The sequence below is a fragment of the Rhodophyticola porphyridii genome (assembly GCF_003688285.1).
Classification (GTDB): domain Bacteria; phylum Pseudomonadota; class Alphaproteobacteria; order Rhodobacterales; family Rhodobacteraceae; genus Rhodophyticola; species Rhodophyticola porphyridii.
In genome coordinates this window covers 280,497-335,216 of record NZ_RCNT01000005.1, presented here as the reverse complement: position 1 = coordinate 335,216, position 54,720 = coordinate 280,497, and the positions used below count along the sequence as shown (strand labels likewise).

Genomic DNA, 54,720 nt, shown 5'->3' with positions numbered 1-54,720 from the left:
GATGGCACCTTATGGCGGGTTCGACCACAACGCGCAGGCGATCCGCATCGTGACCTCGCTTGAGCGGCATTACGCGGAGTTCGACGGGCTGAACCTGACATGGGAAACGCTGGAGGGTCTGGCCAAGCATAACGGCCCGGTGACCGGCGATCTGCCCTGGGCCCTGGCCGGTTACAACGCGCGCCACGATCTGGAACTGCACAGCCATGCAAGCGCCGAGGCGCAGGTGGCGGCCATCGCCGACGATGTGGCCTACAATCATCACGATCTGCATGACGGGTTGAGGGCCGAGCTGTTTTCGACCGACGAGTTGGCGGAACTGCCGATCCTGTCGGACTGTTTCGCCGAGGTAGACCGGCTTTACCCGAACCTCAATTACTATCGGCGGCGGCACGAGGCGCTGAGGCGTTTTTTCGGCGTTCTGGTGGAGGATGTGATCGCGGTTGCCCGGCGCAACCTGACCGGGATCGCACCGGAAAGCGCGGAAGATGTCCGGGCGGCTGGCCGGGGCATGATCCGGTTTTCCGATGCGGTCTGGGCGGATCTGAACGTGATCCGGCGGTTCCTCTTCAAACGCATGTATCGCGCCCCCGGGGTGGTCGAAATGCGCGCGGAGGTAACCGGCGTGGTCAACGACCTGTTCCCCTATTTCATGGCGCATGCCGAGAGCCTGCCGAAACAGTGGCGCAAGGATGTGGAGGAGGCCGATGGCGAGGTGGCGCTGGCGCGGATCGTGTCGGACTACATCGCGGGCATGACGGACCGCTTCGCGCTTCAGGAACACGCACGACTGATCGGCGGCGCTTGAAGGCAGCATTATTTATCTTTTGGTGTTTTCGACCCATGTTTGACCAGACGAAACGGGAGTTGACATGAACGACAAGATCATCGCTTTGCATGCTCTGCGCGTGATCAGGTTCGTCGAGAACCGCGCCTGGTTCATTCTGGCGGCTTTTCTGGCTGTTCTGGTGCTGGCCGCTCGTCTCGGCTGAGTTCGTCGTCAATCTCTTTTTGCCACTCTCCCGAACGCTGTCGAAGCCGATCCAATTCGGCTTGCAGACTTGAAACTCGCTGTTGACAGGAAAGCAGCAGGGTTTCGATATTCTCCTTTTCCACCGGGTCAGCTTCGGGGGCGGCGTCATCGCCGTTTTGACCGGTGCCGCTGAGCAAGAAAAATGCGGACGCGGCGAAAAGCGCCAGATGCAGATTACCGACGACGGCCTCTCCTGCGGCAACGGCACGGCTCAGGCCTTCCTGTGGCGTCAGATCGCCGAAGCCCAGGGTCGAGAAAGACACCGTAGAGAAATAGAACGCTTCGGCGGCATCCGTAACGCACCCAGTACCGTTCAATCCGTAGCTTATATAGAAGGCGGCGCAGCTTGTGACGGTCTGAACCGACGAAATGGCGATATGAAGCAGGAAGTTGCTGATATTGCCTTTGCCTGAATAGGCCGAGTAGGCGAATGTGTGGCTAGAAACGCCACATACAACAATGCGAAGACTAGCAATACGACAGCAACTGCAGGCGTGTCTGAGATCCAGCGACCGGAGAACACGACCAGCAGGATACTGATCGTCGTGATAATGTCAGATATCGCGTGGACCTGCGTCCGGCCGATGCTCCAAGCCGGCGTTGACCTTCCTTTCCCAGATGCTAAACCGCCGGGCAGTTAGGGGAAAGCCATATGCATCTGTTCACCGATATCCGTACCCTTGTTCTGCAAAGCCTCGACACGCTTGTCGCCGAGCGGGTTCTTCCGGGCGGGCTGGAGATGCGAAACGTCACGGTGGAGCCGCCGCGCGACGCCGCCCATGGGGATATGGCGACCAATGCAGCAATGGTGCTGGCCAAGCCCGCCGGGATGAAACCGCGCGATATCGCGGAGGCGCTGGCGGGCAAGCTGGCCGCCGATGACCGGATCGACAGCGCCGATGTAGCCGGGCCCGGCTTCATCAACCTGCGGCTGTCGGCGGAGACCTGGCGCGGCGTGATCCGGGGCATCGTTGCCGCCGGGGCTGGATATGGTCGCTCCGACGTGGGCGCGGGGCGGAAGGTGAATGTCGAATATGTTTCCGCGAACCCGACCGGGCCGCTGCATGTGGGCCACACGCGGGGCGCGGTGTTCGGCGACGCGCTGGCCAGTCTTCTGGATTTCACCGGCCATGCGGTGACGCGGGAATACTATATCAACGATGGCGGCGGGCAGGTCGATGTGCTCGCCCGCTCTGTCTATCTGCGCTACCTGGAGGCCCATGGGCAGAAGGTCGCCTTCGAGGAGGGCACCTATCCGGGCGATTACCTCATCGAAGTCGGGCAGGCGCTGAAGGACAAGGTCGGTGATGCGTTCCTGGACAAGGGGGAGCAGTTCTGGCTGGCCGAGGTGCGCGACTTCGCGACTGACGCCATGTTGGAGATGATCCGCGCCGATCTGGCGCAGCTCGGCGTCGAGATGGATGTCTTCTATTCCGAGAAATCGCTCTATGGCAGCGGCCGCATCGAAGAGGCCATCGCCGAACTGCGGAGCAAGGGCCTGATCTATGAAGGCACACTGGAGCCACCCAAGGGCAAGACGCCCGAGGATTGGGAGCCACGGGTCCAGACCTTGTTCAAATCCACCGAATTCGGCGACGACGTGGACCGGCCGGTCATGAAGTCGGATGGGTCATGGACCTATTTCGCGCCCGATATCGCCTATCATTACGACAAGGTATCGCGCGGGTTCGACGAGTTGATCGACGTCTTTGGCGCCGATCATGGCGGGTATGTCAAACGGATGAAGGCGGCGGTGGCCGCGCTCTCGGACAGCAAGGTGCCGCTCGACATCAAGCTGATGCAGCTTGTCAAGCTGCGGCGGGGCGAGGAAGAGCTGAAAATGTCCAAACGCGCGGGCACGTTCGTCACGCTTCGCGATGTGGTGGATCTGGTCGGGCCGGACGTGACCAGGTTCGTGATGCTGACCCGCAAGAACGATGCGCCGCTTGATTTCGATGTGGAGAAGGTGACCGAGCAATCGAAGGAAAACCCGGTCTGGTACGTGCAATATGCCCATGCGCGGATCGCCTCGGTGCTGCGCAAGGCGGCCGAGGCGGGGATCTCCGCCGATGACGCCGTGCTGGCGGAGGCGGATCTGTGCGCGATCTCCGATCCGGCGGAGCTTGCTCTGGCCGCGAAGCTGGCGGAATGGCCGCGGCTGGTCGAGATCGCGGCCCAGACCCACGAGCCGCATCGGGTGGCGTTCTATCTCTATGATCTGGCCTCGGAATTCCACGCATTGTGGAACAAGGGCAATGCCGATCCGTCGCTGCGCTTCCTGCAGGAGGATGACGAAACCGCAACTTTGGCGAAATCTGCGCTGATTCGCGCCGTAGCCGTTGTTATTTCGGGCGGTCTTGGTATTTTAGGTGTGACCCCGCTGAACGAAATGCGCTGAGGCGAGACCTCGATAACAAGGCGCCGAGGCGGGGACGAGCAGGCAAACCCCGGCATCGCCATTGCCGGGCACAAGAGGGCAGGCATGGCTGATATCGATTATTTCGAGGATGAGGCGCATGGTCATCCGCCGCCGGCGGGGCCGTCGCCAATTGGAACATTGATCAATTGGGCCGGGGCGCTGATCTCGCTCGGCTTGATCGCGGGCATGGCGATCTGGGCGTGGCAGCTGACGATGCGCGACGTGACCGGGGTGCCGGTCGTCCGCGCGCTGGAAGGGGCCATGCGGGTCGCCCCGGAAAACCCCGGCGGCAGCCAGGCGGACCATCAGGGGCTGGCGGTGAACCGTATCGCCGAAGGGCGGGAGGCCGAGCCCGCCGCCGACCGGATCGTGCTGGCTCCGCCGCCGGTGGAACTGGTCGAGATCGATCTCAGTTCGGCCAGCCTGCCGGAGGCGACACGCGAGGCCGCGCCGGAAACGCCCACGCCGCAGGCCGCCAGCGAAGCGACGCTGGCCCTGATCGACCGGCTGATGCAGGACGAAACGCAGGCGACCCCCGCGCCCGAGGCAGGGGCCGAGACGGCCGCGACGCCTGAGGCCATATCACCCGACCCCGCGCCGCAGACCCGCGATGCGATTGCCGTGATCCCGGTTTCGGTGCCCGGCGTGCGCAGCTCTCCGCGGCCGACCACCCGCCCGGCGGCGGTTCAGATGGCTGCGCTGAGCGCCGCGGCCGATGCGGCCACTGCCACGGCCGGCGCGACGCCGGCCGCCGAGATCGACCCGGACAGCCTGCCGGCGGGGACCCGGCTGGTCCAGCTTGGCGCCTTTGACGATGCCGAGACCGCGCGCACGGAATGGGAGAGGCTGACCCGCAGCTTCCCCGATTTCTTCGACGGGCGCTCTCGGATCGTGCAACCGGCCGTCTCGGGCGGGCGGCAGTTCTACCGGCTGCGCGCCCATGGGTTCACCGATCTCAGCGATGCGCGGCGTTTCTGCACGACGCTTCTGGCACAAGGCGCGGCCTGTATCCCTGTCACGGTACGCTGAGCGGAATGGCGGCGGGTTCTGCCACGATTCTTGGATGTCTCGGTCCTGTCCTGTCCGCTGACGAAGCCGCCTTTTTCGCCGAAGCGCAGCCCTGGGGCTTTATCCTGTTCGCCCGTAATGTCGAAAACCCGGGGCAGCTCCGCCGTCTGACCGACGATTTGCGCACCTCCGTGGGTCGCGAGGCCCCGGTGCTGATCGACCAGGAGGGGGGGCGTGTTCAGCGCATGGGGCCGCCTAACTGGCGGCAATGGCGCCCGGCGCTCGATCAGGTGATGGCCGCGGGCCGGGACCGCGCCGCGCGGTCCATGTTTCTGCGTGCGCGGCTGATCGCCCATGAACTCCATGATGTCGGCATCGACGCGAATTGCGCGCCGCTTGCCGATGTGGCGCGCGACAGCACGCATCCGATGCTGCGCAATCGCCTTTACGGCCATGATGCGCCCGGCGTCATCGGCGCGGCCCGGGCCGTAGCCGAGGGGCTGATGGCCGGCGGCGTTCTGCCGGTTCTGAAACATCTGCCGGGCTACGGCCTGGGCGAGGTGGACAGCCACCAGACCCTGCCGAGGGTGGCCGCCCCGCTGAAGGAGCTGCGCGCGGTGGATTTCGCGGCGTTCAGGCCGCTGGCCGATCTGCCCATGGGGATGAGCGCCCACATTGTCTACGAGGCCGTGGAGGACGGTTTGCCCGCCACCATGTCGCCACGTCTGATCGACCTGATCCGGCAGGAGATCGGCTTTGACGGGTTGCTGATGACCGACGATCTTTCCATGGGGGCCTTGCCGGGCCCGCTGGCGGAGCGGGCCGCGCTGTCGCGGCAGGCGGGGTGCGATATCGTTCTGCACTGCAATGGCGACCGCGCCGAGATGGAAGAGGTGGTGGGCGCCAGCGGCGGATTGACGGGACGCGCGAAATCCCGCGCCGACGCCGCGCTTGCGGCGCGCCGCCGCCCCGAGCCGCTTGACATTGACGCCGCCGAAGCCGACCTTGCGGCGCTTCTGGACGGACAGGTTTATGGCTGAGATCCCGGTACCGGCAAATGACAATGACGCGGAGTGGGACGCGGTCAGCGAGCGGCGCGCCGCCGAAGCGCTGATCGTCGATGTGGACGGGTTCGAAGGGCCGCTCGATCTGCTGCTGATGCTGGGTCGCACACAGAAGGTCGATCTGCGCAAGGTCTCCGTCCTGCAACTGGCCGAGCAATATCTGGTGTTCGTCGAACAGGCGCGCGCGCTGCGGATCGAGCTTGCTGCGGATTATCTGGTGATGGCGGCATGGCTCGCCTTTCTGAAATCGCGCCTGCTTCTGCCGCCCGATCCGAGCGAAGAGGGCCCGTCGGGGGAGGAGATGGCCGCCCATCTGGCGTTCCAGCTGGAGCGCCTTGCCGCGATGCGGGACTGCGCGGCGAAGCTGATGGCCCGGGACCGGCTGGGGCGGGATCGGTTCGTGCGCGGTCTGCCCGAGGATGTGACGACCGCGCGCAAGATCACCTATACCGCCAGCCTGATCGACCTGATGCAGGGATACGCCCGGATCCGTACCCGCGACGAGTTCCGCCCCTACGTGATGGATCGCGAAAGCGTCTTCACCATGGAGGAGGCGCTGGAGCGCATGCGCGGGCTGATCGGGTTTGCGGGCGACTGGACCGATATCTCCTCCTACATCCCCGAGGGGTGGGAGATGGACCCCAAGCGGCGCCGCTCCGCGACGGCCTCCACCTTTGCGGCGGCGCTCGAACTGGCCAAGGCGGGCAAGGTGACGTTGCGACAGACCGAAACCTTCGCGCCGATCCAGCTGAAACGCAAAGACGACCCGCAATGAGCGACCCAGAGACCGACACCGAGGAAAGCCTGTTTCAGGCGCCGCCCCTGGCCGAGCAGGAACGCATGGTCGAGGCGTTGTTGTTCGCGTCGTCAGAGCCGATGACCACCCGCGAGATGGAGGCGCGGATGCCCCATGGCTGCGATGCGGCGGAGGCGCTTGTGTTGCTGCGCCGCCGCTACGAGGGTAGGGGGGTGACCGTGACCCGTGTCGGCGATGCCTGGGCGATCCGCACCGCCGCCGATCTGGGTTTTCTGATGAGCCGTGAGACGGTCGAGACCCGCAAGCTGAGCCGCGCCGCGGTCGAGACGCTGGCGATCATCGCTTATCATCAGCCCGTCACCCGCGCCGAGATCGAGGAGATCCGCGGCGTTTCGGTCAGCCGCGGGACGGTGGATCAGCTGATCGAGATGGAATGGGTGCGGTTTGGCCGCCGCAAGATGACGCCGGGCCGGCCGGTGACCTATGTGGTGACGCAAGGCTTTCTGGATCATTTCGGTCTGGAAAGCGCCCGCGACCTGCCGGGCCTGAAAGAGTTGCGCTCTGCCGGTCTGCTCGACAGCCGTCCTCCGCCGGGGCTGATGCCGGGACCGGGCGGCGAAGACGACCTGTCGGAGCTGGACGATGGTCCCGATGACGATGGCCAGGACGAGCTTTTCGGGGAATGACGGGCGAGACGCCTGAATTCTGCCGCGTTTTGCCCTATATTGCCGGGGAGTAACGAACAGGAGGCCTATGATGGACCGCATCATTCGCATGGTAATGAATACGCTGATCCGTCAGCTTGTGAACCGCGGCGTCAATGCCGGGATCAACCGCGCCACCCGTGGCAGGGGCGACGCCCGCGAAGAGGCGATGACGCCCGAACAGCGCGAAAGCGCCCGGCGCAGCCAGAAAAACACCCGCCAGATGGTGCGCACGATGCGCAAGGCCTCGCGGTTCACCCGGTTCTAGCGGGCCGCGTCGTCGGGAAGGCCGGAAAGCCGGTTCACGAACTGGTTGAGCGTGACCTGCCAGACATCGAACGTGTCTTCGAAATTGCGCTGGTTGACGCCGTAGCGGATGCTGGTGCTGTAGTGCAGGATGACATCGCCGTCCTCCTGAAGATAGGCCGAGCCGAACCGTTTGTCCGCGTTCCACTGGTTCAGAAACTCCAGCGTGGAGCCGGATTCGGAAAACGTGGCGAAGAACTGCACGCTGTCGCAGCCGTCGCCCTCGTCGCAGCCATACATCAGCACACCATAGCGGGTGCCATTCAACATACCGGTCACAAGTGGGCGGCCGGCCCTGTCGGCGGCTTCCATCTGGGCCGCGCCGAAGCCCCTTGCAACCTCAAGGATCGCGCCGGGATCGGTGCCCAGTTGCGCAGGCGGCGCGGCGTCCTGGGCGAGGGTCGCGGTGGTCAGAAGGGCGAAGGGCAGCGCAAATAGGGCCAGGCGGGTCATGGGTCTTCCGGTTCGGGTCTGTTTCAAAGGTTCGGCTGATCCTCAATCGGTGCGGCGTGTCGGGTCAAGCCTTTCGCTTGATATCGCAAAAGAAAAGGGCGCCAACATGGCGCCCTTTCCGAAAACCCGAGCGGCTTCGGCTCAGCAGCTGTAATAGTTGAGATACTCCACCGGGTGAGGCGTATGCTCGAAGGCATAGACCTCTTCCCATTTCAGCTCCATGTAGCCCTCGATCTGGTCCTTGGTGAACACGTCGCCGGCCAGCAGGAAGGCGTGATCGGCCTCCAGCGCGTCCAGCGCCTCGCGCAGGCTTGCGCAGACCGTGGGGATGCCCGCCAGCTCTTCGGGCGGCAGATCGTAGAGGTCCTTGTCCGAGGGGTCGCCCGGATGGATCTTGTTCTGGATCCCGTCAAGACCGGCCATCAGAAGGGCCGCGAAGCACAGATAGGGGTTTGCCGACGGATCGGGGAACCGCGCCTCGACCCGTTTCGCCTTGGGCGATTCCGTCCACGGGATCCGCACGCAGCCCGAGCGGTTGCGGGCGGAATAGGCGCGCAGAACCGGCGCTTCAAAGCCTGGGATCAGGCGTTTGTAGCTGTTGGTCGACGGGTTGGTGAAGGCGTTCAGCGTCTTGGCGTGCTTGAGGATGCCGCCGATGAAATACAGCGCCTCGTCAGACAGGTCGGCATATTTGTCGCCCGCGAAAAGCGGCTTGCCGTCTTTCCAGATCGACATGTTCACATGCATGCCGGTGCCGTTGTCGCCCGCGATGGGCTTGGGCATGAAGGTAGCCGACTTGCCATAGGCATGGGCCACGTTGTGGATGACGTATTTGTATTTCTGCAGCTCGTCGGCCTGTTTGGTCAGGCTGTCGAAGATCAGGCCAAGCTCGTGCTGGCACGACGCCACCTCGTGGTGGTGCTTGTCGACCTTCATGCCGATCCGCTTCATCGTGGAGAGCATTTCAGAGCGCAGATCATGGGACGCATCGGTGGGGTTCACAGGGAAATAGCCGCCCTTGACGCCGGGGCGATGGCCCATGTTGCCCATTTCATATTCGCTGTCGGTGTTCCAGGCGGCGTCCTGGGCGTCGACCTCGTAGGAGACCTTGTTCATGCCGACCGAAAAGCGCACGTCGTCGAAGAGGAAGAACTCCGCCTCGGGCCCGAAATAGGCCACATCGCCGATACCGGAGGATTTCAGATACGCCTCGGCCTTTTCCGCCGTGCCGCGCGGGTCGCGTTCGTAGGATTCGCCGGTGTCCGGCTCCACGATCGAGCAGTGCAGGCAGATCGTCTTTTCCGCGTAGAACGGGTCGACATAGACACTTTCGGTGTCGGGCATCAGTTTCATGTCGGAAGCTTCGATGCCTTTCCAGCCGGCAATCGAGGATCCGTCGAACATGAACCCTTCGTCCAGGAAGTCTTCATCAACCTGGTCGGACAACACCGTGACATGCTGAAGCTTGCCTCGCGGATCGGTGAAGCGGATATCGACATATTCGACATCCTCGTCCTTGATCATGGACAAAACCTTATCTTTGCTCATCGTGACCTTCCTTGACGTTTTGGGTCTGTTTCCGGGGCATGGTCATGCCCCTCTCGTACAACTGATCGCGGTTCAAAGCGCGTCTTCGCCGGCCTCGCCGGTGCGGATGCGGATCGCCTGTTCGATGGAGGAGACGAAGATCTTGCCGTCGCCGATCTTGTCGGTCTTGGCCGCGGTGATAATCGCTTCGATCGCGGCATCCACCTGATCATCGGCCAGCACGACCTCGATCTTCACCTTGGGCAGGAAATCCACAACATATTCGGCGCCGCGGTAAAGTTCGGTATGGCCTTTCTGGCGGCCGAACCCCTTGACCTCGGTGACGCTCAGGCCCTGTATGCCGATCTCCTGAAGGGCCTCTTTGACCTCATCCAGTTTGAACGGTTTGATGATCGCCTCGATCTTTTTCATGTCCCCCGGGCCTCCTCGTCATGCATGCCCGCCCGTGACATCACTTTCGCCCATGGGGGGCAATCGGGTAGCATGACGCATGCGTTGCGCTGTTAATGGAAACCCGGCAGAGCGATGGCGAATTGGGCGGCACGCATATTTTTTGTGCGAAAATGAATCGCGAGAGGGACGTGGCGTGACGAAATTGCTGACTGCGGAGCAGATGCGCGGGATCGAAACCGCCGCGATTGAAAGCGGCTCGGTCACGGGGCTGGAACTGATGGAGCGTGCGGGCCGGGGTGTGGTGGAGGCCGTGTTCGCCGAATGGCCGGATCTGCTGCAGGCCTCTCACATCGCGGTCGTGCTGTGCGGCCCGGGCAACAACGGTGGCGACGGGTTCGTCGTAGCGCGTCTGCTGAAAGAGTGGGGATGGGAGGTAAGAGTGTTCCTCTACGGCGATCCTGACAGTCTGCCGCCGGATGCGAGAGCGAATTACAAGCGCTGGAGAGAACTGGGCGAGGTCACCGTTCGCGACATCGACCCGGCCTCCCTGCAAGACGATGATCTGGCGGTGCCGGGGTGCAGTCTGATCGTTGATGGACTGTTCGGGACCGGTCTCACACGCCCCTTTCGGGGGCCTTTCACGGCTTTTGCGCAGGCACGGGACCTGTCTGACAAAAAGGACGTTCGCGTGGTGGCGATCGATACGCCAAGTGGTCTTTGCGCCGATAGCGGGCGCATTCTGGACACGGCAATCAGGGCGGATATGAGCGTAACCTTTCATGCGGCGAAGCTTGGCCATTATCTGGATCGCGGCCCCTCCGAATGCGGGAAAATCGTTCTTTGTGACATTGGCCTGAAGCCGGGGTCCGAAAGCCGCCCGGCCGTGCCGCCAGACGAGATCGTGCGCCTGGTGGAGCGACCGGCGCATGCGGCGCTGGCAAAACGCGCGGATCATCACAAGTATTCCCATGGCCACGCGCTCATCCTCTCCGGTGTGCCGGGCACGGGCGGCGCCGCGCGCCTTGCCGCGCGTGCTGCGCTCAGGATCGGCGCGGGCCTCGTCTCCGTTGTCTGCGAGGATGCGGAGGTGGCGGAACACGCTGCTCAACTGACCGCCATCATGATCAAGCGAGCCAACGGGGCGGCGGCACTCGCCGCCCTTCTGGAAGATGAGCGGCTGAATGCGCTCTGCCTCGGTCCGGGACTGGGTGTGGACCGCGCGAGGGATCTTGTGCCGGTGGCGCTCGGGGCCGGGGATCCTCCGTCACGGGGCCGCGCGCGGAGTGCGTCTCCGCCGCGCCGATCCGTCGTTCTGGACGCCGATGCGCTCACCGCTTTTGCGGAGGCCCCCGCGGATCTGTTCGCGATGCTGCATGAGCGTTGCGTCCTGACGCCCCATGCGGGCGAGTTCGGACGCCTTTTCCCGGATCTCGCCGAAAGGCTTGATGCCACGCCCACCAAGGGCCCCGCCTATTCCAAGGTCGACGCCACGCGGGAGGCTGCCGCGCGCGCGGGCTGCACGATCCTTTTCAAGGGACCCGACACGGTGATCGCCGAGCCGTCGGGGCAGGCGTCGATCAACGCCGCCCGGTATGACCGCGCAGCGCCCTGGCTTGCCACCGCAGGGTCGGGCGATGTGCTGGCCGGGTTCATCACCGGCCTGCTGGCCCGGGGCATGAGCCCGATGGAGGCGGCGGAGACCGGCGCATGGCTGCATGTGGAATGCGCCCGCGCCTTCGGGCCGGGGCTCATCGCCGAGGATCTGCCCGAGAGGATTCCCGAGGTGTTGCGTGATCTTGAGCATGCCGCGCCGCGTCGGGCGCGCTGAGGAGAGTCATGGCCGGGGTGCGGGAGCGTCGCCATGTGCGCCCGGTTTGCGGCGCGCTAGGGCGCGCCAGAGACGGGCGGGGCCAGCCGGGCCGTGCTTTGCAGTTCCAGACCTGCGGCATAAAGAATGACCGGCCGGTCGAAATGGAGAGAGATCACATACGCCGGCGTGTCCACCGTCCAGCGCACGTATTCCCCGTCGATCAGACGCTCGACCGGGACGCAGGCCTGCGGCGTGTTGTAAATCGCCCTGGCGCGCCAGTCGCGGATCAGAACGCGCTGCCGGGCCGGAAGCGTGATATCTGTATCGGGCTTTCCGCCAAGGGCATTGCGGCTGACGCGGACCATGCGCAGCCCTTGAGGTACAGTGTGGCGCAGCGCGGCGCGTAGCCGATACGCACCGTCGCGGGTGATCACCCGGTCGCCGGGCACGAGATGCTCGACCGGAAGCGCACCATCCAGCGTAAGCAGGGTGGTGCCGACCGGAAGCGAGGCGTCATCCAGCCAGGGGGCCTTGTCCAATGCGCTGTCATGGCGCCGATGATCTGCGGGCGGTGTCATATGAAATCCTGCTCATGGATCTGCGGGCAACTCTGCCTCATTGTGATTAAAAAAAGGTTAACCGATACAGGCGGAATTCTCAAAGCCTTTTGATTGGGCGGTTTTGCGCCGTGACAAAGGGGCATCGTCCGGCAATCTCCCGTAGACGCTTTCGGTGGGCGCGCGGGGCGGCGGGCGCGAGGGTTGCGCTGGCCTATACCTGCCGGTTTGGCCTTGTTCCTGTCGCGCGGAACGGGGAGTGGGAGTGTGCGACACCTGGCTCGGCCGATGCGTTTTGCCTCTACACTGTGACCAAGCCCTCTGCTAAAGACCGCGGCGCATGCGGGTGTGGCGAAATTGGTAGACGCACCAGATTTAGGTTCTGGCGCCGCAAGGCGTGGGGGTTCAAGTCCCTCCACCCGCACCATATTGATTTGTAACGCATATTTGGGCGGTCGTTATACTCGCGGTCCGTCAGGGATTTGAGTGTTTCACACTTTGTTTCGCAGATTCCTGTTCTTTTCATGTTCTATCCCCGCCGCTCCTGCGCCTTCTTGCTCAGCCGCTTCTGTCGGGCGCGTGACCGATACTTGCGTACCATGTCCAGCGATTTATGCCCGGTGACGGCCCGACTCTCGCTATCTGAACACCCTGCCTCGGCCAGCTCCATCGCAGCGGTGTAGCGCCACCCGTGAATAACATACTTTTCTGCGCCGATTGCCTCGCGGACCTTCATAACTCGGGCCTGTATTCTGCGCTTGGCCATGGGCGCAGTCAGGTTTTTTGACAGTATGAACTTTCCAGACTTCGGCAATAAACCCAAGTAATCTTTGAGTTTTCGAGGGCAATATATCCAAATCCTTGTGTCGGTTTTCTCCTGCACAACGCTCATGTAATCACCGTCAAAGTGATCCCATTCCATCTTACACACATCGCCGATGCGCTGCCCTGTCCCGACTCCAAGGTGATAGGCGGTCAGCTCAATCGTCAGGCCATGCTCCTCACAGTACCGCTCATAAGCGCGCTGCGCCCATTCGGGCCACGGCTCATACTCTCCACCCGTCAGTTTCTCCACTCCGCGCGCTGGATTGTCTGTGATCCATTCCAGGTCGATGGCATGGCGCGCTAAGATCGAAATCGTCTCCACCATCGCGTTGGCCTTGCGCCATGTCCCTGCATGAGCATCGCGCGCTGCAATGACGTCTCTGCGGCGGAGACGCGCAAAATCCTTGGTCCCGTTCTTTTCGCGGATAGCCTCCAGGGCCCTGCGATATTCAGCCTGTGTGCTTTCGCGCAGCCGTGTGAAACGAGGCGATTGATAGTAGCTTTCAATGAGCGCATTGAAGCTTGTCTTGACTGGCTTGCGCTTCCTGCCTGATCGAATTGCCCAGTATTCCTGATCGAACTCGGGGCTATCAGGGTTGTCGGGCAAGCGAACATAGGTACTTCCCCGACGGAAGTAATAATACACTCTCCAGTTAGGTGTGACCTTCGACAGGTATTTCCTGTCCGCTTCCCTCACCATTGGAACTCCTCCGATGTCGCATCGCCATTGAGTATGGCGACGAGATCAGGAACGTACCAACGAACGACACCTGGCGCGATTTCTTTGCCTGGTGGCAGGCTACCCGCCTCGACCAATGCACAAAACTGAGGAGGCTTCATATCCAGTAGCCTCGCAGCATTACGCTCAGTGGCGAAGATGGGGGTCATGTCCGCCCCGCGCGCTCATGCTCAGGCGCCGGCGTGCCGTGCGGGTCGGGCCATTCCGGGGCAATTCCAGTGTGCCCCTTGACGATGTCCGACACCGCGTCGCGCATCAGCGCCATGAAAGTTTCCTTTGCGGCGATGTCTTGCACAAACGCCATGCGGATAGACCCGAGGAAAAGCGCGCCTTCCATGGTGTCTGGCAGAGCGTAGTATGCGACCCAGAAATCGCCTTCGACGCGCATGGCCAGGCGGCCCACCTGCATTACCTCGGCGCGGCTCACTGGCCACCCCCCCTCCGCTTCTCGTTGGCCGCCTTCATCACCATGGCGTGCAGGTCGGGCGCGACAGACTCCAGTTGCTTGATCTGGCCATCGTAGAGTTCGAGTACGTCATCGACACCCGCGGGCTCCACGTCGCCGATGTCCCGCAGGATGCTGTCGGTGAGGTGCTGGAACCGTTCCATGTCTGGATCGCTGTCGGATTCCTGGTTGGCCTCGGCCTGTTCGGGCTCCGCATCTGCCTTGCCGTTGAGGCCCGCGGCGTCTTTGGCGAGGTCGTCATTCTCCGTGTTCCGGGGAGCGTCATCGCTCACGGTTTCCGCAGCATCTAGCACGTCCTCGGCTTCGATCGGTGCCTCGCTTGATGCGTGGCGCACGGTCTCGCGCGGGGTGTTGTCGCGCATCTCGCCAGTTTCCAATTCAATCTGAACCGGCATTCCGATCACCACTTCCGGCGCATAGAGGCGTATCAAGGCGGTGGCGGCGCGCCAGCGAAGCATCCGCTCCGGCATGCTCGAATACTTCTTGTTGCTGGTCCAGCCTTCGGCCTTGGCCATGGCCATTTCGACACTTGCCTCTGCCTTCCGCCCGCTCTTGGCCAGCGTTGCAAAGGCAGTGACAGTCAGCGCTTCGCCTTTTCCTTCCACCTCCCACTCGATCTGGTCAGAAAAAACACCTGACTGGTTCGCTCGCGCGATTATGTAGGTCGTCATCCAGGCCGGCTTGCCGCCGACAAAGTAGATGTTCTGGGCCACGGTCAGCGGGTTCTCGTTCATGCGGAACGCCATGTCGAAGACCAATACAGCGTTGGCGATCGCCTGTTTCTCGCCGCCCTTGCGCAGGTGCTCGGGGAACAATGCACTGTTGGCCATCATGCCAGCGACGCGCTGGACATGGGCGAAGGTGTCGGGGTTCATCAGCAACCCCATGCCGGACGTTGTGGTTTTCGTGGGAGCGGCGACAGCAACGGGCGCTTGAGTGTTCATACGATTGGTTCCTTGTTGTGGGGGTGTTTGGGGTTCGGGATGGTGCAGAAGAGGCATCCGCGCTCGATCAACGAACAGATCATGTTGAACTGCCAGGATGCGGCCCATCCTGGATTAATGCGGCGCCCCTGCCTGCCCTCGGGCGGCACACCACCATGCCAATCGATCAGGTATCGGCCTGTGCCGATCTCATCGGCAAACTCGCCAATGGTCTTAATCCGTTTGCCGGGCAGGTATTTCAGAGGCTTTGCCATCAAGCTGCGACCTGCTTTTTTTATTGATGACGATGCCGGGGATCTTGCGGTGATCTACGTCCTTCGCGCGCACGTCGGCCAACGCGAGGCGATGGAGCAACTCCGCTACCTCGGGCCGGTCGCGGTAGTGCATGAACAGCAGGTTGATGTTAACGATCTCGACCTCGTGGACGGTGCGCAGGGCGATGGTGCGGCCTGAGCCGGTGGCCGACTTCGCGTTTGTGTCGATCCTCTGCTTCGCCAGCTTTTCGGCCTCGGCCGCAGCCTTGGCCTTTTCCTCCGCCTCGAACTTTGCGGCCAGATTGTTTTCGGCCTGCGCCTTGCGTACGGCTTCTTCAGCCTCGCGGCGCTGCCGGTCGGCTTCCTTGCGGCGGGCGCGCTCCTCTGCTTCCGCCTTCTGGCGCTGCGCAACCATCCACGGTTCGAACTTCTTCTTCAACTCGTTGGCGCAGACCTCAAGGCGCTTCTTGATCGGGCCGAAAGCGTCATCCACGGCCTTGCCCGCCGCGAGGTGCGGAGCCTTGGCCTCGGTGCGCGCTTCATCGACCTTCTTGAACAGCTTGCGCAGCCCGTCGATCTGGTCGGTCAGGGCCTGGGCGTGCGCTTCCTCGGTGATCTCGGGCAGGTCAAGCCACTTCTGGCTGGCTGCGATGAACTCGGCGGTGCGATCCTCGAACTGCTGATGCAGGTCGGGGTCATACGGGGCGGTTTGTTCGCGCCCATGACTGCTCGGGGGTTGGCTTCGGCGATCAGGTCGTCGGGTTCCATCAGAATACTCCTGGGGGCAATGTTGGCGCTTCGGAAAGGTCGATGCGGTCGGTGCTTGTGAAGAAGCGCGGATCACGAAGCCGCATGTCGGTGAGGCGGTCGTGTTCGGCGCGGCTGATCGGGGTGAGCCAAGAAAAGGTATCGGCCGGGTCGCGGTCGGAACGGATGCCCTCGACCTCCATGACCAGCCGTTCAGGACCAGCAAGCTCGCCTGTGTCGGCGTCGATCTCGCGCTCAACGAAGATCCGCACCGGCACCCATGGCCCACCTTCCACGAGGCGGCGTTTGAACCATCCAGCGTAGGCGTCTCCGTCGTGACGCGGGACATCCTCGCCACGCATCGCCCGGATATGCCAGTCGTAGAGCTGAGCGTAGGTGGAGGGCTGTCGGATCACTCTGCGGCCTCCTCGCGCCCGACACGCTGCGCCTTACTGGTGATCTTGAGATACTCGGCCTGCCGCCACTCCTCGGCCTTTCGCTTCGCCGCCATCGCGGTCGGGGCGTAGAATGAGAAGCCCAAGCCCTTGATCTGGGCGAGGTAGGGTTGATCCGGGCGCATGGGGGCGCAAACGCGGATGGGGTGATCAAGAAGGCCGTTCATTTCGCCACCTCACGGGCGCGCATGTCGCGCCACATCGTGGCGAGCCGAACATCTTCGGCGCGGTTCGACTTGGCCAAGACTGCTGCCGCCGCATCAAGAGTTGCGTCGTCATGGTGGATACGCGCTTCGACGACATCACCAAGTATTCCGGGGTGCAGTGGAAGCGGAGCAAGGAGGCCGGCAAGGTCTATGGCTTTCGGCCTGCCTCGACGCGCACCGATGACCGCGGCGAGGTCATCCCGACCTATCACCGCTACTCGGCTACGCACCGCGATGTCATCGACAGCCCGGATTATCGTTTCAATTATGAGATGATAGAGGAAACAGACGCGCGGATCGACTGGGATCAGCAAATCGCGGATGCGCCGGCATTCCGCGAGGACACCATCCACATGGTGACGGGCGCGCTCCTGCCGATCTGGGACCGGCTTCCGGCCAGCAGTCCGAAGATCGTGCGGATCAAGCTGGATGATGTCGCACCCTCCTGGGCCGGCAGATTCCGCCCCAGGAGTTGACGCGCACGCTCGAAAACCTGGGCGTAGGCACGCCCGAGATCGACATGAGCGCAGGCGAGGTGATGCAATCGGTCATGACCGGGTGCACCGTGCATCTTTCCTCGGTCCATCGCATCGTGCGACGGCGCGTCGGAGGCGAACAGCGCGTCGAGATCATCCCTGGGCCGAACACAGCCCACGAAGACATGCGTTCTGGCGGTACGTTCCAGCGCGCTGGGTTCCAGATCGAAATGATGAACTACAAGCGCCGCAGCTTCATCCCCAACAGCGAGGCCGGGGCGATGTCGCTGCAAGGCTTCATGCAGGGCAAGAACACCATCAACGTGACGATGGCGCGCGATCAGCAAGGCCGTCAGCGTGTCGACCATGGCCCCTATGTACCATACAGCGAGGCAATGGCGGAAAGCCGTGTCTACAAGTCGTTGCGCGCGGAGCTTGATCGGCTGGGGTTCAAGGACGTGGACCTGCAATTCGACCCGTCTCTTGTTCATCAAGGCCGCGCGTACGCAGATCACTTCGGGCGGATGGTTGTCACGATCGGCAACACGCTCAACCCGCGCTGGACCCTGGGCCACGAGGCGCTTCACATCTACTGGCACATGGGACTTTTCACTCGGGAAGAGTGGTCGTTACTGTCTGAAACGGCGGAAGCCGACTGGATGGATCGCTATGCCATCTCGGCGCGGTATCCCGACCTGACCCGAGAGGAACAGATCGAGGAGGCCGTGGCCGAAGCCTTCGGCGAGGTCTACGAAACCAAGAGCCGTGCCTTCATTCGTGAGCCGCTGGTAGTTCAGGCGCTGCGCAAGATCGCCAACTTCCTCAAAGCTGTCCGCAATTGGGCGCGCGGTCTGGGTATGCAGACCTCCGGCGACATAATCCACGCGATGGCCCGCGGCACCTATGCCCGCAAGGCCGAAATCAACGCCCGCCCGCGCGGCTGGCAGTCTCAGACCGACCGCCTGATGAAGCACCAGCGCAGCCCCGGCCTGATCGAGGAAACCCGCGGCGCTCTCCATCTGCTCGACCGGCGCGTCTGGGATGCCCTCTTCGGCGCCAACGAGATGAGCATCCGCGAGCGGTTGCGCGAAGCCCGCGGCGGCGTGAACGACACCACCGACCAGGTCCGCGTCCGTATTCAAGACCGGATGCTGCCCTTCCTCCGTTCGCTCGAACGCATCGAGGCCGTCATGGGTGCCCCGGTTCCAGACGACCTCAACGTCTACCTCGGCGAGGAGATGTACTCGGGCCGCGCGGGCTACAAGCTGGACCAGATCGAACATGACTACTTCGAGCCGATCATGGACCTGATCGCCAAGACCAAGGGCGTGACCGCGGAAACGGTGGGCCGCTACCTCTACGCCCGCCACGCGGTCGAGCGGAACGAGCGGATCGCGGAGATCAACCCCGACATGCCGGACGGCGGCTCGGGCATGTCGTCGGAGGAAGCCGCACTGATCCTGTCCGAGATAGAGGGCAGCGACACCGCCGAAGTCTACCGCGAGATCGGCAAGAAGGTCGACGCGCTGCGCGAGTGGTCGATCCAGCTGCGTGTGGACGCAGGACTGATGAGCGAGTTCCAATCCGAGGCATGGCGAAAAGCATATGCGAACTATGTTCCGCTGAAAGGCTGGGCGGAGACCGACAACGCCGATGCCGAAATGGACATGACCGGGCTGGGCCGCGGCTACAACATGCGCGGGCAGGAAAGCCGCATGGCGATGGGCCGCCGCTCTGAAGCGTTCAACCCGCTGATCGCGGCACTGACGCAGGCGCAGGAGGCCGTGGTGCGGTCGGAGAAGAACCCGGTGGGTCAGCACCTCTATCGACTGGCGAAAGATCTGCCGTCGAAAAACCTCTGGACCGTGAAAAGAGCCGAGACCCGCCGGGTATTCAATGAGACCACCGGGCTGGTCGAGGAGCGCGCCTTTTCGCCGATCACTCTGATCCAAGCAGCAAATGAGTTCGCAGTGAAGGTGGGCGGCGAGGAGCATCGTGTCATGCTGCATGATCCGCGATTGGCGCGGGCCATGGGGCTGGTGGGCACCAACGAGATGATAGGGCCGGTGCGCGCGCTATCTTTGTTCAGCCCGTATTTCTCGACCATCAACACAATGCTCAACCCACCGTTCCTTCCCAAGAACGTCATGCGCGACATGCTGACTGCGACCATCAACGTGCGCAGATTCCCCAACAGCGCCCGTATCCAGCGGCGCATGCTGCGCGACTGGCCGAAAGCATTGGCCGGGGCATATCGGGGCTTGGGTGGTAAGGCCGATACCAAATGGGCCAAGTATTTCCGCGAGTTCGACGAGGCCGGGGGCAAGGTATCGTTCTGGATCATCGAGAACCCGGAGGCCAGCCAGGCGCGACTGGAACGCATGGCGCGGCGCCGGTCGGGGCCGATCGGCATGGCTGCGGGCATGCTGACGCCACGGATCAGCGAGAACCCCTTTCTTGCAGCGATCGAGAGGATCAACCTCGCCGCCGACAATGCCGTGCGCCTCGCCGCGTTCGTTGCGGCGCGCGAAGAGGGATACACGATCCAGGAGGCGGCAAGCCTCGGGAAAAACCTGACCGTGAACTTCAACCGCCGCGGCGAATGGGGTCGATCATCAACGCCGCCTATACCTTCTCCAACGCGGGCTTCCAGGGAACGCACATGATCCTGAAGTCGCTCAAGGACAGCGCTTATGCGCGCCGCGCCACACTGGGTTTGGTCGCTATCGGCTTCCTGCTGGATCAGGCCAATGCATACTTGTCCGACGAGGACGAGGATGGCCAGTTATTCTACGACAAGATCCCCGACTGGACGCATGGCATGAACGCGGTTCTGATGTTGCCTGGCAGCTCGGATCGGGAGCGCGCGGACGGTGCAGGACTGGCCAACAGCGCCGACACTTCGGTGCGCCTGTTCCTGCCTTACGGCTACAACGTCTTCCCTTACATCGGAAACCGGTTGTCGCGGCTTGAGCGCGGAGTGAGCAATGAGCGGACCGCGTTGGGCGACGTCGCGGTGCTGGCCTTCAACTCCTTCTCACCGATCTCGGGGCAAGACCTGATCCACACGATCACGCCGACGATCGCATCTCCGATCGTGGAAATGGCGACCAACAAGCGGTTCACCGGGGCTCCGATCTATCCACGGTATCGTCAGCCTGGACTACCCGACGCCTACTATCACACCAGTGGAGCGACGCAGGCGTCCCGTCTGATCGCGCAGCGGGTGAATATGTGGACCGGCGGAAGCTATGCGGAAAGCGGGCTGGTCGATGTCAGCCCCAACAGCATCGACCATGTGGCGGGATTCCTGACCGGCGGTGCGGGTCGCTTCATCGGACAGTCGGCCAACCTTATTGCGCTGACGCTTGGCGAGGGCGAGGTTGACCCGCAGGATGTGCCTCTTCTCCGTGATATGTATGTGCCGCCGCAGGGCTGGTGGACATCCTCACTCTACTGGGACCGGCGACGCGAACTGGAGGCCGCCCACAACCAGGCACGCCGGTATGAGGAAGCGGGCGATCCAGTTCCCCATGAGATCCGCTGGCGGGCCGACCTCTGGCGCAACTCCGATGTGCGCCTCGAGGCCGAACGTCTGCGCCGCGGCACGGTAGGCCGCAGGCAGGACCAGGCCTCCGCATACCTTCTCTTGAACCGGGCCTATGTTCGCGCGATGATGCGCAACACGCCCTACAGCTCGGAAAGTATCTTCGATGGATTGGCGCGATAGCTGGCTTCTGGCCTATGTGAAATGGGTCGGCGCCTATCTGGCTCTGTCGGTTGCGCTTGGCGTTCTGGTTTTCGCGTGGGGCAGGGTGGACATTCTCCCCGACGACCCCCGGTGCGTGCCGTCAGAAGACGTCGCCGCCCCCTGATTCCGCCGCACAACGCCTGACCCTCTCCCTATCCTGCCCGCAAAGCACGATAGCGGAGCGCGCCCGATGCCATGGAACCTTGGAAGCAAGACGATCACGCGCGTCTGGCAGTTTGTCGACCAGTTCACGGCGACGGAAACGGTTGATCGCGCCGATCTCGATGTCGCGCTTGATGATATCAAGACCGGCGTGAACGATGCCATCACCTACCTGATCACCGAGATTGCGGATGCGGCGTCGAGCGAGCTTTACCTTGGTGTGGCATCGTCTCCGCCCACGACCAACAACACCGGCGGTGCGCTGGCCCAGGGCAACCTCTACATCAAGAGCCCGGAATACGACGCCTATGTCTGGACCGGGACCGCGTGGACGCTGGCCGAGCAGTTCGCGGCGGCATCGTCCTATTTCAAGGGGCTTGTGACGGCAGAGGACCAGGCCGCGCTTCGCGGCCTTTTGGGTCTTGGCTCTGCGTCGACCTTTGCCTCGACGTCCTTCGCAACTACCGCGCAGATCGTTGCCGAGGCGCAACGTCTGACCAACGCGATCCGGCCTGTGACGACCGGCGGCACGGGCAACGCTTTCACCATCGTTTCCAGCGATCCGGTGACGGCATATGCAGACCAACAGGCATGGCTGCTGCGCGCGGATCGTGCGCCGACCGGGGCTGCGACCCTGAATGTGGACGCGCTGGGCGCGAAGGACATCAAGAAGATCGACGCCTCCAACTCGCTAAGCGACATCGCGGATGGAGACTGGGCGGTGGGCGACATCATCCCGGTGTTCTACGATGGCACGCGGTTCGTAGTGCCGAAATACGGCCTGCTGAAGGCGGGCGCCCAATCGGCCTTTGCCGACAATGCAGCGGCGGCGCCGGGCACCTCCACAACCCTCATCATGAGCCCGGCCACCACCGAACATCACGCGAAACAGATGCCGCGGGTGGACTCGTCCACCAAGGTCATGGCCGCATAGGCGATCCGCTCGCTGGCGTGACTGTCGGAAAACCGGTCGCCGCCAAGGTAGTCTCGCATCCTCGCGGAGCGCTTCGTCAGCACCTGGAACGTGTGGTGCGAGGCCATCGCCATCACGGCGAAGACGCGGTCGATCCAGTCGTTGGGCGCGTCCTCATGGAACAAGTCGCCTATGGAGTTCACGAAATACATCGTCGGCTTGCGGCGGCGGAGCGGCGCGGTCAGGACACCCGCACCAAACCCCTTTCATTTCGGGGTTGAACGCCCCCCGGCCCCCCACTAGTAAGGCGCAAATTCTGCCAAGGGACCCGCCGGGTGCCCTTTTCACCTATGCGAGGACAATGATGAACGTCACCGAGACGCTGAACGACGGACTGAAGCGCGCCTATGAAATCACCATCACGGGCGCCGAGCTGGACGCGAAGGTGGACGAAAAACTGGCCGAGGCGCAGCCCGAGGTTGAAATGAAGGGCTTTCGCAAGGGCAAGGTGCCGTTGCCGCTTCTGAAGAAGCAGTTCGGCCCGCGCCTGATGGGCGAGGCAATGCAGGAAACCGTCGACGGCGCGATGCAGGGCCATCTGGAGGAGAGCGGCGACCGTCCCGCGATGCAGCCCGAGATCAAGATGGTCAACGAGGACTGGAAGGAAGGCGACGATATCGTTGTCTCCATGTCCTACGAAAAGCTGCCGGATATTCCGGATGTGGACTACAAGAAGCTGAAGCTGGAGCGGCTGGTCGTGTCCCCCGCGGAGGCGGAGGTCGACGAGGCTTTGGGCAAGATCGCCGAAAGCGCGCAGAACTTCGCGACCAAGAAAGGCAAGGCGGCCAAGGGCGATCAGGTGGTGATCGACTTCCTTGGCAAGGTCGATGGCGAGCCGTTCGATGGTGGCGCTGCGGAGGATTACCCGCTGGTCCTTGGGTCCGACAGTTTCATTCCGGGCTTCGAAGAGCAGCTTGTCGGCACCAAGGCGGGCGAGGAAAAGGATGTCGAGGTCTCCTTCCCCGAGGAGTATCAGGCCGAGCATCTTGCCGGCAAGGCGGCCGTGTTCGAGTGCAAGATCAAAGAGGTCAAGAAACCCGTACCGGCCGAGATGAATGACGAGCTGGCCAAGCAGTACGGGGCCGAGGATCTGGCCGCGTTGAAGGGCCAGATCGAGGAGCAGTTGAAGGCGCAGTATTCCGGCGCCGCCCGGCAGGTGCTGAAGCGGCAACTGCTGGACCAGCTGGACGATCTGGTGAAGTTCGATCTGCCGCCGTCGCTGGTCGATGCGGAAGCCGGCCAGATCGCCCATCAGCTCTGGCATGAGGAAAACCCCGACGTGCAGGGCCATGACCACCCGGAGATCGAGCCCACCGAGGAGCACAAGACGCTGGCCGAACGGCGCGTCCGTCTGGGCCTGCTTCTGGCAGAGCTTGGGCAGAAGAACGATGTTCAGGTTTCGGATGCCGAGATGACTCAGGCGATCATGAATCAGGCCCGGCAGTATCCGGGGCAGGAGCGCCAGTTCTTTGAGTTCATTCAGAAAAATCAGGCCGCGCAGCAGCAGCTTCGGGCCCCGCTTTTCGAGGACAAGGTGATTGATTTCATCTTCGAAATGGCGGCGGTGGAAGACAAGGACGTCTCCAAGGACGATCTGCAAAAGGCCGTCGAGGCGCTCGAAGACGAGGACTGAGACGTCGGCGCGACCCGCGCAGCCGATATCGCAGACCATCAGACAGTGTGATTTGGGCCGTCCTTAGGGCGGCCCTTTTTACATGCAAAACGCATAAAAAAGGCATGCCCCGAGAAAGGTTTTCCCTATGCGTTTGGCGGCAATCCGCCTATCGTTGTCGGTGTGCCCCGGTCATGGGGCGGCCCGACCCGTCCATGCCCGGTACGTGGAAGATACGTTGCCGCATCCATGGCCGGCGCAGGGCAGTTGATCCGGATCGTGGTCGGAGGGTCCTGCCTGCGCCCACATGTTTGACACTGATACGTTTACGGGAGGGAATTCCGATGAAATTATTCCTAGCCAGCATTTTTCTGTTCTTGTCCATGGGCATGGCGGCATTGGCCTGCCCGGCCTACCAACTGGCCGGAGGGTCCTTCACCTATACCGGCGACCAGCTTTACTCCCCGACCACCTTCGGTGTGCAGGCCGGCGGCGATAACAGCCTGGCCAATTGCGGTCTTGGCACTCTGGGATCGGGCAATTTCCGGTCGGCGCCCGATTACTCCTTCGATCTGTCGGGAATGGACAGCTATAGCTTGGTCATCGATGTGGACAGCCCGTGCGATGCGGCACTGCTCGTCAACACGGCCAACGGTCAGTGGCTTTTCGACGATGACAGCAACGGCAACCTCGATCCGCGGATCGAGCTTGCGACCGCGGCGCAGACCAATGGGCGGGTCGATGTCTGGGTCGGCACATTCGCAGGCGGCGGGTGCAGCGCGACCGTGACACTAGAGACCTTCCTCACACAAGCGCCCGCGCCCGTTCCCACCCCGGCACCGGCAAGCTGCCCGACATGGAACATGCAGGGTGCGCAGATCCAGCTTACCGGTGACCAGCTTTACGCACCGCAGCGCTATGGGGTTCAGGCGCAGGGCACCACGCCGGCATCGAGTTGCGGCGAGTTCCAGGGCACCGGCTATTTCAGCGCCGCGCCGCAATACTCCTTCTATCTGAGCGGGATGGATCCCTACCGTCTTGCGATAGACGTAGTGGCGGAATGCGATACGACCTTGCTGGTCAACAGCGCCGATACCATGTGGCATTTCGACGATGACGGCGCGGGGTATCCGAACCCCCGCCTCGATCTGGTCGGTGCCCAGGCGTTGAACGGGCGGGTCGATGTCTGGGTCGGCAGCTATTCCGGCGCGCCCTGCAACGCGACGCTGAACATGGAGACCTTCTATGTCACAGCGCCTGCTCCTCAGCCGCAACAGGCCGGTGGCTGCCCGAATTTCGCGCTGTCGGGTCAGCAGGTGAACATCACCGGTCAGCAACTTTACAGCCCGCAGGCCTATGGCGTTCAGGCTGGTGGCGGCACGCCCGTCGGCGATTGCGGCATCGGCGCGGGGGGCTATGCCAACGCGACGCCGGATTACACGTTCTTCCTGAGCGGGATGGACCAGTATCGGCTTGCCATCGACGTGGACAGCCAATGCGACAGTACGCTGATCGTGAACGCGGCCAATGGGCAGTGGTTCTATGATGACGACAGCAACGGCAATCTGGATCCGCGGCTGGATCTGCGGGGCGCGCACCTACTCAACGGGCGGGTCGATATCTGGGTCGGCAGCTTCGGCGGGAACAGCTGCCCCGCCACGCTGAACATGGAGACGTGGAACAACTGACCGGTTTCCAGCCTGACGACATCGCAAGACCCGCCAACTGAGGCGGGTCTTGCTGTTCTGGATTTCGCCCGGTCTCGTTGCATCCCCCCTTGGGAGGCGGGACAGCGGCCCCAGGTGGCGGACGGGCCTTGACGCTTCGTCAGGGCATGAAAAAAACCGCGCCGGGTAAGGGCGCGGTTTCGATTTTTTCCGGTGATGTGGAAGATCAGGCGGTCTTGTCGCCGTCTTCGCTGTCGCCTGCGTCTTCGACCGGCGCGTCGCCGCCGGTTTCGGCGGGCGCCTCCTCCAGATCGTCCAGTTGCGCGGCGCCGATATCGTCGAAGAGCTCGGCGATCTCGAACTCCGCGGCGGCCTCTTCTTCAGCGGCCAGTTCCTGGATCGATTTGCCGGAGGCCTGAAGCTCGGCTTCCTCGACGGAGCGGGCCACGTTTAGCGTGATGTCCACCTCCACCTCGGGGTGCAGGACGACATGCACGGTGTGCAGGCCCAGTTCCTTGATCGGACGGCTGAGCGCAACCTGCTTGCGGTCGATCGTGAAGCCATCGGCGGTGGCGGCATCGGCTGCATCGCGGGTGGTGACCGAGCCGTAGAGCGCCCCGGAATCGGAGGCGGAGCGGATCACGACAAACTGCTGACCGGCGAGCTTTTCGCCCATCTTGTCTGCCTCGGCCTTGGTTTCGAGGTTTTGCGCCTCAAGCTGGGCCTTCTGGGTTTCGAAGGCCTTCAGATTGCTTTCATTCGCGCGGAGGGCCTTTTTCTGCGGCAAGAGATAGTTGCGCGCATAGCCTTCCTTGACCGAAACCACTTCGCCCATCTGGCCCAGCTTGGCCACACGTTCAAGAAGGATAACATCCATGGGTCGTTCTCCTTATTTCACGGCGTAGGGCAGAAGGGCGAGAAACCGCGCACGCTTGATGGCCTGAGCCAGACGGCGCTGGTTCTTGGCACCGACGGCGGTGATGCGGCTGGGCACGATCTTGCCACGCTCAGAGATATAGCGTTGCAGCAGGCGCGTGTCCTTGTAGTCGATCTTCGGTGCGTTGTCGCCTTCGAACGGGTCGGATTTGCGACGGCGGAAAAACGGTTTTGCAGCCATTGGTCTTGATCCTTCCCTTAACGGCGCTCGCGGCGGTCGCCGCGTTCGTCACGTTTCTGCATCTGAACCGAGGGCAACTCGGGGTGTTCATCGACCTTGATGGTCAGAACCCGCATCACGTCGTCATGCAGACGCATCAGGCGTTCCATCTCCTGCACCGCGGTCGCAGGCGCGTCCGAACGCATGTAGGCGTAATGGCCCTTGCGGTTCTTGTTGATCTTGTAGGCCATGGTTTTGACACCCCAGTACTCGTGATCCACGAGGGTGCCGCCATTGTCGGACAGCACGGAGCCAAAATGTTCGATAAGGCCTTCGGCTTGCGTGTTGGACAGGTCCTGACGCGCAATCATCACATGCTCATAGAGCGGCATGTCATCTCCAGTTCATATCAAAGCGTGTTTCAAAGACCGGGGCGATGATCCTCCGCCCCCCGGTCACGAGAGACCACGCCGGTGTAAAAGCAACGACGGAGGAAGGGCGCCTTATAGGAAGGGTTCGCCCATGGCGCAAGGGGAAACCCGCCGCCTCGCGCTGGACGGCGGAGGAATTTCGCCGACCAGGGCGGGCGCGGTTGGCGAGGATCGGCCGGTCGAAGTCGGTCGGCGGCCAAGTATGGCCAACTCGGATTGCACTCGTGCGTTGATGCACAGGATCTGTTGAGGCAGATCGGGTTGCCATATGCTGGGAAGATCCGAGATTTACTCTGCTATGAGTTTGTTCTTTCAGGGAGTTCCCATGACCATGAAACGTCTTCTGTCCTCTGCCGCGCTGCTTGCCGCAGTCACAACCACCCCAGCCCTTGCCGATGCGGAGCTTTACCGGCTTGACGCATCGCACAGCCAGATTGTGTTCAGCTGGAACCATCTGGGCTTGTCCACGACCTATGGCATGTTTTCCGGTTTCGAGGGCGAGATCATGTTCGACGCCGATGATCCCGCAAACTCGTCTGTCAGCGTGTCGATGCCCACGACCTCGATGTTCACCGGTTGGGAGGCACGGACCGCCCATATGCTGGGCGATGATTTCTTTGCCGCCTCCGAAGACGACATGATCACCTTCGTCTCCACCGGGATCGAGGTGACCGGCGACGACACGGCCCTGATCACAGGCGATCTGACCATCGGCGATACGACGCAGGAAGTGGTGCTGGACGCGACCCTGAACTCCGCCGGGTCCAGCCCGTTGCCGCAGATGAACGGCGCGCTGGTGGCCGGCTTCGACGCGACCGCCACCTTGAGCCGGACGGCGTTCGGCTTGAGTGCCTTCACCCCCTTCGTGGGCGACGAGGTCAGCGTGGTGATTTCGGTGGAAGCGATCCGCGCCGCAGACATGGAAAGCTGAGCGCGGCAGCACCGCGGGCACGGTCGCGTGCCGGGTCGCCCCTTGCGAAAGGGGCGGCTTTCTTTTTGGCCGACATGGGGGCGTTGTGCGGGGGCCGGGGACGGGCGGAGGTTACTCCGCCTCGGCACGAACCGCCGTCAGGGCGACCCGCACATCCACACCGAAACCCATGCTGCTTTCATCGGGATAGCTGGGGCCCATCCCGAAATCGCGGCGATCAAGCGTCACCTGCCCGGACACTGTCGCGGTATCGTCGGCGATGGCCAGCGTGAAGGGCAGAACGGCAGGCACATCCCGACCGGCAAGCGACAGCACGCCATCGACGACGTAGCCCTGATCCGCCGCGCGGATGGGACCGGAGAAACGGGCCGTCGGGAAGACGGCGGCGTTGAAGAATTCCGCATCGAGCGCCTGTGTGGTAACGCCGCCGAGAGAAAGCGACCCGATGGCGATGACCACGTCCACGCGGCCATGGAGCCCATCAGACGGCGCTTCGGCAAAGTCGATCTCGGCCGTCCAGTCGGCGAAACTGCCGGTGACGGCGCTGCCCAGTTGCTGGACGGTGATTTCCAGCGTTCCGTCCCGCACCGCCCACTCCGACTGCACCTCCGCCAAACGCGGGATAGTGGCCCGATCGTCGGTTTGCAGGCCGAGGAGCGTGCCGCCCGCAAGCGCCAGCACCCAGATCGCGATCGCAAGGATAATGGCGCGATGATGTCCGCCGGCGCCACCGTCCGCTATCCGGTCCGGCAGCGCCGGCTGGCCCGGCAGCATCCGCGCAAGCGTTGCATCCCGGTCAATGTAATGGTGTTTCAGCGCGCCAATGATATGGAGCAGGATCGCGGCTGCCAGAAGCTTGGTGAAAAGCCAGTGCCAGGCGGCGAAGAATCCGGCCACTGCCTCCGACTGGGGAACAAAGGGCAGGGTCTGACCGAACGGCCACCAGATCGGCGCGAAGCCGGTGGTCGCAGCATGGTGCAGCCAGCCTGAAAGCGGCACGATCACGAGGCTTGCATAGAGCACGAGATGTGTTGCGTCGGCCAAGAGAACTTGAATGGGCCGCCCGGAGATCAGCGTTTGCGGCCGCGGCTGGATCGCCGCCCAGAAGATCCGCGCAAGCGCCACGAAGAAGGCGAGAAGCCCGATGGTCTTGTGCAGCGAGAACAGCAGTGCCTTGACGGCCAGTTGCGCGGAGCTGTCATAGGGCCAGGCATTGGCGACGAGCCCGAGCGGAATGGCGGTCAGAAGCAGCAGCGCAGTCAGCCAATGGAGGGTTTTTGCCACTGAGCCATAACGCCGCGAACTGTTGCGGGGGCCGGGGTGGTCGGGCCGGGCGTCGGTTGCCGTCATGATCCTTCGATCCTCTGCCGTGCTGGGTTGCAATTGATGGTTCAGAGTTAGCGGCTGGCGCGCCCGGCGCAACGCACAAGGCCTGTTCGCAATTGCGAAGAGCTGTTTCATGCGATAGCCCCGATCCTCGAAGCCAGCGATGTGGAGGAGCATCCCATGATCCGAGCCTTTATCTTTCCCGGACAGGGGGCGCAGACAATCGGCATGGGCCGTGATCTGGCCGATGCCTACCCAGAGGCCAAAGCCGTCTTCGAGGAGGTCGACGAGGCGCTTGGCGATGGGTTGAGCAGACTGATATGGGAGGGGGATATCGACGAGTTGACCCTGACGCGCAATGCGCAGCCGGCCCTGATGGCCACGTCGATGGCGGCGATGGCGGCCTTGCGCGCCGAAGGCGTCGAGGTGACGGCAGCCTCCTATGTGGCGGGGCATTCGCTGGGCGAGTATTCGGCGCTTTGCGCGGCGCGGTCGATCACGCTGGCCGATGCGGCGCGGCTTCTGCGGCACCGGGGCGAGGCGATGCAGGCGGCCGTTCCGGCGGGCGAGGGCGCCATGGCCGCGCTTCTGGGGCTGGATTTCGAGGCGGCCATGGCGGTGGCCAAGGAGGCGGCGGACGGACAGGTCTGTCAGGCCGCGAACGACAACGATCCGGGGCAGGTGGTGGTGTCGGGCCACCGGGGCGCGGTGATGCGCGCGGTGGAGATTGCCAAGGTCAAGGGCGCGAAACGGGCGGTGCTGCTGCCGGTCAGCGCCCCGTTTCACTGCGCCCTGATGGAGCCCGCCGCCAGCGCGATGGCCGAGGCGCTGAGCCATGTGGATATCGAGGAGCCGGTGGTGCCCCTTGTCGGGAATGTCACGGCCCATGCCGAAACCTCCAAGATGCTGATCCGGAACAATCTGGTGGATCAGGTCACCGGGTCCGTCCGCTGGCGCGAGAGCGTAGTTTGGATGGCGGCCCATGGCGTGACCGAAACCTGGGAGATTGGTGCGGGCAAGGCGCTGTCGGGCATGGTGCGCCGGATCGACCGGGAGATTGCCACCCGCACTGTGGGAACCGCCGATGAGGTCAAGGCGGCTGCGGCCGAGGCGCTGAGCAATGGCTAGGCGCGTTCTGTTCTGGGGTCTCGGCCTTGTCATTCTGGGGGCCGCCACCGCCGGTTTGCTGTATTTCGCAACCGCGGGCGCGACGGTTTTCCGGGTGGAGGGAGACCGGATGTACATGTCGGGCCCGATGACGGGGGCCAGCCCGGAGCGGTTCGAGATGCTGGTGGAGCAGAACCCGGGCCTGAGAACCGTGGTTCTGGGCGACATGCCGGGGGCCGCGGATATCACGGCGTTGCTTCAGAACGGTTATCGCATCCGGAGGCTGGGGCTGACGACCGAGGTGGCGCCGGGTGCCCGGATCGAAGGAGATGCGGTCTGGCTGGTGCTGGCGGGAGCCGGGCGGCAGATCGGCGCGGCGGCCGAGATCGTGATCAGCGACTGGGGCGGCGCGGACCTTGCCGAGGATGACGTGGCCCATGAGGAACGCCGCCGCTATGTGGCCGATATGCTGGGCGATGACGCGTTTTACCAGGCCACGCTGGATGCGGGCGCAGAGGGCCGCATCCTGACCGGGGAGGATTTCTCCGGGTTCGGGCTGGTGACCGGCGGTTGATTTCAAAAGGAGACTGTGATGACGGACTTGACGGGCAAATGCGCTTTGGTGACCGGGGCGTCAGGCGGGATCGGCGCGGATATCGCCCGACAGCTGCACGCCGCGGGCGCGACTGTGGGTCTGAGCGGAACGCGGGTGGAGCCGCTTGAGGCGCTGGCCGCGGAACTGGGCGGGCGGGCCCATGTCCTGCCCTGCAACCTGAGCGATGCAGAGGCGGTCGAGGCATTGCCGAAACAGGCGATCGCGGCGATGGGGTCTGTGGATATCCTTGTGAACAACGCGGGGATTACGCGGGATAATCTGTTCATGCGGATGTCCGACGAGGAATGGGCCAGCGTTCTGGAGGTGAACCTGACCTCCACCATGCGGCTGTGCCGGGGTGTTTTGCGCGGCATGATGAAGGCGCGCTGGGGCCGGATCGTGAATATCAGCTCGGTCGTGGGCGCCACGGGCAACCCGGGGCAGGGGAACTACGCGGCCTCCAAGGCGGGGATGGTGGGGATGTCGAAATCGCTGGCCTATGAAGTGGCGTCGCGGGGGATCACGGTCAACGCGGTGGCGCCGGGCTTCATCGAAACGGCCATGACCGACAAGCTGACCGACGAGCAGAAGACCAAGATCCTTGCACAGATCCCGGCGGGCCGGATGGGCACACCGGGCGAGATCGCCGCGGCGGTGGTGTATCTTGCAAGCCCGGAAGCGGGCTATGTGACCGGGACCACGCTGCATGTGAATGGCGGGATGGCGATGCTTTGAGCGGCATCTCCTGGCAGCAGCGGGTGAGCCTGATACTGGCCCGATATGGGCAGAAACCCGTGTTGGCGCTGCCTTTTCCGCAGCCGGTGGCGCGGGCGCTGTTCAATCTGAACGCGCGGATCGTCTACAAAACGCCGCGCGATCTGACGCTGCGGGCGGACAGGATCGGCGGCGTGCCGGGCGTTTGGGCGGGACGGCGGGGGCAGGCGAAAAACGGCGTGCTGCTGTTTCTGCATGGCGGCGCCTTTGTTCTGGGATCGGTCAGGTCCTATCGCCATCTGGTGGCGGCCCTTGCGGCCGAGGCGGGGCTGGAGGGGTTTCTGGCGGACTACCGGCTGGCCCCGGAGCATCCGTTTCCCGCGGCGCTGGACGATGCGCTGGCGGCTTACCGGGGGCTTTTGGCGGCGGGGCACGCGCCGGACCGCATCGCCCTTGCCGGAGACAGCGCGGGCGGAGGGCTGGTTCTGTCGCTGCTGCATGTTCTGGGGCGGGACGGCCTGCCGATGCCGGCGGTGGCCGGCGTGATGTCGCCGATCACGGATATGACCTTTTCCGGCGCTTCGATAACCGGGAACCTGAAACGCGACCCGCTGATCCCGGTGAAATGGGGATATCGCGGGGTCATGGAGTATCTGAACGGGCACGATCCGGATGATCCGCGGGTTTCGCCGCTATTCGGAGATTTTTCGAGCGCGCCACCGGTGATGATACAGGCTTGCGAAACCGAGGTTTTACGCGACGACGGGGTTCGCATGGCCGATTTGCTGCGGCGGGCCGGGCGTGAGGTGGTTCTGGATATCTGGCCCAGGGTGCCCCATGTGTGGCATCTGATGGCCGGACGTGTGCCCGAGGCGGACCGGGCCATTGCCGAGCTGGGCGGATTTCTGAGCCGCCATATTGCAAGGGAAACGGGCGATTCGAGAGAACGGGAGGGACCGGAAAAACCGCAACCAGCATAGTTGCCTTCGCTTCGGAGTATGCTATAGGCGGCGCAGATTTGCCGGGGGGCGGGAACGCCAGACGGAAATGAACCGGCTTGTCCGGTTTGGAAACCGCCAGATGGGCGAAACGAAGGGTGGCACGGACTATGTCTGCCCGCAACGGATGAGGAAAGACCATGAGCGACATCGCAGATCGCGTGAAGAAAATCGTCGTCGAGCACCTGAGCGTGGAAGAGGACAAAGTAACGGAAAACGCCTCGTTCATCGATGATCTGGGCGCAGATTCGCTCGATACCGTTGAACTGGTCATGGCATTCGAAGAGGAATTCGGCATCGAGATTCCCGACGATGCGGCCGAAACCATTCAGACTTTCGGCGATGCGGTGAAATTCATCAAGGAAGCATCGTAAGCGATCGATTGCCAGTTTTGGAATTTGCAGGCGGCATCCTTTTGCGGGTGCCGTTTTGCTTTTTGCGGGCTGTTTTCCACCGGAAACACGGGTTGTCGCCCTTTGGTTTGCAGGCCACGGCCGGGCGGTATCCCCAGTTGGAATTGCATGCAGCATCTTGCCGGGCGGGATATAGAGAACCGGACGCCCACCACGTGATCGCCGGGCTGGGGATTGCCCCGGATCACCCAATGGCGGTATCAGGTGTCGAATTGCGCTGAGAAGATAAGGGGCGGGATATGAGGCGAGTGGTTGTTACCGGGCTGGGGCTGGTTACGCCTTTGGCCTGTGGAGTCGAAGAAAGCTGGTCGCGTTTGCTGGCCGGAAAATCGGGCGCGGGCACGATTACCAAGTTCGATACGACGGGCTTTGCCACCACCTATGCCTGTGAAGTGCCGCGGGGCGACGGCACTGATGGCACGTTCAATCCGGATGACTGGATGGAGCCGAAAGAGCAGCGCAAGGTCGACGAATTCATCCTTTACGGAATGGCCGCCGCGCAGCAGGCCGTGGAAGACGCGGGCTGGATGCCGGAGGCCCATGAAGACCGGATCCGGACCGGGGTCATGATCGGATCCGGGATCGGCGGGTTGAACTCCATCGCCGAGACCTCGATCACGCTGAACGAACGCGGGCCGCGGCGGGTGTCGCCCTTCTTCGTGCCCGGTGCCCTGATCAATCTTGTCAGCGGTCAGGTGAGCATCCGCTACGGTTTCAAGGGACCGAACCATGCGGTCGTGACCGCCTGTTCGACCGGCGCGCATGCGATTGGCGACGCGGCGCGTCTTATCATGCTTGACGATGCGGATGTGATGATCGCCGGCGGGGCCGAAAGCCCGATCGGCGCAATCGGCGTGGCCGGGTTCAACGCGTGCAAGGCGCTTAGCACCAAGCGCGGCCATGAGCCGGAGAAGGCCAGCCGGCCCTGGGACGCGGATAGCGACGGGTTCGTCATGGGAGAGGGCGCGGGTATAGTCGTGCTGGAGGAGTACGAGCATGCGAAGGCCCGCGGCGCACGGATTTACGCGGAGATACTGGGCTACGGCCTGTCGGGCGATGCCCATCACATCACTGCGCCGCCGCCGGATCACGAAGGCGCGGAGCGTGCTATGCGGGCGGCCCTGAAACGCGCGGGGCTGGAGCCTTCGGCGGTGGATTACGTGAACGCCCATGGAACATCCACTATGGCCGACACGATCGAACTGGGGGCCGTGGAGCGGCTGATGGGGGACCATGCGGAAAACCTGCTGATGTCGTCCACCAAATCGGCGACCGGGCATCTGTTGGGCGCGGCCGGTGCGATCGAGGCGATCTTCGCGATCCTGGCGTTGCGCGATCAGGTGGCACCGCCGACGATCAACCTGGACACTCCGGCGGCCGAAACCCGGATCAACCTTTGTGCCAACACCAAGGTCGAGGGCGAGATCAACGTGGTTCAATCGAATTCTTTCGGGTTTGGCGGAACGAATGCCTGCCTGATCATGGGGAAAGTCTGACCTTATGTGGAAACACGTTGCCGCCAACGGGCTGAGTTTTCTGATCGTGGCGTTCATTGCCTTTGCGGCGGCGATCGGCTGGGGGCAGCGGGAATTCACCACGTCGGGGCCCTTGCAGCAGGCGATCTTTTTCGAAGTGGAGCGGGGCGCGAGCCTGCGCAGCGTGTCGGAGGGGCTTGCCGAGGACGGGGCCATTTCCAGTCCGATGGTCTTCCGGCTTGGTGCGGATTACACCGGACAGGCCGGGGAACTGCGCTTCGGGAATTACGAGATCCCGGCGGGTGCCTCCATGGCGGAGATTCTGGATATCGTGACATCCGGGGCGGCCTCGACCTTTCGCTATACGGCGACATTCGTGTTGCGCAACCAGGGCACGGGCGAGATGCGTCTGCGGGAGCGTGTGCCGGGCACGGGCGAGATCATCGAACTGGCGACCTTTGCCTATGAAGAGGAAGTGCCGGAGATTTACCGGGAGCTGACGGGCAGCGATGCACAGGTGGTGTACAGGGTTTCGGTGCCCGAGGGGCTGACCAGCTGGCAGATCGTCGAGGGGCTCAACCAGGCGGAGTTTCTGAGCGGGGAGGTGCCGGAACTGCCGCAGGAGGGCATGCTGGCGCCGGACACCTATGAGGTAGAGCGCGGCGCGGACAGGCAGGAGTTGCTGGCGCGGATGCAGGCGGCACAGGAGGAGGTCCTGACAGCGGCCTGGGAGGCCCGTGCCGATGACGTGCCGCTGGACACGATCGAGGAGGCGCTGATTCTGGCGTCGATCATCGAGAAGGAAACCTCGGTGCCGGAAGAGCGCGGCCGGGTGGCGAGCGTTTTCGAGAATCGCCTGAACCGGGGGATGCGGTTGCAGACCGACCCGACGGTGATTTACGGGGTCACCAACGGGCGTGGTGTATTGGGCCGCGGCATCCGGCAGAGCGAGTTGCGCGATGACAATCCGTGGAACACCTATGTGATCGACGGCCTGCCGATTACCCCGATCGCAAACCCTGGACGGGCCGCAATCGAGGCGGCGCTGAACCCGGACGAAACGGATTACGTGTTCTTCGTTGCCGATGGGACGGGGGGCCATGCCTTCGCCGAAACCCTTGAGGAGCATAACCGGAACGTGGCCCGCTGGCGCCAGATCGAAGCGGAACGCGAGGCATCCGCGACCGAGTGAGGCCCCGCGCGATGCGGATCGCGGCGTGGGATCCCAGCCTCTCCGTGGCCCTGGCACCTTGGGGAGAAGGAGGCACGGGACGTTAACAGAGTGTAACGCCGTGCGAGCCCTGTTAACCCTTTGTAAATGAAAAACTTATTGACTGTGCGCGCGGTCTGTGGCATCACTTGTGACATGCTGGAAGAAGTGGGTAAGCGGCCCGGGATTTGATATCCCGCGGTCGTTTTTTCATTTCTCGCTCGTGCGGGTTTTAAGCACGGGGACTATTGAACTTGACAGCCATTACTCACGAAACACCCGGTCCGGAAACGGACCGCAACGACCTGGCACGGGCCGAAGGGATCGTGGCCGAGGCAATGAAGGCGTTCGATGTGGCGCTGGAGGTGCTGTCCGATGCGATTGACGCGCTGCGGGCAGAAAAGACGGTGGGCGAACAGGAGGTCACCAAGGACCTCAGGGCGATGAACAACGCCTATATGTTCGCCTTGCAGATGCGGGAGAAAGCGCGTGACGCAGGAGACAGACACGGGGCCGCTGCCGGGGGGGGAGGACTTGACCTTGACGCAGCGCGCGAGGAGATCGGCCTCCGCCTGGCTTGCCTTGAGGCCGCAAGCGGAGGTGGACGCGTTTCTGGAAAGCCTGAGTGATCAGGCGCTGGCGGCGCTGCCCTACATCTTCGATGTCTGGGCCTTGCCGCATCAATTGCCGCCGGAGGGGGACTGGCGGACCTGGGTGATCCTGGGCGGTCGCGGCGCGGGGAAAACCCGCGCCGGGGCCGAATGGGTGCGGATGATGGTCGAAGGCGGCACGGCCGAGGCGCCGGGACGGGCGCGGCGGCTGGCGCTGGTGGGGGAGACCTACGACCAGGCGCTGGCCGTCATGGTGAAGGGCGAGAGCGGGATATTGGCCTGCTCTCCGCCCGACCGGCGTCCGCACTGGGTGGCCGGGGAGCGGATGCTGGTCTGGCCGAACGGCGCCGAGGCGCGGCTCTACTCCGCTCATGACCCGGAGGCGCTGCGGGGGCCGCAATTCGATGCGGCATGGGTCGATGAGTTGGCCAAGTGGAAACGGGCGCAGGACACCTGGGACATGTTGCAGTTCGGGCTGCGGCTAGGCCGCCATCCGCAACAGGTCGTCACTACTACACCGCGCAATGTGGCGGTCCTGAAGGATCTGCTGACCCGGGAGAACACGGTGATGACAAGCGCGCCGACGGAGGCGAACCGGGCCTATCTGGCGCCGTCCTTTCTGGACGATGTGAGGGAGCGCTACGGGAATACGCGACTGGGCCGGCAGGAGCTGGACGGGGAACTGCTGGAGGATGTGGATGGCGCGCTGTGGCGGCGGGCGGATCTGGATGCCGCACGGGTCGAGGCGGTGCCCGACGGCGCGCGCGTGATCGTGGCGGTGGACCCGCCGGTGACGGGACATGACGGCTCCGATGCGTGCGGGATCGTGGTTGTGGGCGTTGTCCGCGACGGGCCGCCCGAAAAATGGCACGCGGTCGTGATCGAGGATTGCTCGGTCCGGGCGGCAACGCCGCAGGGCTGGGCGGAAGTCGCGAGTGCGGCCTATCACCGGCACGGGGCCGGACGGATGGTGGCGGAGGTCAATCAGGGCGGCGATCTAGTCGAAACGATCATGCGGCAGACCGATCCGTTGGTGAATTACCGGGCGGTGCGGGCCTCTCGCGGGAAGGTGGCCCGCGCGGAGCCTGTGGCGGCGTTGTATGAGCAGGGCAGGGTCCGGCATCTGGGCGCCTTGCCGGAACTGGAAGACGAGATGTGCAAGATGGCGCTGACCGGGTTCGAGGGTCGCGGGAGCCCGGACCGGGTGGATGCGCTGGTATGGGCGCTGACCGACGGGATGCTGGGGCCGGCGCGGGCCTATCGGAACCCCGCGGTGCGGACGCTGTAACGAAGGTGGATTTGGTCGAAGGGGCGCTCATCCGCCCTTGTCGGGGTGCCTCGCATGATGCGGCGGCGCCCTTTTTCATGGACTGAGGAGAGATGCGGATGGTGTTTGATTTCTTGAAACGCGGCACGGTCGAAGTGCCGGAGGCCAAGGCCTCGGCGGCGGGCCGGGTGATGGCCTGGGGCGGGGCCGGGCGTGTCGCATGTACGCAGTGTCGAGTTATGGGAGCCGTTTCGCGCGCCGGTTGCGCCCGGCGACATGATCCGGCTGGAGGCAGGGTGTGACAAGCGCATGGAGACCTGCCGGCTGAAGTTCAACAACCTGCTGAATTTCAGAGGTTTTCCGGATATTCCAGGAGACGACTGGCTGATGAGTTATCCCGCCAGAACCAATGCGCGCGACGGTGGGTCACGCCGATGAGCAGGGTCGTGATTGTGGCCCGTGGCTGGCTGGGAACGCCTTATCTGCATCAGGCAAGCTGCAAGGGCGCGGGATGCGATTGCCTTGGATTGCTGCGCGGCGTCTGGCGCGAGATCTATGGCGCGGAACCCGAAGCGGTACGGCCCTATTCGCAGGACTGGTCGGAGCCCGAAGGGGTTGAGCGGCTTTGGGCGGCGGCGCTTCGGCATCTCTGCCCCAAACCCCTCACCGAGATCGCAACGGGCGATGTGCTTTTGTTTCGCATGCGTCACGGATCTGTCACCAAGCATCTGGGGCTTCAGGGGAATATCGGCCCTGCGGCAACATTCATCCACGCCTATTCCGGGCATGGCGTGGTGGAAAGCGCGCTGAGCGCGCCCTGGGCACGGCGCATCGTCGCGCGATTTGCCTTCCCCGAAAGGACATAAAGACATGGCAACGATAGTTCTGTCAGCGGTGGGTGCGGCCATCGGAGGAGCAGCGGGCACGGGCACGTTTCTGGGCCTGACCGGTGCCGTGGTCGGGCGGGCCGTGGGGGTGACCCTTGGCCGGGTCATCGACCAACGGCTTCTGGGCTCCGGATCGGACCCGGTCGAGGTGGGCCGGGTCGAGCGGTTTCGCCTGACGGGCGCCAACGAGGGCAGCCCGATTGCGCAGCTGTTCGGGCGGATGCGGCTGGGCGGGCAGGTCATCTGGTCGACGCAGTTTCTGGAAACCATGGCGCCGGGCGTTTCGGGCAGCTTTGCCGTGGCTTACCGTCAGGAGACGGTCGTGTTTTCCGGGCAGGTAAGGTTTCCGGACACGGCCGTTGAGGCGACCCTCTGGGAAGCCGGCGCTGCGGGGTTCGGCGCGTGGATGGGTGTGCGTGACGCAGGCGCGACCTTCCGGTTGCGGGCGGGGGATGGCTCCAGCGCGAAGACCGCGTCTGACACCGGAACCGTGGTTCTGGATCTGTCGACAGATCTGCTGCCGTTTGACGGACAGATCCATGAACTGGTCTGGGAACTTCGCCCGGTCGCGCCGGGACATGTGAAGCTGTGGATCGACGGGCGGCTTGTCGGGATGAGCAGCATTTCGGACGGCTCCGGCATGCTGGGAGGCTATTGGGCGGGCGCGGCCGACACACGCTGGACCGGGCCGATCGACCCGGCCAATGTGACCAAAGGCGAACCCGTCGCGCCGTGGCCGGAAACCGATGCCGGCGAGCTAAGCATCTACGAAGCGGTTTCCGATGGCCTGACCAATGCGCCATGGGTCTATCGCTACAAGGCGATCCGCGAGTGGTGGGCCTCGCCTCATGCCGATCGCAGGGGCGGGTATCAGTTGGCGACGCCAAGCCCGTGGGTTCCGAAATCCAAGCCGATCTGGTTCACCGAGTTCGGCTGCGGGGCGGTCGACAAGGGAAGCAACCAGCCCAACAAGTTTCTCGACCCCAAAAGTTCGGAAACGGCGTTGCCCTACTTCTCCGACGGGCGGCGGGATGATCTGATCCAGGCGCAGTATCTGCGCGCAACGATCGCCTATTGGAGCGACCCGAGCAATAATCCGCTCTCGCCGATCTATGGGGCGCCGATGGTGGATCTCTCAAAGGCGCATGTCTGGGCATGGGATGCGCGGCCTTGGCCCGCATTTCCGAACAAGCGTGATATCTGGAGCGACGGGGAGAATTACGGGCGGGGCCATTGGATCACCGGCCGAGTTTCCGGCCAGCCGCTTGCCATGGTGGTGGCGGAGATCTGCGAAAAGGCGGGGGTGACCGACTACGATGTCTCGGGTCTGTTCGGATTCGTGCGGGGGCATGTCTCTTCCGATATCGAAACGGCGCGGGCGCGGTTGCAGCCCCTGATGCTGGCCTATGGGTTCGGCGCGGTGGAGAGGGATGGAAAGCTGGTTTTCCTGCATCTGCCCTTGCTGCCGGATGGCGGGATTCTGGCCGAGACAACGGCCGTCGATGAGGATGGCGCGGCGGGCCTGCGCCTGACACGGGCGCCGGAGGCGGAGACCGTCGGCAGGGTGCGGCTCGGCTATACGGAGGCGGATGGCGCGTTCGAAACCCGCGTGGCCGAAGCGATATTCCCAGATGATGACGATATCGGCGTGAGCCAGAGCGAGTTGCCTCTGGCGCTGACGCTGGCCGAGGGGCGGGGCATCGCCGAGCGCTGGCTGGCGGAGGCGCGCGTGGCGCGCGATACGGTGAGCTTCGATCTGCCGCCGTCGCGCCGGGATCTGGGTGCCGGTGCGATGATCGCGCTGGAAGATGGCTCCACCTGGCGGATCGACCGGGTAGAGGATATCGGCGCACGGCGGATCGAGGCGGTGCGGGTGGAGCGCAGCCTTGCCGAGCCGTCCGATGCGACCGACGAGGCGGTGCCACAGCAAGCCTTTGTCCCGCCATTGCCGGTCAGCCCCGTGTTCATGGATCTGCCGCTTCTGAGCGGCGAGGAAGTGGAGCATGCGCCCCATCTTGCCGTCGCGGCCAAACCCTGGCCGGGCTCGGTTGCGCTCTATTCCTCAAGCAGTGCGAACGGGTATGCGCTGAACCGCCTGATCGAGGCGGGCGCCATCATTGGCACGCTGGAAACACCGCTCTTCGCGGCGAGCGCAGGTCTTTGGGACCGTGGCGCGCCGTTCAGGGTGCGGATCGCATCCGGCGGCGGCCTGTCGTCGGCTGATCGGGAGGCCGTTTTGAACGGGGCCAATGTCGCCGCGATCGGCGCGGGTGACGAAGGCCCGTGGGAAGTGGTCCAGTTTGCAGATGCCGAACTGGTCGGCGCCGGATTGTGGGAGATTTCCATGCGGCTGCGGGGGCAGGCGGGCAGTGACGGGGTGATGCCCGATGTCTGGCCACCGGGCAGCCTGTTCGTGCTGTTGGATGGACGCCCGCAGCAGATTGATCTGGCCATCTCGGCACGTGGTCTGGCGCGGTACTACCGTGTCGGTCCGGCGCGCCGCGCGCTGGACGATGCAAGCTATCAGGAGCGTGTCCTGGCCTTCGACGGTGTGGGCTTGAGACCCTATGCTCCGGCGCATGTGCGGGCGCGGGCCGGAACCGGCGGGCTGGAGGTGACATGGATACGGCGGACCCGTATCGATGGCGATACCTGGCAGGGAACCGAGGTTCCGCTTGGCGAGGATGCCGAGACCTATCTGGTGCAGGTGCGCGATTCGGGCGGGCTGAAACGCGAGGTGACGGTCAGCCAGCCGGGCTGGATCTATGACGATTCAGCGCGCGGTAGCGATGGTACTGTCGCGCCCTACAGCATTGATGTTGCTCAAATATCCGGGCGGTTCGGCCCGGGCCCCTTCACAAGGATCATGATTGATGACTGATACGCCGCAATTGAACCTGCCTCTTCTCAGCCCGTCGCAGGCGCAGAAACATGTGACCGTGAACGAGGCCCTCAGCCGGCTTGACGGGATGGTGCAGCTGCGCCTGAAGTCGCTGAGCGTGAACGACCCGCCCGCTGTGGCCGAAGAAGGCGATTGCTATGGCGTGCCCTCCAACGGGGTCAACGCATGGGCCGGGCAAGGCGGCCAAATCGCTATTTACCTCAATGGCGGGTGGGATTTCGTCGCTCCGCGGAAAGGTTTCCGCGCCGTGATCCTCGATGACGGCGTTTTGGCCATGCATGACGGTGAGGACTGGCGCGCCGGGGCGGTAACGCTGACCCAGAACGGAGCCGGGATGGCGCTGCGCTCGGATGAGATCGACGTGGCCCTGACCGCGGGCCCGACGGTCACCACGCCCGTGGTCATTCCCGACCGCTCGATTGTCTTCGGTGTGACAGGACTGGTCACCGCCGCGATTGGCGGTGCCACGACCTGGCGGCTGGGCGTTGCGGGCGACGATCTGCGTTATGGTTCCGGTTTGGGCGTCAGCCAGAACTCCTGGGTTTCGGGGCCGACCACGCCGACCGTGTACTGGGCCCCCACGGAATTGCTGATTTCTGCGGAAGGCGCGGATTTCACGGGCGGGACCATCCGGCTTGCAGTCCATTACGCGAGCCTCGCCCTGCCCAACGCCGTTTGATGGCGTCGATCACGGTTTCTGTCTTGGGATGGCCTGCCGATCTGGTATAAAGGGTCGGCAGACTGCCCCGAAGGAGGCCGCCATGGCTGAACGCCGCACCCATATCGCAGAGATCGACCCGGTCTGGTCGCGGATCACCGCCGAGGCGCAACAGGCGGTTCAGGCCGAGCCTTTGCTCGGCGGGCTGGTGCATGGATCGGTCCTGCACCATGCCACGTTGGAGAGGGCGCTGGCCTATCGCGTGGCGCAGAAGCTGACATCTGGCGACATGTCGGAGCAGATCCTGCGCGAGATTGCCGATGAGGCCGTTGCCGCCGATCCGGGGATTGGCGCCGCGGCCCGCGCCGATATCGTCGCGGTTTACGAGCGCGATCCCGCCTGCCATCGCTTCTTGCAGCCGCTTCTGTATTTCAAGGGTTTCCAGGCGATCCAGGCCTATCGGGTCGGCCATTTCCTGTGGCGGCAGGGGCGCAAGGACTTTGCCTATTTCATCCAGATGCGGGTGAGCGAGGTGTTCGGTGTGGATATCCATCCCGCGGCGCGGATCGGGCAGGGGATCATGATCGACCATGCTCATTCCATCGTCATCGGGGAGACGGCGGTGGTGGGCGACAACGTTTCGATGCTGCATTCCGTGACCCTTGGCGGCACCGGCAAGGAAGAAGAGGACCGGCATCCGAAGATCGGGAACGGTGTTCTGATCGGGGCGGGTGCGAAGGTTCTGGGTAATATCCGGGTCGGGGATTGCTCCCGCGTGGCCGCAGGGTCGGTAGTTCTTGAAGATGTCCCAGCCTGCAAGACGGTGGCGGGCGTGCCTGCAAAGATCGTGGGAGAGGCCGGTTGCGACCAACCGTCGATGAAGATGGATCATCTGCTCCCTTGCGGGGGCTCATCCACCTGAAGGACGGTTTCCAGTCAATTGAGAGATAACGGAAAACGGCGCCGCGTGGGGCGCCGTTTCTTTGCGTTCAGCTGGCCGCTCGGGCCTGGCGTTTGCGCTCATGGGGATCAAGGAAGCGTTTGCGGAGGCGGATCGCGTTGGGCGTGACCTCGACCAGCTCGTCGTCGTCGATATAGGCGATGGCCTGTTCCAGAGACATCGTGATTGGCGTCGTAAGACGGACCGCATCGTCGGTGCCGGAGGCGCGGACATTGGTCAGCTTCTTGCCTTTCAGCGGGTTTACTTCCAGATCGTTGTCGCGGCTGTGTTCGCCGATGATCATGCCGGTATAGATGGCTTCCTGCGCGCCGATGAACATCTTGCCCCGCTCTTCGAGGTTCCAGAGCGCATAGGCGACCGATGTGCCGTTTTCCATCGAGATAAGGACACCGGCGCGCCGGCCCGGGATCGGCCCCTTGTAGGGCTCCCACGCGTGGAAGACGCGGTTCAGAACGCCGGTTCCACGGGTATCCGTCAGAAACTCCCCATGATAGCCGATCAGGCCGCGGGACGGCACAAGCGCCACGATCCGCGTCTTGCCCGCACCCGCAGGCTTCATCTCCGACAACTCACCCTTGCGCGGACCTGTCAGTTTTTCGATCACGGCGCCGGTGTATTCGTCATCGACATCGATGGTCACCTCTTCGACAGGCTCCAGTTTCTCACCATTTTCTTCAACGAAAAGAACCTGCGGGCGGGATATCGACAGCTCGAACCCCTCGCGGCGCATGTTTTCTATCAGAACGCCCATCTGCAGTTCGCCACGGCCCGCGACTTCGAAGGCCTCGCCGCCGGGGGTGTCGGTGACGCGGATCGCGACATTCGATTCCGCCTCTTTCATCAGGCGCTCGCGGATCACGCGGGACTGAACCTTCTTGCCGTCCTTGCCGGCCAGCGGACTGTCATTGATGCCGAAAGTGACCGTGATCGTGGGCGGGTCGATGGGCTGTGCCGGGATCGCCTCGGTCACCGAGAGGTCACAGACCGTGTCGGCCACGGTGGCCTTGGACATGCCCGCAATGCTGACGATGTCACCTGCTTCGGCGATGTCGATCGGTTGCTGGCCGAGACCTCGGAACGCCAGAATCTTGGTCGCGCGGAACTGTTCGATCTTCTCGCCGTCGCGGGACAGTGCCTTGACGGTTTCGCCGGCTTTGAGCGTACCGCTTTCGACCCGTCCGGTCAGGATGCGGCCGATAAACGGATCGGAGCCGAGCGTGGTCGCCAGCATGCGAAACGGTTCCTTGTCATGGGCGATCTGTTTCGGGGCGGGCACATGGGACACAACGAGGTCGAAGAGCGCGGTCAGATCTTTCCGCGGACCGTCGAGCGTGTCATCGGCCCACCCGGCGCGACCGGAGGCGTAGAGATGCGGGAAGTCGAGCTGATCGTCATCGGCGCCAAGATTGGCGAAGAGATCGAAACATTCGTCCAGGGCCCGGTCCGGTTCAGCATCGGGCTTGTCGACCTTGTTCAGCACCACGATGGGGCGCAGGCCGAGCGCCAACGCCTTGGACGTCACGAACTTGGTCTGTGGCATCGGCCCTTCGGCCGCATCGACGAGCAACACTACCCCATCCACCATAGACAGGATCCGCTCCACCTCGCCGCCGAAATCGGCATGGCCGGGCGTGTCGACGATATTGATGCGCATGCCCTTCCATTCCAGGCTGGTAGCCTTGGCAAGAATGGTGATGCCGCGTTCGCGTTCCAGGTCATTGCTGTCCATCGCCCGCTCTGCCACGGCCTGATTGTCGCGGAATGCGCCGGACTGCTTCAGCAGTTCGTCCACAAGTGTGGTTTTGCCATGATCGACATGCGCGATGATCGCGATATTGCGGAGGTCCATGAGGGAACGGCCTTGGATAAAAGTGGAGTTGGCAGGGCGTTACAATGCTGCGAGCGCAAAGGCCAGTGGAAAACGCTCAGGCGTAGACCCTTGCGGGATACACCGAAGCGGCAGATTCTGTCCGGATATGATCAGTTCTTGCGGCGGAGCCGGATGACCACATCGACCTTGGCGATCTCGTGCCCCTCGGGCGGGGTCGGCAGGGAGGTGATTTTCAACTGGGAGGCGGGCGCGTCGGTCAGCCTTCCGTCATCTTCCCAGTAGTAATGCGGGTGATCGTCCATCCGTGTGTCGAAATAGGACCGCGATCCGTCGACCGTGACCTCCTGCATCAGGCCCGCGTCGCAGAACGCCTTGAGCGTGTTGTAGACCGTGGCCAGCGAAACCTTGTCGCCGGTGCCCAACACCGCGGCATGCAGCCCCTCAGCCGTCACATGCCGGTCCTGACCGTCCCCCACAAGAAGCGTGGCGAGAGACAGACGCTGCCGCGTGGGCCGCAGATCGGCCTGAGCGAGCCATTTGGTGCCGCGTTCAAGGGCTTCAGGGGTCATAAGCGGGGTCTTTCCTGGCGTTTCAGCCCTTTTATATGGCGTTTGGCCCCCGTTTTTCAAACGGTTTTGCCAACAGTTCCGCGATCTGTGACCAAACGGCCCGCACTTGCCAGCTTTGCCGCCCCAGTGATAGGGACAAGGAAGCAAACGCATCTGAGAATGCTACGTGTAGCGGCAGGCAGGGACATATGGCGGATTTTCCAACGAGCTTTGACAAAGATGCGTTGCTGCAATGCGCGCGGGGCGAGTTGTTCGGGCCGGGCAATGCCCAGTTGCCGGAACCGCCCATGCTGATGATGGACCGGATCACCGACATTTCCGGCGATGGCGGCGAGCACGGCAAGGGCCATGTCAGGGCCGAGTTCGATATCACCCCCGATCTGTGGTTTTTCGAGTGCCATTTCCCCGGTAATCCGATCATGCCCGGTTGTCTGGGGCTGGACGGGTTGTGGCAGCTGACCGGGTTCAATCTCGGCTGGCGGGGGTGGCAGGGGCGCGGCTACGCGCTTGGTGTGGGCGAAGTGAAGCTGACCGGCATGGTCCGGCCCGATCGCAAGATGCTGACGTATTTCGTGGATTTCACCAAGGCAATCCAGACCCGGCGCCTGACCATGGGAGTGGCCGACGGACGGGTGGAGGCTGACGGAGAAGTGATCTATCAGGTCAAGGACATGAAGGTCGCGTTGTCGGAAAGCTGAGTTTGCGAGGGAGGGTGCGTTCATGCGCCGTGTGGTTGTTACAGGTCTGGGAATCGTCTCGCCGATCGGAAACGGGGCCGACGAGGTCACCGCCGCGCTGAAAGCGGGTAAATCCGGCATCGAAGCTTCGCCCGAAATGGCCGAGCACGGGTTCCGCAGCCAGATCGCCGGCACATTGAAAATCGACGTGACCGAGCATGTGGACAAGCGCGCGCTCAGGTTCATGGGGCCGGGCGCGGCCTATGCCCATATCGCAATGACGCAGGCCATCGCCGATGCGGGGCTTGAGGAAAGCACGATCAGCACGCCGCGAACCGGGTTGATCGCGGGCTCCGGCGGGCCGTCGACCAGCGCCATGTTCGCGGCCCATCAGACCGTCCTGAAGACCGAGGCGACCAAGCGGATCGGGCCGTTCGCCGTGCCCAAATGCATGTCGTCGACGATCAGCGCCAATCTGTCCACGGCCTTCAAGATCAAGGGGATCAACTATTCGATCACCTCCGCCTGCTCCACATCGCTGCATTGCATCGGGGCGGCCGCCGAACAGATCATGATGGGCAAGCAGGATGTCATGTTCGCAGGCGGTGCGGAGGAACTGGACTGGACGCTTTCCTGCCTGTTCGACGCGATGGGCGCGATGAGTTCCAAATTCAACGGGACGCCCGAACGCGCCAGCCGGGCATTCGACGCTGATCGCGACGGGTTTGTGATTGGCGGCGGCGGCGCGATCCTTGTGCTGGAAGAACTGGAACATGCGCTGGCGCGCGGCGCCAGGATCTATGCAGAGGTCACCGGATTTGCAGCCACATCCGACGGGCATGACATGGTCGCGCCCTCGGGCGAAGGCGGCGAACGGGCGATGCGGCTGGCGCTGCAGACCCTGCCGGAGGGGCGCAAGATCGATTACATCAACGCGCATGGCACCTCCACGCCGGTGGGCGATGTCGGCGAGGTCGAGGCGGTGCGCCGGGTGTTCGGCCAGGGGAAGACGCCGCCAATTTCCTCCACCAAGTCCATGACGGGCCATGCGCAGGGTGCGGCGGGTGCTTTGGAGGCGACTTTCTGTCTGCTGATGCTGGAGCATGATTTCATCGCCCCGTCGATCAATGTCGAAACCCTCGACCCGGGGCTTGACCCTGCCGAGATCGCTACGGCGCTGGTCGAAAATGCGGGGATCGACACGGTCATGACCAATTCCTTCGGGTTTGGCGGGACCAACGGCTCGATGTTGCTGTCGAAATACAACGGATAAAAAAATGTCGGAATTGATGAGGGGCAAGCGCGGGCTGATCATGGGGGTCGCCAATGAGCGCTCCATCGCCTGGGGCATTGCGCGGGCGATGCATGCGGAGGGGGCGGAACTGGCCTTCTCCTATCAGGGGGAGGCATTCGGCAAACGCGTGGAACCGCTTGCCGCATCGCTTGGCTCGGATCTTCTGATCGACGTGGATGTGACCGATGACGCCTCGATGGATGCCTGTTTCGAACGGCTGAAAAAGGTCTGGGGCAGTATCGACTTCGTGGTCCATGCCATTGCGTTTTCAGATAAATCCGAACTTACGGGGCGTTTCATCAACACCACGCGCGAGAACTTCAAAACCTCGCTGACGATCTCCTGCTATTCGCTGATAGACGTGGCCAGGCGGGCCTCGGCGCTGATGCCCGATGGCGGAACGATCCTGACGCTGACCTATCAGGGATCCAACCGGGTCACGCCGTTCTACAATGTGATGGGTGTGGCCAAGGCGGCGCTGGAATCAGCGGTGCGTTATCTTGCCAACGATCTGGGCCCCGAGGGCATTCGCGTGAACGCGATCAGCCCGGGCCCGATGAAGACGCTGGCCGGGGCCGCGATTGGTGGGGCGCGAAAGACCTTCAAGACGACCGAGGCGAACGCCCCCCTGCGCGCCAACGCAACGCTGGAGGCGATCGGCGGCACGGCGGTTTATCTCGCCTCGGACTACGGAGCCTGTACCACGGGCGAGATCATTGTCGTGGACGGCGGCTATCATGTACTTGGGATGATGCAGCCCGAGAACCTTTAACGCTCTAGCCAAGCGCCACGATATGCACCGCGAAAGTCAGATCCTGACCGGCCAGCGGGTGGTTCGCATCGAGCGTCACCTGGGTATCCGACACCTCGGTGATGGCGGCGACCATGGTTTGCCCCTCGGGCGTCTGTAATTGCAGTTTTGTGCCCGGTTCCAAGGGGATATCGTCGGGAATGGCCTCCCGCGGGACCTGCTGGACGCCATCGGCGATATGCTGACCATAGGCCTGATCGGCGGGGACGGTGACGGTTTTCCTGTCGCCGAGGTTCATGCCCTCGAATGCGGCTTCCAACCCCGGTATGATCTCACCTTCGCCCATGGTGAACTGCAGGGGGTCGCGGCCGTCCGAACTGTCGAACACGGACCCGTCGTCGAGGGTTCCGGTGTAGTGGAACGATACCGAAGTGCCTTGGGTGACCTTTGTCATATGACATCCTTGTTGGGGGGGATTTTTGCGCCGCGATCCGCAGCGCGATGATCCCCCGAACCTAGCCGAATTCCGACCTAAGTAAATATTGCTGTTGAGAATTGTCGGAAGAGGCGGCCTGTGTCACCATGGCGCCACCAAAACAGGAAGGCGATGCCATGCCGGTTACAACCTGTGTATTCGATGCGTATGGGACATTATTTGACGTAAACGCCGCCGCGAGAAATCTGGCGGAGGAAGACGGGCTGGAAGGGTTCGCCGCGGTCTGGCAACAGGTTTCCAGTCATTGGCGTGCCAAGCAGTTGCAATATTCATGGATCCGCACAATCACGCGCGACCATGTGGATTTCTGGCAGATCACGCAGGACGGGCTGGATTGGGCGCTGGATGTGACCGATCAGGCCGATCCGGAACTCAGGGAGCGATTATTGGGCCTTTACTGGACCTTACCAGCTTATCCTGAAGTGCCGGAAACCCTGGCCACGCTGAAAGCCAACGGGATGAAGACGGCGATTTTGTCGAACGGATCGCCCAAGATGCTGGAAGGCGCGGTGGACAGCGCAGGGATCGGTGATTTGCTCGATGCAGTGCTGAGCGTCGAGGAAGAGCGGGTTTTCAAGCCCGATGCGCGGGTCTATGCGCTGGTGGGCCGCCATCTGGATGTCTCCAAGGACGAGGTTTTGTTCGTGTCGTCGAACGGGTGGGATGCCGCCGCGGCGGCCTCCTATGGGTTCCGGGTGCTCTGGGTGAACCGCGCCGGGGAGCCGGTGGACAGGTTATCTGGCAAGCCCGGACAAACCGCCCGGGATCTGCGCTGCGTGCCCGACGTGGCCCGGGCCGATCCCGCATGATCCGATATGCGGTTTCTGACGATGGTCTGCGTCTCGCCTATGAGGACCAGGGGGCGGGTGCGCCGCTAGTGTGCCTGCCCGGGCTGACCCGGAACATGGAGGATTTCGAGCCTGTGGTGGCGGCCTTTTCGGAGCGCGCGCGCATCATACGGATGGATTTCCGTGGTCGCGGGGCATCGGATCACGCCCCCGACCCGATGAGCTACAATGTTCCGCAGGAGGCGCGCGACGTGCTGACCCTGCTGGACCATCTGGGGCTGCACAAGGTGGCCATCCTGGGCACATCGCGCGGCGGGCTGGTGGCGATGATGCTGGCGGCGACCGCCAGGGAGCGGCTTTCCGGCGTTGTGCTGAACGATGTGGGCCCGGTGATCGACCCCGGCGGGCTGGACGCGATCATGGATTACATCGGCCGGCGTCCCGGATTTGCCACGCTGTCCGAAGGTGCCGCGGCCCTGCCTGCAAGCTATGCGCCGGATTTTCAGAATGTCCCGCCCGCCACATGGGCGGACATGGCGCGGCGGATCTGGCGGGAGGAGGAGGACGGACTGCATCTGCGCTATGATCCGCGCCTGCGGGAGGCCGTGGCCCCCGCCTTTGACACGACGCAGCCGGCGCCGGACCTCTGGCCGCTCTTCGATGCGCTGGACGGGTTGCCGCTTGCCCTGATCCGCGGCGCGAACTCCAACCTGCTGTCAAGGCAGACCACCGCCGAGATGCGCCGTAGGCGGCCTGACATGCTGGTGGCCGAGATCCCGGACCGTGGACATGTGCCGTTTCTGGACGAGCCCGGCGCGGTTGCCCTGATCTCCGAATTTCTGGACCGTGTCTCATGAGTGATATCAAAATGATAGAGGCCGCGGCTCACAGGGCGAGGGGCCATGTCCGGCGTACGCCCTTGCTGTCCTCCCCGTTTCTGGACGAGATCGCCGGCCGGCGCGTTCTGGTGAAGGCGGAATGCCTGCAACATACGGGCAGCTTCAAATTCCGCGGTGCGTGGTCAGCCCTGTCCGGTCTGACGCCCGAGCGGCGCGCGGCGGGGGTTCTGGCGTTCTCCTCGGGTAATCACGCCCAAGGCGTCGCGCTGGCGGCAAAGCTTCATGGTGTGCCGGCCACCATCATCATGCCGCAGGATGCGCCGGCGCTGAAGATCGACAACACTCGCGCCTTCGGCGCCGAGGTCGTGCTCTACGACCGCGCCGGGCGTGAAAAGCGCGAGGAGATCGGCGCGCGGCTGCAGGCCGACCGGGGGCTGACCCTGATCCGGCCCTATGACGAACCGCTGGTCATCGCCGGACAGGGCACCTGCGGGCTGGAGATTGCCGAACAGGCGGCGGAACAGGGCGTGACCGAGGCGGAGGTGCTGAGCTGTTGCGGCGGCGGCGGCCTGACGTCGGGCATCGCGCTGGCGCTGGAAGCGCGCGCGCCGCGGATGCGGGTAAGACCGGTCGAGCCAGAGGGGTTCGACGATACCGCGCGCTCGCTCGTCTCGGGCGCCATTGTCCGGAATAGCGGCCCGGAAACAGGGTTTTGCGATGCGATCCTCACACCCTCGCCGGGGGAGATCACCTTTCCGATCATGGCCGCGCGTTGCGGCCCCGGGCTGGTGGTGAGCAATGTCGAGGTGCGCGCGGCGATGCGGCTTGCGGCCGCCCGGCTGAAGCTGGTGATCGAGCCGGGCGGCGCGGTGGCCCTTGCGGCCGCGTTGTTCCATGGCGATGCGCTGGAGGGCGATGCCGTGATCGCCACGGCCTCGGGCGGGAATGTGGATCTGGCGCTTTACAGCGAGGTGTTGTCGGAGGCAGCCTGAGATCGCCTGCGGCCAAGGCCGATGGCGAAGATCGCAAAGGACATCGACATCAGGACCGCCGACAGAAGGAAGGGCGCGCCGGGCAGCACCGGATCCGCGCCGTCGCGGGTGAACCAGAAAAACGCCTGCGTCATCATCAGTGGCGACAGGATCATCGACAGGGCTGCGATGGAGGACAGGACGCCCTGCAATTCGCCCTGCTGGTCCGCGCCCGCCGCCCGCGACATCACCGCCTGCATGGCCGGGGCCACGATCGCGCCGATGGCCGAGATCGGGATCAGCGCCCAGATCATCCAGCCCTGGCTTGCCAGACCGTAGGCGACCAGACAGACCATGTTCAGGATCAGACCCCAGTAGACCGCGCGGACCTCGCCCAGGCGGGGCAGGATGAGACGGATCAGTCCCGCCTGCACCACGGCTATCGCCAGACCGTACAGCGCAAGCGACAGGCCCACCTTGCCGGTGCCCCAGCCAAACGCGGCTTGCGTGTAATAGGCCCAGACCGCGGGATAGACGAAGTTGGAGATCTGGTAGACCAGCATCACGATCAGCAGCAGCCTCACACCCGGCAGGGCGCCCACATGCTGCAACGCGCCAAGCGGATTGGCCCGGCGCCACCGGAGCGGGCGACGCTTTTCCCGCGGCAGGGACTCCGGCAGAACGATATAGCCGAAGACGAAGCTGAGCGCCGCGAGACAGGCCGCGGCGATGAAGGGTGCGCGCGGGTCCAGCCCGCCAAGCAGTCCGCCGAGGATCGGGCCAAGAATGAAGCCGACGCCGAAGCCTGCCGAGATCAGGCCGAAATTCTGCGCCCGTTTATCCGGTTCCGTGATGTCGGCCATATAGGCCAGGGCGGTAGCATGGGTGGCCGCGGCGATGCCCGCGACGATGCGGCCCGCCAGCAGCAGCCAGATCGTGCCTGCCACCGCCATCACCGCATAATCCAGCGCCATGACCGCCATCGAGACCAGCAGGATCGGGCGGCGTCCGAACCGGTCGCTGAGATTGCCGAGGGTGGGCGAAAAGCCGAATTGCATTACCGCATAGGCGGCCGACAGGATCCCGCCCCACAAAGCCGCATTGGCCAGATCGGCACCACGGACCTCGCGGATAAGATCCGGCATCACGGGCAGGATCAGCCCGATGCCGATGGCGTCGAGGGCGACGGTGATCAGAATGAAGATGACAGGCAGGCGGCTGCGCATGGGAAAATCCGGTTCTGCCGCCGCGTCGGACAGCGCGTTTACCTATCGGGCCAGCCGTGGGCTGTCCATCCCCAAGGGGATTTGCTCAGGAAAACCGCTGCTTCGCGGCCTCCACATAGGCGCGCGCCTCGGCGGGGGCGTGGCCAAGCGCGCGTCGCGGATCGCGCGCGGCGGCAAGGTCCAGATCGGGAAAATCGCGGGCCAACAGATTGCCAAGTGGCGTGCCGGATGTCTGAGCTTCGGCACATAACCCTTTGATCCTGTTTTGTGCCTCCGGTCTGGAAATGCGCTCCGCAAGCAGGAAACTGTAGGCTTCCGCATGGATCAGATCCAGCGGATCGGCGATGTTGGAGGCCATGCGCGCGGTATCCGGCGTCAGCGTTTCGGCCAGATCGGCGGCGAGTGCCAAGGCCTTTGCGGCCCCCGCCACCATTGGCGGCAGGCTCAGCCATTCGCCAAGCCATGCCGCGCCGTCCCGTTCCTGCCGGTGCAGCATTGCGCCCTGCATCGCGGTGTTGAGCGCCGCCACATGCCGGGCCAGCGCCACCAGAACCGAGGGGCCGACCGGGTTCTGTTTCTGCGGCATGGTCGAGGAGGCTCCGGCGGAGCCCAGAGAGATTTCCGCAATCTCGGTCTGGGTCAGCAGGACCAGATCCTCGCCCAGCTTTCCGGCCGAGCCCGCGACCAGCGCCAGCCAGCCCGCAAGCTCTGCGATCCGGTCGCGCTGGCTGTGCCAGGACGCGTGCGGCGCGGCCAGGCCAAGCGCCTTTGCCAGCGCGTCGCGAAGGGCGGGCAGGTCGGTGCCGAGGGCCGCGCCCGTGCCAGCCGCCCCGGACAGCGAGATCGTCAGAAGGCGCGGGCGCAGCTGATCGAGGCGATCCAGATGCGCCAGAAACGGATGGCCCCAGCCCGCCGCCACCATTCCGAAGCTGGTGGGCGTCGCCCGCTGGCCATAGGTGCGGCCGGCCATGGGCGTTTCCGCATGCCTCCCGGCATGGCCGGCCAACGCTTTGCAAAGGCGGGATATTTCGCCCTCCATCCGCGCCAGAACCTGACGCAGCCGGAGGATCAGGCCGGTGTCGATGATATCCTGCGACGTGGCCCCCCAATGGACGTATTGAGCCGCTTCCCGGTCACCTATCTCGGCCCGAAAGGCGGCCACCAATGCAGGGACCGGAACGGCGTTCTGGCCCGTGGCGGCAGACAGGGCGGAGGGGTCTATCTGGACCTCCAGACTGGCGCGGTGGATGGCGTCGCCCGCCTCAGCCGGGATGATGCCAAGCGCGCCCTGGGCCTTGGCAAGCGCCCCCTCGACCAGAAGCAGGGCGCGGATCTCGGCGCTGTCGGTGAACAGTTTCGCGGTTTCGCGATCCGTAAACAGATCGTGGTAGAGAGCACTGTCGAAGGGCGAGATGCTCATGATGCGCCCTCAATCACGCCCAGACCGGTCAGGAAATCAACCAGATGGCCGGCGTAGATGTCGGGCTTTTCAACGCAAGGCAGATGGCCCGCCTCGCGGATCAGCTCGTACCGCGCGCCGGGGATGAGCCCGGCCATTTCGCGCACCAGATCTGGCGGGGTGGAGCCGTCTTCGGACCCCGCGATCACCAGCGCGGGCAGGCGCAGCGCCGCCGTGGTGGTGTAGAAATCGGTCCCCGCAATCGCGGCGGAACACCCGGCATAGCCCGCCGCCGGTGTGGTTTCGACCATGCGTTTCCAGGGCAGAACCGCCGCGCTCTCCCGGAAGGTCACGGAAAACCAGCGTTGGAGGATCGTATCCGACATCGCCGTGAGACCTTGGGTTTCCACCATTGCGATCCGCTCATGCCACATCTCGCGCGTTCCGATTTTGGGGGCGGTGTTCGACAGGACCACGGCGCGGATCTGATCGAGCCGTTTGGCGGCCAGCCCCTGCGCGATCATGCCGCCGATGGAGAGGCCCACGAACACGCAATCACGCACTTCCAGCGCGTCGAGAAGCCGCTCCGCATCGCGCACCAATGCACCCATCGAATAGGGCGCGGGAGGGCAGGCCGACAGCCCGTGGCCGCGTTTGTCATAGCGGATGATCCGCAGGCTTTGCGGAAGCCGCGCCACTACATCGTCCCAAAGCCGCAGATCGGTGCCGAGCGAGTTGGCGAAGACCACCGGTGGGCCGTTCGGGTCGCCATCCTGCCGCACATGCAGATGGATATCGCCAAGCTGGATGCTGTTCATGTGATCCTCCCTCAGGGGCTTTGTCTGACAGATCGGCCCGTGCCGCAAGCCGGGCGTGGTGGCGCAAACGGACCTTGCACGCCGCGAATGGGCTTGCGGGCGGGTAAAACCCTTCGCACTCTGCCTTAAAGCGAGAAGGATTTATCGGTG

General features: G+C 63.7%; 60 protein-coding genes, 1 tRNA gene and 2 pseudogenes (2 of these 63 running past the window's edge). 39 read left to right on the top strand and 24 right to left on the bottom strand.

Features of this window, described 5'->3' with window-relative positions; all coding sequences use genetic code 11:
- A protein-coding gene (locus D9R08_RS12090) for a deoxyguanosinetriphosphate triphosphohydrolase (RefSeq protein WP_121898286.1) crosses the window boundary here: on the top strand, window positions 1–808 show its 3' portion. It extends 335 nt beyond the left edge of the window; the window shows 808 of its 1,143 coding nt (coding positions 336–1,143); its start codon lies beyond the left edge, outside the window; the stop codon is at window positions 806–808.
- Window positions 809–939: 131 nt separating this feature from the next.
- Here D9R08_RS12090 and D9R08_RS19630 read toward each other — a convergent pair whose 3' ends face one another.
- Window positions 940–1,350 carry a potassium channel family protein gene (locus D9R08_RS19630; protein WP_199709339.1) on the bottom strand — a complete coding sequence of 137 codons (411 nt, stop codon included), beginning with the start codon at window positions 1,348–1,350 and terminating at the stop codon, window positions 940–942.
- 335 nt (window positions 1,351–1,685) lie between these two features.
- Between D9R08_RS19630 and argS the strand changes: the two genes are divergently transcribed.
- The 6 genes from argS to D9R08_RS12055 all read left to right on the top strand — a co-directional run bounded on the left by argS (window position 1,686) and on the right by D9R08_RS12055 (window position 7,253).
- On the top strand, window positions 1,686–3,431 hold the full coding sequence (argS, locus tag D9R08_RS12080) for an arginine--tRNA ligase (protein WP_121898284.1): 1,746 nt from the start codon (window positions 1,686–1,688) through the stop codon (window positions 3,429–3,431).
- Between the two features lie 84 nt (window positions 3,432–3,515).
- Complete coding sequence (locus tag D9R08_RS12075; RefSeq protein WP_121898283.1) at window positions 3,516–4,481, top strand: SPOR domain-containing protein; 966 nt, start codon at window positions 3,516–3,518, stop codon at window positions 4,479–4,481.
- 5 nt (window positions 4,482–4,486) lie between these two features.
- The gene (locus D9R08_RS12070; protein ID WP_121898282.1) at window positions 4,487–5,500 is read left to right on the top strand and encodes a glycoside hydrolase family 3 N-terminal domain-containing protein; all 1,014 of its coding nucleotides are present in this window, start codon (window positions 4,487–4,489) and stop codon (window positions 5,498–5,500) included.
- Window positions 5,493–6,299 (top strand): segregation and condensation protein A, encoded by an 807-nt coding sequence (locus D9R08_RS12065; RefSeq protein ID WP_121898281.1) that lies wholly within the window; start codon window positions 5,493–5,495, stop codon window positions 6,297–6,299. Before D9R08_RS12070 ends, D9R08_RS12065 begins: the two co-directional genes overlap by 8 nt.
- Complete coding sequence (scpB, locus tag D9R08_RS12060) at window positions 6,296–6,967, top strand: SMC-Scp complex subunit ScpB (RefSeq protein WP_121898280.1); 672 nt, start codon at window positions 6,296–6,298, stop codon at window positions 6,965–6,967. The genes D9R08_RS12065 and scpB overlap by 4 nt, the downstream gene beginning before the upstream one ends.
- Before the next feature lie 70 nt (window positions 6,968–7,037).
- Complete coding sequence (locus D9R08_RS12055) at window positions 7,038–7,253, top strand: hypothetical protein (RefSeq protein WP_121898330.1); 216 nt, start codon at window positions 7,038–7,040, stop codon at window positions 7,251–7,253.
- On the opposite strand, the gene D9R08_RS12050 is transcribed toward D9R08_RS12055, so the two are convergent.
- The 3 genes from D9R08_RS12050 to D9R08_RS12040 form a co-directional block, all read right to left on the bottom strand.
- Window positions 7,250–7,744 carry a YbjN domain-containing protein gene (locus D9R08_RS12050; RefSeq protein ID WP_121898279.1) on the bottom strand — a complete coding sequence of 165 codons (495 nt, stop codon included), beginning with the start codon at window positions 7,742–7,744 and terminating at the stop codon, window positions 7,250–7,252. The genes D9R08_RS12055 and D9R08_RS12050 overlap by 4 nt on opposite strands.
- A gap of 141 nt (window positions 7,745–7,885) precedes the next feature.
- Window positions 7,886–9,292 (bottom strand): type I glutamate--ammonia ligase, encoded by a 1,407-nt coding sequence (gene glnA / locus D9R08_RS12045; protein WP_121898278.1) that lies wholly within the window; start codon window positions 9,290–9,292, stop codon window positions 7,886–7,888.
- A gap of 72 nt (window positions 9,293–9,364) precedes the next feature.
- Window positions 9,365–9,703 carry a P-II family nitrogen regulator gene (locus D9R08_RS12040; RefSeq protein ID WP_121898277.1) on the bottom strand — a complete coding sequence of 113 codons (339 nt, stop codon included), beginning with the start codon at window positions 9,701–9,703 and terminating at the stop codon, window positions 9,365–9,367.
- Window positions 9,704–9,878: 175 nt separating this feature from the next.
- On the opposite strand from D9R08_RS12040, the gene D9R08_RS12035 reads away from it, so the two are divergent.
- Window positions 9,879–11,513, top strand: a complete 1,635-nt coding sequence (locus D9R08_RS12035; RefSeq protein ID WP_121898276.1) for an NAD(P)H-hydrate dehydratase — start codon at window positions 9,879–9,881, stop codon at window positions 11,511–11,513.
- A gap of 56 nt (window positions 11,514–11,569) precedes the next feature.
- On the opposite strand, the gene D9R08_RS12030 is transcribed toward D9R08_RS12035, so the two are convergent.
- Complete coding sequence (locus D9R08_RS12030) at window positions 11,570–12,073, bottom strand: Hint domain-containing protein (protein ID WP_121898275.1); 504 nt, start codon at window positions 12,071–12,073, stop codon at window positions 11,570–11,572.
- Window positions 12,074–12,394: 321 nt separating this feature from the next.
- Here D9R08_RS12030 and D9R08_RS12025 point away from each other — a divergent pair.
- Window positions 12,395–12,479 (top strand) — tRNA-Leu (locus tag D9R08_RS12025).
- Window positions 12,480–12,581: 102 nt separating this feature from the next.
- On the opposite strand, the gene D9R08_RS12020 is transcribed toward D9R08_RS12025, so the two are convergent.
- From D9R08_RS12020 to D9R08_RS11990, 8 genes are read right to left on the bottom strand one after another with little or no spacing between them, the layout of a single operon-like run.
- Window positions 12,582–13,577 (bottom strand): site-specific integrase, encoded by a 996-nt coding sequence (locus tag D9R08_RS12020; protein ID WP_121898274.1) that lies wholly within the window; start codon window positions 13,575–13,577, stop codon window positions 12,582–12,584.
- Window positions 13,571–13,765: a hypothetical protein gene (locus D9R08_RS12015; protein ID WP_121898273.1), complete on the bottom strand. Its 195-nt coding sequence runs from the start codon at window positions 13,763–13,765 to the stop codon at window positions 13,571–13,573. Before D9R08_RS12015 ends, D9R08_RS12020 begins: the two co-directional genes overlap by 7 nt.
- On the bottom strand, window positions 13,762–14,043 hold the full coding sequence (locus tag D9R08_RS12010) for a hypothetical protein (protein ID WP_233557429.1): 282 nt from the start codon (window positions 14,041–14,043) through the stop codon (window positions 13,762–13,764). Before D9R08_RS12010 ends, D9R08_RS12015 begins: the two co-directional genes overlap by 4 nt.
- Window positions 14,040–15,026 carry a recombinase family protein gene (locus D9R08_RS12005; protein ID WP_147450671.1) on the bottom strand — a complete coding sequence of 329 codons (987 nt, stop codon included), beginning with the start codon at window positions 15,024–15,026 and terminating at the stop codon, window positions 14,040–14,042. The genes D9R08_RS12010 and D9R08_RS12005 overlap by 4 nt, the downstream gene beginning before the upstream one ends.
- Window positions 15,023–15,280: a hypothetical protein gene (locus D9R08_RS19420; protein WP_147450670.1), complete on the bottom strand. Its 258-nt coding sequence runs from the start codon at window positions 15,278–15,280 to the stop codon at window positions 15,023–15,025. The genes D9R08_RS12005 and D9R08_RS19420 overlap by 4 nt, the downstream gene beginning before the upstream one ends.
- Window positions 15,240–16,124, bottom strand: a complete 885-nt coding sequence (locus D9R08_RS12000) for a hypothetical protein (protein WP_121898271.1) — start codon at window positions 16,122–16,124, stop codon at window positions 15,240–15,242. The genes D9R08_RS19420 and D9R08_RS12000 overlap by 41 nt, the downstream gene beginning before the upstream one ends.
- A complete protein-coding gene (locus D9R08_RS11995) occupies window positions 16,048–16,443 on the bottom strand; it encodes a hypothetical protein (protein ID WP_147450669.1) in 396 nt (131 codons plus the stop codon). The genes D9R08_RS12000 and D9R08_RS11995 overlap by 77 nt, the downstream gene beginning before the upstream one ends.
- A complete protein-coding gene (locus D9R08_RS11990; RefSeq protein WP_158598991.1) occupies window positions 16,440–16,607 on the bottom strand; it encodes a hypothetical protein in 168 nt (55 codons plus the stop codon). Before D9R08_RS11990 ends, D9R08_RS11995 begins: the two co-directional genes overlap by 4 nt.
- Window positions 16,608–16,759: 152 nt before the next feature.
- Between D9R08_RS11990 and D9R08_RS11985 the strand changes: the two genes are divergently transcribed.
- From D9R08_RS11985 to D9R08_RS11970, 5 genes are all read left to right on the top strand, one after another.
- Window positions 16,760–17,164, top strand: a complete 405-nt coding sequence (locus D9R08_RS11985; RefSeq protein ID WP_121898268.1) for a hypothetical protein — start codon at window positions 16,760–16,762, stop codon at window positions 17,162–17,164.
- On the top strand, window positions 17,161–19,830 hold the full coding sequence (locus tag D9R08_RS11980) for a hypothetical protein (protein WP_121898267.1): 2,670 nt from the start codon (window positions 17,161–17,163) through the stop codon (window positions 19,828–19,830). The genes D9R08_RS11985 and D9R08_RS11980 overlap by 4 nt, the downstream gene beginning before the upstream one ends.
- On the top strand, window positions 19,767–20,894 hold the full coding sequence (locus D9R08_RS11975; RefSeq protein ID WP_121898266.1) for an LPD38 domain-containing protein: 1,128 nt from the start codon (window positions 19,767–19,769) through the stop codon (window positions 20,892–20,894). Before D9R08_RS11980 ends, D9R08_RS11975 begins: the two co-directional genes overlap by 64 nt.
- Window positions 20,878–21,039 (top strand): hypothetical protein, encoded by a 162-nt coding sequence (locus tag D9R08_RS19130; protein ID WP_158598990.1) that lies wholly within the window; start codon window positions 20,878–20,880, stop codon window positions 21,037–21,039. The genes D9R08_RS11975 and D9R08_RS19130 overlap by 17 nt, the downstream gene beginning before the upstream one ends.
- A 66-nt stretch (window positions 21,040–21,105) precedes the next feature.
- Window positions 21,106–22,011: a hypothetical protein gene (locus tag D9R08_RS11970; protein WP_121898265.1), complete on the top strand. Its 906-nt coding sequence runs from the start codon at window positions 21,106–21,108 to the stop codon at window positions 22,009–22,011.
- Here D9R08_RS11970 and D9R08_RS11965 read toward each other — a convergent pair.
- Complete coding sequence (locus D9R08_RS11965) at window positions 21,957–22,235, bottom strand: DUF5131 family protein (RefSeq protein WP_267898153.1); 279 nt, start codon at window positions 22,233–22,235, stop codon at window positions 21,957–21,959. The genes D9R08_RS11970 and D9R08_RS11965 overlap by 55 nt on opposite strands.
- Window positions 22,236–22,354: 119 nt before the next feature.
- Here D9R08_RS11965 and tig point away from each other — a divergent pair, with 119 nt between their 5' ends.
- Window positions 22,355–23,683, top strand: coding sequence for a trigger factor (gene tig / locus D9R08_RS11960; RefSeq protein ID WP_121898328.1), 1,329 nt, complete (start codon window positions 22,355–22,357; stop codon window positions 23,681–23,683).
- A gap of 323 nt (window positions 23,684–24,006) precedes the next feature.
- A complete protein-coding gene (locus D9R08_RS19245; protein ID WP_199709338.1) occupies window positions 24,007–25,350 on the top strand; it encodes a hypothetical protein in 1,344 nt (447 codons plus the stop codon).
- A 205-nt stretch (window positions 25,351–25,555) separates the two neighbouring features.
- Here D9R08_RS19245 and rplI read toward each other — a convergent pair whose 3' ends face one another.
- Genes rplI through rpsF form a run of 3 tightly spaced genes read right to left on the bottom strand, consistent with a single transcriptional unit; the run spans window position 25,556 to window position 26,817 of the window.
- Window positions 25,556–26,206: a 50S ribosomal protein L9 gene (gene rplI / locus D9R08_RS11950; protein ID WP_121898263.1), complete on the bottom strand. Its 651-nt coding sequence runs from the start codon at window positions 26,204–26,206 to the stop codon at window positions 25,556–25,558.
- A gap of 12 nt (window positions 26,207–26,218) precedes the next feature.
- Window positions 26,219–26,446 (bottom strand): 30S ribosomal protein S18, encoded by a 228-nt coding sequence (gene rpsR, locus D9R08_RS11945; protein WP_121898262.1) that lies wholly within the window; start codon window positions 26,444–26,446, stop codon window positions 26,219–26,221.
- Window positions 26,447–26,463: 17 nt separating this feature from the next.
- Window positions 26,464–26,817: a 30S ribosomal protein S6 gene (gene rpsF / locus D9R08_RS11940; protein ID WP_121898261.1), complete on the bottom strand. Its 354-nt coding sequence runs from the start codon at window positions 26,815–26,817 to the stop codon at window positions 26,464–26,466.
- 370 nt (window positions 26,818–27,187) lie between these two features.
- On the opposite strand from rpsF, the gene D9R08_RS11935 reads away from it, so the two are divergent.
- A complete protein-coding gene (locus D9R08_RS11935; RefSeq protein ID WP_121898327.1) occupies window positions 27,188–27,787 on the top strand; it encodes a YceI family protein in 600 nt (199 codons plus the stop codon).
- A 111-nt stretch (window positions 27,788–27,898) separates the two neighbouring features.
- On the opposite strand, the gene D9R08_RS11930 is transcribed toward D9R08_RS11935, so the two are convergent.
- Window positions 27,899–29,137 (bottom strand): cytochrome b/b6 domain-containing protein, encoded by a 1,239-nt coding sequence (locus tag D9R08_RS11930; protein WP_121898260.1) that lies wholly within the window; start codon window positions 29,135–29,137, stop codon window positions 27,899–27,901.
- 156 nt (window positions 29,138–29,293) lie between these two features.
- Here D9R08_RS11930 and fabD point away from each other — a divergent pair, with 156 nt between their 5' ends.
- From fabD to cysE, 15 genes and pseudogenes are all read left to right on the top strand, one after another.
- A complete protein-coding gene (gene fabD / locus D9R08_RS11925) occupies window positions 29,294–30,241 on the top strand; it encodes an ACP S-malonyltransferase (RefSeq protein WP_121898326.1) in 948 nt (315 codons plus the stop codon).
- Window positions 30,234–30,794, top strand: coding sequence for a hypothetical protein (locus D9R08_RS11920; protein ID WP_121898259.1), 561 nt, complete (start codon window positions 30,234–30,236; stop codon window positions 30,792–30,794). The genes fabD and D9R08_RS11920 overlap by 8 nt, the downstream gene beginning before the upstream one ends.
- A gap of 18 nt (window positions 30,795–30,812) precedes the next feature.
- Window positions 30,813–31,550, top strand: coding sequence for a 3-oxoacyl-ACP reductase FabG (gene fabG / locus D9R08_RS11915; protein ID WP_121898258.1), 738 nt, complete (start codon window positions 30,813–30,815; stop codon window positions 31,548–31,550).
- Window positions 31,547–32,509: an alpha/beta hydrolase gene (locus D9R08_RS11910; RefSeq protein ID WP_121898257.1), complete on the top strand. Its 963-nt coding sequence runs from the start codon at window positions 31,547–31,549 to the stop codon at window positions 32,507–32,509. The genes fabG and D9R08_RS11910 overlap by 4 nt, the downstream gene beginning before the upstream one ends.
- 158 nt (window positions 32,510–32,667) lie before the next feature.
- A complete protein-coding gene (locus D9R08_RS11905) occupies window positions 32,668–32,901 on the top strand; it encodes an acyl carrier protein (RefSeq protein WP_121898256.1) in 234 nt (77 codons plus the stop codon).
- A 278-nt stretch (window positions 32,902–33,179) separates the two neighbouring features.
- The gene (gene fabF, locus D9R08_RS11900) at window positions 33,180–34,436 is read left to right on the top strand and encodes a beta-ketoacyl-ACP synthase II (protein WP_121898255.1); all 1,257 of its coding nucleotides are present in this window, start codon (window positions 33,180–33,182) and stop codon (window positions 34,434–34,436) included.
- Between the two features lie 4 nt (window positions 34,437–34,440).
- Window positions 34,441–35,607 carry an endolytic transglycosylase MltG gene (gene mltG / locus D9R08_RS11895; RefSeq protein ID WP_121898254.1) on the top strand — a complete coding sequence of 389 codons (1,167 nt, stop codon included), beginning with the start codon at window positions 34,441–34,443 and terminating at the stop codon, window positions 35,605–35,607.
- A gap of 272 nt (window positions 35,608–35,879) precedes the next feature.
- Window positions 35,880–36,254, top strand: a complete 375-nt coding sequence (locus D9R08_RS11890; RefSeq protein ID WP_147450667.1) for a hypothetical protein — start codon at window positions 35,880–35,882, stop codon at window positions 36,252–36,254.
- Window positions 36,226–37,524 carry a DNA-packaging protein gene (locus tag D9R08_RS11885; protein WP_121898252.1) on the top strand — a complete coding sequence of 433 codons (1,299 nt, stop codon included), beginning with the start codon at window positions 36,226–36,228 and terminating at the stop codon, window positions 37,522–37,524. The genes D9R08_RS11890 and D9R08_RS11885 overlap by 29 nt, the downstream gene beginning before the upstream one ends.
- A 204-nt stretch (window positions 37,525–37,728) precedes the next feature.
- Window positions 37,729–37,941: pseudogene (locus D9R08_RS11875) on the top strand (phage BR0599 family protein); the annotation flags it as partial.
- Complete coding sequence (locus tag D9R08_RS11870; protein ID WP_121898249.1) at window positions 37,938–38,369, top strand: C40 family peptidase; 432 nt, start codon at window positions 37,938–37,940, stop codon at window positions 38,367–38,369. The pseudogene D9R08_RS11875 and the gene D9R08_RS11870, both read left to right, overlap by 4 nt.
- A gap of 4 nt (window positions 38,370–38,373) precedes the next feature.
- A pseudogene (locus tag D9R08_RS19675) lies at window positions 38,374–38,679 on the top strand (hypothetical protein); the annotation flags it as partial.
- The gene (locus D9R08_RS11865; RefSeq protein WP_325048890.1) at window positions 38,659–41,271 is read left to right on the top strand and encodes a baseplate multidomain protein megatron; all 2,613 of its coding nucleotides are present in this window, start codon (window positions 38,659–38,661) and stop codon (window positions 41,269–41,271) included. The pseudogene D9R08_RS19675 and the gene D9R08_RS11865, both read left to right, overlap by 21 nt.
- Entirely contained in the window at window positions 41,264–41,971 is a 708-nt protein-coding gene (locus tag D9R08_RS11860) for a DUF2793 domain-containing protein (RefSeq protein ID WP_121898247.1), read from the top strand. The genes D9R08_RS11865 and D9R08_RS11860 overlap by 8 nt, the downstream gene beginning before the upstream one ends.
- Window positions 41,972–42,053: 82 nt before the next feature.
- Complete coding sequence (cysE, locus tag D9R08_RS11855; protein ID WP_121898325.1) at window positions 42,054–42,872, top strand: serine O-acetyltransferase; 819 nt, start codon at window positions 42,054–42,056, stop codon at window positions 42,870–42,872.
- A gap of 67 nt (window positions 42,873–42,939) precedes the next feature.
- Here cysE and typA read toward each other — a convergent pair whose 3' ends face one another.
- Both typA and irrA read right to left on the bottom strand, forming a co-directional pair.
- Complete coding sequence (typA, locus tag D9R08_RS11850) at window positions 42,940–44,760, bottom strand: translational GTPase TypA (RefSeq protein ID WP_121898246.1); 1,821 nt, start codon at window positions 44,758–44,760, stop codon at window positions 42,940–42,942.
- A gap of 131 nt (window positions 44,761–44,891) precedes the next feature.
- A complete protein-coding gene (gene irrA / locus D9R08_RS11845; protein WP_121898245.1) occupies window positions 44,892–45,311 on the bottom strand; it encodes an iron response transcriptional regulator IrrA in 420 nt (139 codons plus the stop codon).
- Window positions 45,312–45,499: 188 nt separating this feature from the next.
- Here irrA and fabA point away from each other — a divergent pair, with 188 nt between their 5' ends.
- The 3 genes from fabA to D9R08_RS11830 are packed head-to-tail and all read left to right on the top strand — an operon-like array spanning window position 45,500 to window position 48,054.
- Window positions 45,500–46,009 carry a bifunctional 3-hydroxydecanoyl-ACP dehydratase/trans-2-decenoyl-ACP isomerase gene (fabA, locus tag D9R08_RS11840; protein ID WP_121898244.1) on the top strand — a complete coding sequence of 170 codons (510 nt, stop codon included), beginning with the start codon at window positions 45,500–45,502 and terminating at the stop codon, window positions 46,007–46,009.
- Window positions 46,010–46,031: 22 nt separating this feature from the next.
- Complete coding sequence (gene fabB / locus D9R08_RS11835) at window positions 46,032–47,261, top strand: beta-ketoacyl-ACP synthase I (RefSeq protein ID WP_121898243.1); 1,230 nt, start codon at window positions 46,032–46,034, stop codon at window positions 47,259–47,261.
- A gap of 4 nt (window positions 47,262–47,265) precedes the next feature.
- Window positions 47,266–48,054, top strand: coding sequence for an enoyl-ACP reductase FabI (locus D9R08_RS11830; protein WP_121898242.1), 789 nt, complete (start codon window positions 47,266–47,268; stop codon window positions 48,052–48,054).
- Between the two features lie 4 nt (window positions 48,055–48,058).
- Here the strand turns inward: D9R08_RS11830 and D9R08_RS11825 are convergent, their stop codons facing one another.
- Entirely contained in the window at window positions 48,059–48,487 is a 429-nt protein-coding gene (locus D9R08_RS11825; RefSeq protein WP_121898241.1) for an FKBP-type peptidyl-prolyl cis-trans isomerase, read from the bottom strand.
- A 158-nt stretch (window positions 48,488–48,645) separates the two neighbouring features.
- Between D9R08_RS11825 and D9R08_RS11820 the strand changes: the two genes are divergently transcribed.
- Genes D9R08_RS11820 through D9R08_RS11810 form a run of 3 tightly spaced genes read left to right on the top strand, consistent with a single transcriptional unit; the run spans window position 48,646 to window position 51,148 of the window.
- Window positions 48,646–49,338 (top strand): haloacid dehalogenase type II, encoded by a 693-nt coding sequence (locus D9R08_RS11820; RefSeq protein ID WP_121898324.1) that lies wholly within the window; start codon window positions 48,646–48,648, stop codon window positions 49,336–49,338.
- Window positions 49,335–50,174: an alpha/beta fold hydrolase gene (locus D9R08_RS11815; RefSeq protein ID WP_325048888.1), complete on the top strand. Its 840-nt coding sequence runs from the start codon at window positions 49,335–49,337 to the stop codon at window positions 50,172–50,174. The genes D9R08_RS11820 and D9R08_RS11815 overlap by 4 nt, the downstream gene beginning before the upstream one ends.
- Window positions 50,171–51,148, top strand: coding sequence for a threonine ammonia-lyase (locus D9R08_RS11810; protein ID WP_121898240.1), 978 nt, complete (start codon window positions 50,171–50,173; stop codon window positions 51,146–51,148). The genes D9R08_RS11815 and D9R08_RS11810 overlap by 4 nt, the downstream gene beginning before the upstream one ends.
- On the opposite strand, the gene D9R08_RS11805 is transcribed toward D9R08_RS11810, so the two are convergent.
- The 3 genes from D9R08_RS11805 to pcaD form a co-directional block, all read right to left on the bottom strand.
- Window positions 51,118–52,353: a TCR/Tet family MFS transporter gene (locus tag D9R08_RS11805; protein ID WP_121898239.1), complete on the bottom strand. Its 1,236-nt coding sequence runs from the start codon at window positions 52,351–52,353 to the stop codon at window positions 51,118–51,120. The two genes, D9R08_RS11810 and D9R08_RS11805, sit on opposite strands and share 31 nt — an antisense overlap.
- An 85-nt stretch (window positions 52,354–52,438) precedes the next feature.
- Window positions 52,439–53,773 (bottom strand): lyase family protein, encoded by a 1,335-nt coding sequence (locus D9R08_RS11800; RefSeq protein WP_121898238.1) that lies wholly within the window; start codon window positions 53,771–53,773, stop codon window positions 52,439–52,441.
- Window positions 53,770–54,570: a 3-oxoadipate enol-lactonase gene (gene pcaD, locus D9R08_RS11795; protein ID WP_121898237.1), complete on the bottom strand. Its 801-nt coding sequence runs from the start codon at window positions 54,568–54,570 to the stop codon at window positions 53,770–53,772. Before pcaD ends, D9R08_RS11800 begins: the two co-directional genes overlap by 4 nt.
- A gap of 147 nt (window positions 54,571–54,717) precedes the next feature.
- On the opposite strand from pcaD, the gene D9R08_RS11790 reads away from it, so the two are divergent.
- Window positions 54,718–54,720, top strand: partial view of a zinc-binding dehydrogenase gene (locus D9R08_RS11790; protein WP_121898236.1) — the 5' portion only. The gene runs 1,140 nt beyond the window's last position; the window shows 3 of its 1,143 coding nt (coding positions 1–3); it begins with the start codon at window positions 54,718–54,720; the stop codon falls past the right edge of the window.

Bases quoted from the DNA above. Each gene is read 5' to 3' on its own strand.
- cysE (WP_121898325.1), top strand. From the start codon at position 42,054: ATGGCTGAACGCCGCACCCATATCGCAGAGATCGACCCGGTCTGGTCG.
- D9R08_RS12075 (WP_121898283.1), top strand. From the start codon at position 3,516: ATGGCTGATATCGATTATTTCGAGGATGAGGCGCATGGTCATCCGCCG.
- D9R08_RS11825 (WP_121898241.1), bottom strand. From the start codon at position 48,487: ATGACAAAGGTCACCCAAGGCACTTCGGTATCGTTCCACTACACCGGA.
- D9R08_RS12040 (WP_121898277.1), bottom strand. From the start codon at position 9,703: ATGAAAAAGATCGAGGCGATCATCAAACCGTTCAAACTGGATGAGGTC.
- fabA (WP_121898244.1), top strand. From the start codon at position 45,500: ATGGCGGATTTTCCAACGAGCTTTGACAAAGATGCGTTGCTGCAATGC.
- D9R08_RS12055 (WP_121898330.1), top strand. From the start codon at position 7,038: ATGGACCGCATCATTCGCATGGTAATGAATACGCTGATCCGTCAGCTT.
- fabD (WP_121898326.1), top strand. From the start codon at position 29,294: ATGATCCGAGCCTTTATCTTTCCCGGACAGGGGGCGCAGACAATCGGC.
- D9R08_RS11985 (WP_121898268.1), top strand. From the start codon at position 16,760: ATGGTGGATACGCGCTTCGACGACATCACCAAGTATTCCGGGGTGCAG.
- mltG (WP_121898254.1), top strand. From the start codon at position 34,441: ATGTGGAAACACGTTGCCGCCAACGGGCTGAGTTTTCTGATCGTGGCG.
- D9R08_RS12020 (WP_121898274.1), bottom strand. From the start codon at position 13,577: ATGGTGAGGGAAGCGGACAGGAAATACCTGTCGAAGGTCACACCTAAC.
- D9R08_RS11930 (WP_121898260.1), bottom strand. From the start codon at position 29,137: ATGACGGCAACCGACGCCCGGCCCGACCACCCCGGCCCCCGCAACAGT.
- D9R08_RS11990 (WP_158598991.1), bottom strand. From the start codon at position 16,607: ATGCGCCCGGATCAACCCTACCTCGCCCAGATCAAGGGCTTGGGCTTC.
- D9R08_RS11905 (WP_121898256.1), top strand. From the start codon at position 32,668: ATGAGCGACATCGCAGATCGCGTGAAGAAAATCGTCGTCGAGCACCTG.
- D9R08_RS11805 (WP_121898239.1), bottom strand. From the start codon at position 52,353: ATGCGCAGCCGCCTGCCTGTCATCTTCATTCTGATCACCGTCGCCCTC.
- tig (WP_121898328.1), top strand. From the start codon at position 22,355: ATGAACGTCACCGAGACGCTGAACGACGGACTGAAGCGCGCCTATGAA.
- pcaD (WP_121898237.1), bottom strand. From the start codon at position 54,570: ATGAACAGCATCCAGCTTGGCGATATCCATCTGCATGTGCGGCAGGAT.
- D9R08_RS12070 (WP_121898282.1), top strand. From the start codon at position 4,487: ATGGCGGCGGGTTCTGCCACGATTCTTGGATGTCTCGGTCCTGTCCTG.
- D9R08_RS11970 (WP_121898265.1), top strand. From the start codon at position 21,106: ATGCCATGGAACCTTGGAAGCAAGACGATCACGCGCGTCTGGCAGTTT.
- D9R08_RS11865 (WP_325048890.1), top strand. From the start codon at position 38,659: ATGGCGCCGGGCGTTTCGGGCAGCTTTGCCGTGGCTTACCGTCAGGAG.
- D9R08_RS12005 (WP_147450671.1), bottom strand. From the start codon at position 15,026: ATGAACACTCAAGCGCCCGTTGCTGTCGCCGCTCCCACGAAAACCACA.
- D9R08_RS11920 (WP_121898259.1), top strand. From the start codon at position 30,234: ATGGCTAGGCGCGTTCTGTTCTGGGGTCTCGGCCTTGTCATTCTGGGG.
- typA (WP_121898246.1), bottom strand. From the start codon at position 44,760: ATGGACCTCCGCAATATCGCGATCATCGCGCATGTCGATCATGGCAAA.
- D9R08_RS12015 (WP_121898273.1), bottom strand. From the start codon at position 13,765: ATGACCCCCATCTTCGCCACTGAGCGTAATGCTGCGAGGCTACTGGAT.
- D9R08_RS11820 (WP_121898324.1), top strand. From the start codon at position 48,646: ATGCCGGTTACAACCTGTGTATTCGATGCGTATGGGACATTATTTGAC.
- fabB (WP_121898243.1), top strand. From the start codon at position 46,032: ATGCGCCGTGTGGTTGTTACAGGTCTGGGAATCGTCTCGCCGATCGGA.
- D9R08_RS11830 (WP_121898242.1), top strand. From the start codon at position 47,266: ATGTCGGAATTGATGAGGGGCAAGCGCGGGCTGATCATGGGGGTCGCC.
- fabF (WP_121898255.1), top strand. From the start codon at position 33,180: ATGAGGCGAGTGGTTGTTACCGGGCTGGGGCTGGTTACGCCTTTGGCC.
- D9R08_RS19130 (WP_158598990.1), top strand. From the start codon at position 20,878: ATGGATTGGCGCGATAGCTGGCTTCTGGCCTATGTGAAATGGGTCGGC.
- scpB (WP_121898280.1), top strand. From the start codon at position 6,296: ATGAGCGACCCAGAGACCGACACCGAGGAAAGCCTGTTTCAGGCGCCG.
- D9R08_RS12065 (WP_121898281.1), top strand. From the start codon at position 5,493: ATGGCTGAGATCCCGGTACCGGCAAATGACAATGACGCGGAGTGGGAC.
- D9R08_RS11810 (WP_121898240.1), top strand. From the start codon at position 50,171: ATGAGTGATATCAAAATGATAGAGGCCGCGGCTCACAGGGCGAGGGGC.
- D9R08_RS11815 (WP_325048888.1), top strand. From the start codon at position 49,335: ATGATCCGATATGCGGTTTCTGACGATGGTCTGCGTCTCGCCTATGAG.
- fabG (WP_121898258.1), top strand. From the start codon at position 30,813: ATGACGGACTTGACGGGCAAATGCGCTTTGGTGACCGGGGCGTCAGGC.
- rplI (WP_121898263.1), bottom strand. From the start codon at position 26,206: ATGGATGTTATCCTTCTTGAACGTGTGGCCAAGCTGGGCCAGATGGGC.
- irrA (WP_121898245.1), bottom strand. From the start codon at position 45,311: ATGACCCCTGAAGCCCTTGAACGCGGCACCAAATGGCTCGCTCAGGCC.
- D9R08_RS11935 (WP_121898327.1), top strand. From the start codon at position 27,188: ATGAAACGTCTTCTGTCCTCTGCCGCGCTGCTTGCCGCAGTCACAACC.
- D9R08_RS19245 (WP_199709338.1), top strand. From the start codon at position 24,007: ATGAAATTATTCCTAGCCAGCATTTTTCTGTTCTTGTCCATGGGCATG.
- D9R08_RS12030 (WP_121898275.1), bottom strand. From the start codon at position 12,073: ATGACACCGCCCGCAGATCATCGGCGCCATGACAGCGCATTGGACAAG.
- rpsF (WP_121898261.1), bottom strand. From the start codon at position 26,817: ATGCCGCTCTATGAGCATGTGATGATTGCGCGTCAGGACCTGTCCAAC.
- D9R08_RS12050 (WP_121898279.1), bottom strand. From the start codon at position 7,744: ATGACCCGCCTGGCCCTATTTGCGCTGCCCTTCGCCCTTCTGACCACC.
- D9R08_RS11870 (WP_121898249.1), top strand. From the start codon at position 37,938: ATGAGCAGGGTCGTGATTGTGGCCCGTGGCTGGCTGGGAACGCCTTAT.
- D9R08_RS19420 (WP_147450670.1), bottom strand. From the start codon at position 15,280: ATGGCAAAGCCTCTGAAATACCTGCCCGGCAAACGGATTAAGACCATT.
- rpsR (WP_121898262.1), bottom strand. From the start codon at position 26,446: ATGGCTGCAAAACCGTTTTTCCGCCGTCGCAAATCCGACCCGTTCGAA.
- D9R08_RS11975 (WP_121898266.1), top strand. From the start codon at position 19,767: ATGGGGTCGATCATCAACGCCGCCTATACCTTCTCCAACGCGGGCTTC.
- D9R08_RS11800 (WP_121898238.1), bottom strand. From the start codon at position 53,773: ATGAGCATCTCGCCCTTCGACAGTGCTCTCTACCACGATCTGTTTACG.
- glnA (WP_121898278.1), bottom strand. From the start codon at position 9,292: ATGAGCAAAGATAAGGTTTTGTCCATGATCAAGGACGAGGATGTCGAA.
- D9R08_RS11860 (WP_121898247.1), top strand. From the start codon at position 41,264: ATGACTGATACGCCGCAATTGAACCTGCCTCTTCTCAGCCCGTCGCAG.
- argS (WP_121898284.1), top strand. From the start codon at position 1,686: ATGCATCTGTTCACCGATATCCGTACCCTTGTTCTGCAAAGCCTCGAC.